We start from the raw sequence: 57,671 nt of genomic DNA, 5'->3' as shown, positions 1-57,671 counted from the left end.
CAACAGCGTGCCCAACGAGCGCGAACCGCTGATGCAACTGCTTATGGAAAAAGCGAGGGAAATGGGCCTTCCTATTGTTAATTCTATTTAATTATTTTGTTCCCGATGGTTATATATAATAATAAATATATAACTTTGCGGTATGAAAACTATATAAGTGGATATAGTTTTTTTGTATATCCTGTATTTAACTAATAATATAACAACAGATAATAACAATTTAACATAGTATGAAGAAAAATAGAATATTGTTGTTTGCAACGGTTGTTGCCATGCTGGTTTCGTGTGGCAAAAGGGGTGACAAGAATTTGGTGGACAACGAGTTTCCCGTAGAAACCGTAAAGAGTCGGAGTACCTCTATGCAGACATCTTATCCTGCTGCATTGAAAGGGATACAAGACGTGGAGATACGTCCAAAAGTCGCAGGTTTCATAACGAGAGTATGTGTAAAGGAAGGACAGACGGTAAGTGCGGGCCAACTTCTTTTTGTGATAGACAATGCCACATACCAAGCCACCGTGAGACAGGCTCAGGCTGCGGTAAACACTGCCTCGGCACATTGCAACACGGCGAAGATGGCATACGAGAACAGCATGAAACTCCGTGAGAACAAGGTGATAGGCGATTTCGAACTGAATAGTGCAAAGAATAATTATGAAAGTGCCAAGGCGCAACTTGCACAGGCACAAGCCGCTCTGTCGTCGGCAAAGGAGATGCTCGGGTTCTGCTATGTCAAGAGTCCTGCAACCGGTGTTGTCGGCACTCTGCCTTACAAAGAAGGTGCAATGGTAAGTGCTTCGAGCACGCCGGCACTTACAACGGTGTCCAACACCAGTACAATCGAGGCATATTTTTCAATGACGGAGAAAGACATCCTTGAAATGACAAAGACCGCAGGCAGCATGCAGGCGGCAATAGAACAATATCCCGATTTGAAACTTCAACTCTCCGATGGTACGATATACTCCGAGACCGGACGACTGGCAAAGGCCAGCGGCGTGATAGATGCAGCCACCGGCAGCGTGCAGATGATTGCCCGTTTCCCTAATCCGCAGCGTCTGTTGAAATCGGGGGCATCGGGTTCCATCGTCGTTCCTCACTCCAATGACAATGCCATAGTTATTCCGCAGAGCGTGACAACGGAAGTTCAGGACAAGATTTTTGTCTATGTGCTGGGCAAAGACAACAAGGTGAGATACACGGATATACGGGTTGACCCTCAGAACGATGGCAAGAATTATGTCGTACTGTCCGGACTTAAAGTCGGCGACAGGTATGTAACAAACGGCATTGCAAAACTAACCGACGGCATGGAGATAAGACCCATTACCCCGGCACAATATCAAAAGAAGATTGACGAGGCTGCGAAACTCGGCGAGAAACAAGGCTCTGCGAAAGGTTTCATAGATGCAATGAGCAAATAGCCACTTGATGTATTCTTATTATAAATAATGACATTCCGGTTGTTCCGGTAAAATACTGATATATGACATTTACAAATTTTATAAAGAGACCGGTATTATCGACGGTGATTTCCATAATAACCGTGATATTGGGTTTCATCGGTCTCATTGCCCTGCCCGTGGAGCAATACCCCAACATCGCTCCTCCCACCGTAATGGTAACCGCCATGTATATGGGTGCCGATGCCGAAACCGTTAAAAACTCCGTAATCGCACCACTCGAGGAAAGCATCAACGGTGTGGAGGGTATGGACTATATGAGCTCCACGGCTACCAACAACGGCATGGCTATGATTAGCGTAATGTTCCGCCAGGGGGTAGACCCTAATATGGCTGCGGTAAACGTACAGAACCGTGTTCAGCAGGCACAGGCATTGCTTCCTGCCGAGGTTACGCGTTCCGGTGTCACGGTATCGAAACGACAAACATCGCAGGTTATGATTTTATCGCTGTCATCAAACGACGAACGTTATGATGACGAGTTCCTTGCAAACTACTTTTCCATAAATATAATTCCGGCTCTGAAACGCATTGAGGGCGTGGGAGACGTGCAGAGTCCGGGCATGATGACATACTCGATGCGTATATGGCTCAAACCGGATGCAATGAAGCAGTACAACCTGATGCCGTCGGACATTGCAAAAGTGCTTGCCGACCAAAACATTGAGGCTGCTCCCGGAGCATTCGGAGAGCAGAGCGACATGGCATACGAGTATGTGATGCGCTACAAAGGTCGTCTGAAAACACCGGAAGAATATGGCGACATAATAATATCTGCGAGCACCACGGGTCAGACACTCAGACTGAAAGACGTGGCGAAAATAGAACTTGGCGGACAGCAATACTCTGTGTCAATGCGCCACGACAACAAACCTTCGGTGGTAGGTATGGTGCAGCAGATTGCCGGTTCCAATGCCAACCAAATTGCCACAGACTGCAAGGCGGAACTGGAAAGGCAGGGCAAGATGCTGCCACCGGGGTGCGAAATCAACATCAACTACGATGTCACCGAGTTCCTGCATGCCTCTATTGAGGAGGTGGTATTTACGCTTGTAATTACCTTTATACTCGTGTTCATAGTGGTGTATGTGTTCCTTCAAGATTTCCGTTCTACATTGATTCCGCTCATTGCGGTGCCCGTGTCGCTAATAGGAACGTTCTTCTTCCTCTATGTGTTCGGCTTCTCCATAAACCTTCTCACGCTGTCAGCCTTGTTGCTTGCCATTGCAATAGTGGTAGACGATGCCATAGTGGTGGTGGAAGCCGTACACGCAAAACTCGACATGGGCTACAAGAATGCACTTGCGGCGAGTATAGATGCAATGAATGAGATTTCGGGTGCCATAATTTCTATTACCCTCGTAATGGCATCGGTGTTCATACCGGTGTCTTTCATCGGCGGAGTATCGGGAGCCTTCTACCGCGAGTTCGGTATCACGATGGCAGTTTCGATTTTTATTTCCGCGATGAATGCCCTTACGCTTTCGCCGGCTCTCTGTGCCATTTTCCTGAAACCTCACGGCGAGGAAGAGAAACGAATGAGCGTAATTGACCGTTTCCATGCTTCTTTCAACACACAGTACGACAAAATGCTCGGAAAATACAAGAAAGGAGTTGAGCGTGTCGTCAAACATAAGATTGCCGTTGGCATTGCCATAGTCATAGGCATCGTGGTTCTTGTTACGAGCATGTTGACAACCAAAACCGGACTCGTTCCTAATGAGGACACGGGTGTTATATTCTGTACCATATCAATGCCGCCGGGTACAAGCGTACACCGAACACAGCAAGTGATAGATCAGGTTGACTCAATGCTGGCTTCGAACCCCGCAATAAAGAGTCGTGAACAGATACAGGGATTCAACTTCATTGCCGGACAAGGTTCCGACCAAGCCACGTTCATAGTAAAACTGAAGCCTTTCGAAGAGCGAATGGGCGGTTTATGGTATAAGGTGTCGGGACTCTGGGAGGGCGACGGCATAATGCGTTTCTTCTTGAACTCGCGTGCCAACATGTCTGTCTTGGGAATGATATACAAACAGACGGCAAGCATAAAGGATGCAAAAATCTTGGCATTCCCTCCGCCAATGGTATCGGGTTTCTCGGCTACCAACGCCGTTACGCTGAACCTTGAAGACCAGACCGGTGGCAATCTTAACCGTTTCTTCGACCGTACACAGGAATTCCTTGCCGCCTTGGAGAAACGACCGGAGGTGCAAAAAGCCATGACTTCGTACAATCCGAACTATCCGCAGTACATGGTCGACGTGGATGTGGCAAAGTGCAAGCAGGCAGGAATAGGTCCGTCGGCGATACTCGCCACGCTTCAAGGATATTATGGAGGTCTCTATGCGTCCAACTTCAACTCGTATGGCAAACTCTACCGCGTGATGATTCAAGGCGATGTGGAGAGCAGAATGAAACCGGACGGCATAAAGAATATCTTCATAAGGACAAACTCCGGAATGGTTTCGGTAACAGAGTTCTGTAACTTGAAGCGTGTATATGGACCGTCCAACATCAACCGTTTCAACCTTTTTACCAGTATTTCGGCAAACGTTACGCCTAATGACGGGTATTCATCGGGAGAGGTAATGCAAGCCATTTCCGAGGTTGCTGCGGAGACATTGCCGCCGGGTTACACTTACGAATACAGCGGACTGACACGCGAGGAAGCGCGGTCGAGCAACACAACGGGAATTATTTTCATACTTTGTATCTTGTTTGTATATCTAATTTTGAGTGCGCAATACGAGAGTTATCTGCTCCCGCTGTCGGTCATACTTTCCATTCCGTTCGGTCTTGCGGGTGCTTTCATCTTCACCGTATTGTTCGGTCACAGCAACGACATATACATGCAAATCTCGTTGATCATGCTTATAGGATTGCTGGCAAAGAACGCCATACTGATAGTTCAGTTTGCACTTGAGCGCAGACAGATGGGTATGGCAGTGAAATGGGCGGCCGTGATGGGTGCGGCATCACGCCTTCGTCCTATCCTGATGACCTCACTTGCCATGATAATAGGTCTGTTGCCGATGATGTTTGCAAGCGGCGTGGGTGCCAATGGCAACCAAACGCTGGGTGCGGCAGCCGTTGGCGGAATGCTTATCGGAATGATTTTGCAGATATTTGTTGTGCCGGCATTGTTCGTGGTATTCCAATGGTTGCAGGAGAAAGTCAAACCGTTGGAGTTTGAAGACGAAAACTCCGACGTGGATACCGAGTTGCTGCAATACGGCCGTACTGCGGACATGCAAGGAAAGGACAATGTCAAGGTGTAGCTTGTAAATTGATTCGATTTATGTGAGCCACATTAAATAAAGGATGTTATACTAAAAAGAAAATGAGAAAGACAATAATAACAGCAATGATGTCGGCTGCGGTGCTGCTGAGCGGCTGTGGCATTTACGGCAAGTACCAACGCCCGGAAGTGAATCTCAAAGGCATAATGCGCGATGCAACGCTTGCTGCCGGCACGCCCGCAACGGCCGACACGGCATCGTTCGGCAATCTGCCGTGGAGACAGGTGTTTACCGATCCGCACCTGCAAAGTCTCATACAGCAAGGCATAGACCACAACGTGAACATGCAGAACGCCGCTCTTAACGTGAAGATGGTTGAGGCTCAACTTACTGCCGCCAAACTGGCATTCGTGCCGCAGTTCACTTTCACGCCGCAGGCCGCAGCATCCTCATGGGACTTCGGCAAGGCAGTGCAGACATATTCGATGCCGGTAAATGCCTCGTGGGTAATAGATCTTTTCGGTAATCTGCTCAATCAGAAACGCTCGGCACAGATGACATTGCTCGCAACAAAGGATTATCAACTTGTCGTGAAGACGCGGGTGATATCCGGCATCGCAAATCTGTACTACACACTTTTGATGCTCGATCGCCAACTTGAGATTGTGAACGAGATGACGCTTCTTACCAAAAACACATGGGATGTGATGAAAATGCAGATGGAGTTGGGACGTTATCGCTCCACCAGCGTGCAAAGTGCAGAGGCCGCTCACTATAAAGTATTGGCTCAGGCAGAAGATATGAAACGCCAAATACGGGAGACGGAAAATGCCCTGTCGGTTCTTGTCGGACAGCCGGCACAAGTCATTGCGCGCGGAAAACTTTCCGACCAATCGCTTCCAACGGAGTTTGCCACGGGCGTGGAACTGCAACTTCTTGCCAACCGAGCCGACGTTCATTATGCCGAGATGACATTGGCAAGCTGTTTCTACGACGTTAATGCCGCACGCTCGCGTTTCTACCCGAAAATAACAATCAGCGGTAACGGAGCATATACCAACAACGGTCGCGGCATGCCTGTAAACCCCGGAAAGATACTTGCCTCTGCAGTAGGCTCGCTTGTACAGCCAATCTTCATGAACGGACAATTGAAAGCCGGACTCGTGGCGGCAAAAGCAAGGTATGAACAAGCATACAACAACTGGCAGAATGCAATAATACAAGCCGGAAGCGAGGTTAGCAACGCATTGGTAAGATATAACGCAAATGCGGCAAAGAGCGAACTCGATGCACATCAGGTGAAAGTTCTGCGCATGAATGTTGAACACACACAGATGCTTGTGTCAGAGTCGTCGAGCACATACCTTGAAGTGATACAGGCACAGAGTTCGCTGCTGAATGCGGAAATATCGCAGGTAACCGACGATTTCAACAAGATGCAAGCCGTGGTAAGTCTGTATCAGGCATTGGGCGGAGGGACGAGATAGAAAGAACCTCGTGGCGCAAGACTTGAATGAGATAATATGATGTAACCGTAAATACAAACCTTTAAAGAACGCCCCTGTAACCTCTGTGTAGAAAGCGGATTGAAACGCAAAGAAAAGGAATATGCGAGGGGGGCACGAGACTATGATAAGCGATAAAGCAGTGATAAGCCCGAAGGCGACAATAGGCAGCGGAGTGACAATATATCCTTTTGTGTATATCGAAGATGATGTTGTCATTGGCGACGACTGTATTGTCTGTCCTTTCGTGAGCATAATGAGAGGCTCTGTATTGGGCAAGAAAAACAATGTGCATCAAGGAACGGTAATCGGTGCCGTACCGCAGGATTTCAACTACCGCGGAGACATTACGCGGGTGGAGATAGGAGACGGCAACGTTATACGTGAGAACGTGGTAATAAGCAGAGCCACATTCAAGGAAGGCGTAACGCGCATAGGCAATGGAAACTTCATAATGGAGGGCGTACACATATCGCACGACACGAAAGTGGGCGACAGGTGTGTACTCGGATATGGGACGAAAATTGCCGGAGACTGCGAATTTTACAACGGAGTTATACTGTCTTCGAATGTGATAGTGAATCAGGGAGTGCGCGTGGGGACGGCTTCCATGATAAGTTGCGGCACCAACATTGACAAGGATGTGCCGCCGTATATCGTGGCTCGTGGAATACCGGTGGGTTACGGAGGACTGAACTCGCAAATCCTTTCAAGCCACGGAGTTGACGAAAAGACGCGGAAACACATCGCAAACGCCTACCGTTTGATATTCCACGGCAAAACGAGCGTTTTCGATGCCGTGACGCAGGTTGAGGAACAGGTGCCCGACGGAGAAGAGGTGCGCAACATAGTTTCTTTCATCCGTGCCACCACACTCGGCATAATCAGCAAGATGTAGTCTCGAACGGAAGCACCGGAAGCAGGCACTGTGCCACATGATGACAAAACGTTATTGTGCATAAACCGCCATATTGTATTTGCTGTAAGGGATTATTTTGCTACCTTTGCAGCCGCATTGCACGTTGCGATGTGTAAAAACAATTATAAATAATGTACAAAAATCGTTTTAACAAACGCGAGACAATCACGTTCAAACACTTCCTAAACAAGGGGTACGCGTTGTTCTCATGCCTCGGCAGAGAAGTCATCGTGGGTACGCTCAGCGTTGCCACGCTGACATGCGCCAAGGCAGACGGCATCAGTACACGCCGTCCCGAGGCAAACCCTGTGGGCGACGACAAGGAGGTACTGCTTGAAGAAGTGGAAGTGAAAGGCTCGCTTGCACCGCTTGCCATGGGCAAAGCGGCGAGAATGGTAACTGTACTGACACGCGAGGAAATTCAGGCGGCGCCGGTACAAAGTATTAACGACTTGCTGAAATATGCCGCAGCAGTTGATGTAAGACAGAGAGGGCCGCTCGGGGCGCAAACCGACATCGGCATAAGGGGAGGCACACAAGAACAAGTTGCCGTATTGCTGAACGGCATAGACATTACCGACCCGCACACGGGACACAACTCGGCAGAATATCCGGTTGACCTGAGTGAGATTGAGAGAATTGAGATTATCGAGGGACCCGCAAGCCGACTGTTCGGAACATCGAGCCTCGTGGGAGCGATAAACATAGTGACGAAGATGGCAGACAGGAGCAGCATCGACCTTAACACGGAAGGGGGCAGTTTCGGATATTTTACCATCGGAGGAAGAACCAATGCAAAAACGGGCAAATTCAATAATCAAATAAGCGGAAGTTATAAGCGGAGTGACGGCTTCAGCAGAGCGAAGTCGGGGGCGCTTAATGCCGACTTCAAAGGTGGAAAAGCATTCTACCAAGGTGGCTTCAACGACAGCGGCATCGGTATAAGATGGCACACCGGAATGAGCATAAAGGACTTTGGGTCGAACACATTCTACGGAACGGGCAGCGACACGCAGTTCGAACATGTGGCAAAGACATTCGCCGCACTGCAAGGAGAGAGCAAAAAACTATGGTTGCACATCAAACCGGCAGTATATTGGAATCGCACGTTCGACCGATTCGAGTATTTCAGGGGCAAGACAAGTCCCGTGCCATACAACTACCACCTTACCAACGTGTTCGGAACTACCCTGAATTTGTTCTTCGACACACCGATGGGAAGAACGGCATTCGGGGCGGCATACCGCAACGAGGACATCGTGAGCGGCAACCTCGGAAAACCGCTCGATAAGCCGAAGCACATCGACGGTACCGCCCGAGATTATAAATACGGACTCAATCGCTCTGACATAAGTTTTCATCTTGAACATAATGTGTTGCTGGAAAATTTCACACTGTCCGCAGGTTTCGTCGTGCTTAAGAATACTTGGAACAAACGACGGTTCGGTTTCTATCCCGGCATAGATGCAAGTTACAGGCTGGGCGAGCATTTCAAACTGTATGCCTTGTGGAACACGTCGCTGCGTACGCCGTCATTTACGGAACTGTTTTACAACGTGGGCGGACATATACCCAACCCGCAACTCAATCCGGAAGAACTTAGTGCGATTGAGGGTGGGGTGAAATATACCTCGCGAGGAATATACGGAAGCATCAGCGTATATCATAACCGATATAAGAATATGATAGACTGGATAGCGGGCGAAAAAGAAGGGAAACGTGTATGGCGAAGCGTGAATTTCACCAAGGTAAACACCATCGGGGTGGAAACAAACATGCGGTTCGACCTTTCCGAACTGCTGCCGCGGCAAAAAATACTGAAAAGTTTGCAGTTAAACTATAACTACATAGACCAAAACAAACGCGGGGAAGGTGGTTTCGTTACCGAGAGCAAGCAGGAATATCTGCGGCATAAACTTGTGGCGGCATTGCAGACGCACATTGCGACAGGTATTGACTTGGGACTGAACTATCGATACCAGAAACGCAATGGATCGTATACCGACCGCGACGGAATAAGTCGTAAGTATAGTCCATATTCTTTGTTCGATGCCAGATTGTCGTGGAGCAAACCGAGTTACACCGTATATACAGAGGTGAACAATCTCTTGAACAATAAAGACTATATTGATTTTGGCAACATACCGCAGCCCGGACTTTGGTTCACGGCGGGTATTAACGTGAGGATAGAGACTTTGCCATAAAATCAGACGGATAACGTCACGCCTCTGATTTATGTGTGTTAACGTCCCATTTACGAGCGTTTGCGTTAAATATAGTAACGTAAATTGCCGTAAATGGGACGAAACTTTTGCAAAAGTAATTGGTATCTGTAATAGCAATTAGTAAAAGTCTCCGATTATTTATGCTGTTTCTTACCCCGGAACGGTATCTCGTTTGTGCTTAATCGTGCTGCAATATCGCCGAAATTACCGACCAATTTCAGCGGTTTTGCTCACCAATTTCGGCTAAATTGCCCAACGGTTTTTATTTAACCCAAATCGGTCATTATACCGCATTTGCTTATACTTGCTATTTCCGTTACGCTTCCCGACTGCTTTAGCCCGCTAACTGACATCTGCGCAGCCATTACATCTCGATGTAGCCCGCTACGCCTTCGATGAAACGGCTGCACATCCGCTCAACAATCGGACAAAATCGGTTGAGGGTTCTAATGACCGATTTGGGTTAATTTGTAGTTATGAAAACCACTACATTTTTCCCCTTGAAGCCCATCTTTGCCACCTGTTCCGGATCTTTTATAACTTTCATTTCTTTTATTTTCTTGGAACTGATTTTCTCCAAGTCTTCATTGGTTGCGGAACGGCCGTTTAAAAGCACGCCCACATCACTCCCTGTCAAAACTTGTTTTGTCAACTCTCCGGCTATCGTACTAACCTGTTTCTCTTTTATGTCGGTGACATTGTTGCTCAACACGAAACTTATGGGGATTGTGTATTTCACTTTTACGGGCTTGCCGTTTAGCTTGCCGGGAATCCATTTTGGCATCATGTCTATAATGCGCAATGCCTCGGCATCAAGTTCCGGGGAGATACCGCGAAGCACCGACGGCGAAATTACATTGCCTTCCTTGTCTATTACGAACTCCACCATTACACGACCTTGTATGTTGTTTTTTACTGCGGTCTCCGGATATTTGATGTTCTGTGAAAGGAATTTCATAAGTTCGATCTGCCCGCCCGGAAACTCCGGCATGACTTCCGGCAAACTCCAACATGTGTCTTCGGAAATACTGTCACAGTTTTCCACAGAAGATGGTGTCTTGTCGGTATTATTTACGTCTGCGGCATCAGTTAATGACATGTTCGATGCCGGTGCGACAGCATTTCCCGATACCATCTCCACTATTTTCTCACTCTCTGTTTCCACCTTGTTAACCACCTGCTCAACCGTTGGGTTGGCAAATGCAACGATTGCTACTGCGGCAATGGGCAGCACGGCAAGAGCCTTAGTGCGCTGCCAAGGATTTGTTCTTGTCTTTTTCATCATGGTAATACGTTTTTTTAATGAATTGTGATTTAAATTGTTTGCCATGGAGAACAAACGTTCTCCGACAGATTTCCTAATTAACAGCATTTGGTAATGCCGGGCATCTATACCTTTTCTTAACACGGCTTCGTCGGCTTCGTACTCATGTATATTCTGCAACTCCTGCTTCAACAACCATACTGTGGGATTGAACCACAGAATTATGATTGAAATATTGCAGAACAACACGTCCCAAGAATGCCTCAGACGAACATGTTCCATCTCGTGAATTATTATTTCGTTACGATTTTCGGCATAATCCTTTGCACCAATCACGATATTGCCGAACCATGAGAACGGGGCAATATCTTCATCGACAACAATTATACGCACCTTTGTCGTCGCAGTGATATTGCTTCCGCCGCCCATCTTCTTTTTCAACCTTATAAGCGAGAGGGTCTCTCTTATAAAGAAAAACACCACACCGAGAGAATAGACGACAAATCCCCACTGCACAAGGGACAACCCCGAATCGGCACTAACCACTTCGGCACTAACATACACTGCATGTTCCATGGCAACCAGTCCGCGCGAAAGACCGTTCTCTGCACTCGAACTTAGCCGTACAAGCGGCAACAGCATCGATAGAACGAGCATGGAGAGAATGGCTATGCGATTGAAACGGTGGAATGTTTCCCTGCTCAACAGCATCTTGTAAGCAAAATAGAATACTATCATGCAAAGACTTACTTTTACGGAATAGATAAATAATGCAGCCATCTTAATCGTTGTTTATTCGTTTTCCACAATTTTTATGAGTTCTTTCAGTTCGGCAACGCTTATCTTCTCGTCCTTGACCAATGTGTTTATTAGGTTGATATAGTTTTTTCCGAAGAATTTATCAACCACATTATTAATAGTACCCTTACTGTATTCCATCTTTGTCAACTTGGCGAAATACTCATAACTGCGTGCCGTTATTGCCCGATGTCCCACAAAACCTTTCTCTTCGAGTATCTTTACCAATGTGCCGAGAGTGTTGACGTGAGGTCGTGGCTCGTCATACAACATCTGCAACTCAGATACTTTCATTGAACCTTTCTCCCAGAAATAGTTCATTATCTCTTCTTCTCTTTTTGTCAATGATTTCATGTTACTTTGTTTAAAGATATGTTTGTCTGTGTCACAAAGTAACTAAAAAATATAGTTACACAACTAAGAAAGTTAGTTAAAAATAGAATTTAAGGCAATAATTTAACTAAAATAATTAGTTATATGGTTGTTGTTAACAAAAAAAAAGAGTCACTTGCGTAACTCTATCCTGAAAGTTGTTCCTTTGCCAACCTCGCTGTTCAATACGAAAATTCTCCCTTTGTGATATTCTTCCACTATGCGTTTTGCCAAAGACAAGCCGAGTCCCCAGCCGCGTTTTTTGGTGGTGAAACCGGGTTTGAAAACGTTTTTGATATTCTTTCGCGATATACCTTTGCCCGTGTCGCTGATTTCTATTATTACTTTGTCCTTATATTCTTCCATGAAAAGAGTTATGGTACCGGCACCTTCCATGGCATCAACGGCATTTTTGCATAAATTTTCTATTACCCACTCGAAGAGAGACGAGTTTATTTTTACTATTATATCCTGACTGGGGAAACGGGTTTTCATTTCCACCTTGTTTGAAGTGCGCCGATTCATATAATCGACAACGTGTTTCATTACATCTATGAGACTGCAAGGTATAGGTTCCGGCAGTGAACCTATCTTTGAGAAACGTTCAGCAATCAACTGAAGACGCTTGACGTCTTTATCCATTTCCGGAATTAAAGCATCATCGGGATATGTCTCTTTAAGTATCTCCGTCCATGCCATAAGACTGCTTATCGGAGTTCCCAACTGGTGGGCAGTCTCCTTGCTCAATCCCACCCATACCTTGTTTTGCTCTGCTTTCTTTGATGTCAGCAATGCAAATATTGCGACAACGACAAAAAGGATTACAAGACCGAGTACCCAAAACGGATATACGTTGAGCCGGCGCAACATTATGCTTTCGTCATAGCACACTTCGATATAATCACTGTCGGTTTCCTCGTCGATGTTGATGCGTATGCTGCGCCCTGCATCTTTCATCCGACGCCCCTGCCCGGTGGCATCGGCAATACTGTCATCGTATGTCTCTCCCGTAACGTTAAGGTTCCTGAATATCTGTGCATTACCATTATTGTCAAGTACAACGACAGGGATTGTGTTGTTTTCATCTATGACTTTAAGAACCAAGTTCATGTCGGTGTTCTCGTCGGCTTTGTTCAATGCCCGCATTGCCTCTGCCCATACCTCCATCTTGTTCTTTTCCTCGGAAGCCAAATCGCGAACCAAATAACGGGAAACCAACAAACTGACAACCGCTATAATTATAGCAGCCGCAACAAGAAATATCTTGACTTGCCTAATTCTGTCAGTAAGTTGCATACGATATAAACGAACTGTAATAGAATATATTGTACCCGAAGCGGTTCAAAACAACAAACAAGACGTTAGGATAAGCGGGCTTTGTGTAATTTCAGCCTATGTCAACCACCGTTATGCCTGTGCCTCCGAACTGTATGTTCTCGTCGTGATATTTTTCTACGTTGGGTACGGTTCCGAGATATTGCCTTACGAGTTGTCGAAGTGCTCCGGTACCTGTTCCATGAAGTATGCGCACTCTTGATATGCCTATCAGTATGGCATCGTCAATGAAGTGCATCACTACGTCGAGTGCCTCTTCTGCACGCAGTCCTCTGATGTCAAGGTCTTGGTGGAATGTGGAGCGGCGGTTGTCAATTGTCTCGCGCGTGTTGCGGCTTAGCACGTTAAACACTTGTTTTGGCGAATCATCTTTTTTCAATGCCGATGCAGGCATTTTCTCCAATTTGCCGATGTTTATATTGCTGCTCATGCCTCCTATGACAACCGTGGCATTCTTGCCGGACAGCCGTGTCACTTTTCCGATTCCGCCCAGAGTCTTTACCCTTACGGTGTCGCCGATGTTTAACGTGGCGGCCGACTGCGATGTGCGATCGGTGGCAGGTTGGTTGCCGACTGCGAGTGTTTGTCGTTTTGAATCATTGTTTGCCGTACTGTCGCCGCCCTCTGCTTTTTTGCGTGCCTTTTCCGCCTTTCGCTTTTCCTTTCTTTCCTTTCTAGCAAGAATTTGTTTCATCTTGCGTTCTATCATTTCATCGTTGGCGGTGGTATCAATCTCTCCAACCTCTTCTTTGTACGCTTGCAGTTCCTCGCGTGCACGTTTCGTTGCCTCTCGTTCTGCCTGTGCTTCCTTTATTTCTCTTATGGTGTTCTCTATTCGGCGGTTGGCATCTTTTATCAGTTCTTCGGCTTGAACCCGTGCTCGTCTTAATATTTCTTTCCGCTCCTTGTCAACCTCTTGCAGTTCTTCTTCGTAACGAGCAATGGTTTGCTGCATCTGTTTCTCATGCAGGTGAATGTTCTGCCGTTTGCCTTCCCAGTATCGTTTGTCGCGTACAATGTCCTGAAGATATTTGTCGCTCTGTATATAGTCGGAGCCAACAATTTTCTCTGCGTATGCGATTACCTCCTCTGGCAGACCGGTCTTGCGTGCAATTTCTATGGCGAACGAAGAACCGGGCTGTCCGGTCTGCAACTGAAAAAGCGGTCGCATCTCGTTGCGGTCGTAGAGCATCGCTCCGTTTGTCACCCCGTGATGACTGTCGGCAAAGAGTTTCAGGTTTTGGTAGTGTGTGGTTATCACTCCCCATGCCTTTTTCTTGCAGAACTGCAGCAGTACGCTCTCTGCTATCGCTCCGCCTATCTGTGGCTCTGTTCCCGTCCCGAACTCGTCTATCAGTATAAGTGTGCGTTCGTTGGCGGCACGCATCATGTACTTCATGTTCATAAGATGGCTTGAATATGTACTCAAGTCGTTTTCTATACTCTGTTCGTCGCCAATGTCTATGAGTATGTTCTCGAAAACGCCTGCCTTGCTGCGCTCCGATACGGGTATCGATATTCCGCATTGCAACATGTATTGCAGCAATCCGGCGGTTTTAAGACATACCGACTTGCCGCCGGCGTTCGGACCGGATATTAACAGAATGCGCTTATCAAGAGTTAGCATGATGTCGAGTGGTACGACGGCTTTCTCCTGCTTTGCCAATGATTTTTGCAGAATGGGGTGGATGGCACGTATGAAATCCATCATCGGCGAAGGACTTATCTCCGGTTCCACTCCTTGCGTTTCTTCGGTAAAAAGAGCTTTCGAGCGTATGAAATCTGTTTGGGCGAGCAGTCTGTATGAAGCCATTATGGGTTTGACATGCGGCCGTATCTCGGCGGCAAACTCGGTAAGTATGCGTATTATCTCGCGGCGTTCGTCGGCCAACAGTTCCCGTATTCGGTTGTTAGCCTCTACCACCTCGGCAGGTTCCACGAACACGGTTTTTCCTGATGCAGACTCATCGTGTACTATTCCGCGTATTTTACGTTTCATTGCCGGTGCCACCGGTATCACGAGTCGGCCGTCACGCAGTGTCGGTGCAACATCTTTTTCCACAAGTCCGTCAATTTGTGCCTGTCGCAGTATGTTGTTGAGAGAACGAGAGATGCTGCCCTCCGTGCGTGCCAATTCGTTTCGTATTTGTGCCAGATGTGGCGAGGCATTGTCGCGTATGTGTCCGTATTTGTCAAGTATGGTGTCCGTCTTCTGCACTAATTGCGGGAATGTCTCGATGCCGTCTGTAAGCATTTTCAGCGCAGGGTAGGGGTATGTCTTTGTTCCTTTGTTATCGTCATCTTCTGCCTTTCGCAAGAATTTCACGATGAGACAAATGGTGTCGAGTGAGCGTTTCAGGTCGAACAGTTCCTCCTCTTCCAGATGCGTACCTTCAAGTCTTAGGCGTGCCACTTGTTGTCTCATGTCGAAGAAATACTGCAAAGGGAAATTCTCTGTTTCTTGTTGCAGTCTGCGAAATTCTCTTACTTGTTGCAAGCGTTGGCTGATTACCTCCGAATCGCATGAAAATGTCATGCTGTCAACCTGTTCCTTGCCAAGTTGACTTATGCAGTGTTCTTTCAGCAGTGTCCTTATCTCGCTGAAACCTATCTTTCTTTCAAAAGTGTTAGGGTAAATCATGCTGCAAAGGTACTACTATTTTATTAAAAAAACAAAATCGGAAAAAATGAATAAAAGAACAAAAAAACAAAGATAAAGGTTTCTAAATAAAAAAAAAATTGTATCTTTGCAGCCCGAAGTGTGCCAATAAAATGGCATACGGCAACGTAAATGAATGTCTTAGAGACTCTTAGGATAGATTTGAAGAGGGTGCATGAAGGCGTGAACGTCTTCGAAAGCGACCTTGATGATGCTTTTTTCGAGGCTGTGGACAGTCGGGAAGTGAATGGCGGTCGTTTGCACGTGTCGCTGTCTGTCCGTAAGATGAGCGGTTTTTTCGACCTCGTGTCAAAAGTCTACGGTGTTGTTGACGTTGCATGCGACTTGTGCTTGGAGCGCATGGAACTGCCAATAAAGGCAGAAAACCATCTCGTTGTAAAGTACGGAAGCGAAGAAACTATGGAAGACGATGTCGTGACTGTTGAAGAGAAAGAAGGAATACTCGATATGTCGTGGCTCGTCTATGAGTTTATCACACTGGCAATGCCCATAAGACATGTGCATGCACCCGGCAAGTGCAACCCTGTCATGGCGAATGTTTTGGAAGAATTGTCATCCGACAGAAGCAGTGACGGAGAGTCCGGCGTAGAGATAGATTCCCGTTGGAGCGAATTGTTGAAATTAAAAGATTAAACATTAAATAAAATATTAAAAGATTATGGCACATCCTAAAAGAAGGCAGTCAAAGACTCGCACACTTAAAAGAAGAACTCACGACAAGGCAGTTGTCCCCACGCTGGCAAAATGCCCCAACTGCGCCTCTTTCCACATTTATCACACAGTATGCCCCTCTTGTGGCTACTACCGTGGCAAGATAGCCATCGTTATGGACGAAGCAACAGAATAAAATGGGAAAGATAAACGCAGTAATTACCGGAATTGGCGGATACGTCCCCGACTATGTCCTCGACAACGGGGAGTTGTCGAGAATGGTCGAAACCAATGACGAGTGGATTATGTCGCGTGTCGGTATAAAGGAACGCCGTATACTCAACGAGGAAGGATTGGGTACGAGTTACATGGCTCGCAAGGCTGCAAAGCAGTTGCTTAATAAGACGGGAGTCGATCCGGACACCATCGATGCCTTGATACTTACCACCTCGACAGCCGATTATACGTTCCCTTCGACGGCATCGATCGTTCTTGGGAAACTTGGATTGAAGAATGCTTTTGCATTCGACTCCTGGGCTGCATGTTGCGGTTTCCTATATTCTCTTGACACCGCCGCGTCAATGATACAGAGCGGTCGCTACAAGAAAATCATCGTCATAGGAGCCGATAAAATGTCATCGGTTGTCGATTACAAAGACAGGCAGACATGTGCTCTTTTCGGAGACGGTGCCGCAGCCGTGCTTGTAGAAGCCACGGAAGAAGAGAACATCGGTTTGATAGATTCTTATTTCCGTGCCGACGGCAAGGGATTACCGTTCCTTCACCTTAAAGCAGGCGGTTCGGTTTGTCCTCCGAGTCACTTTACCGTGGATCACCGCCTTCACTATTTGTACCAAGAAGGGCGCACGGTGTTCCGCTATGCAGTGACAAACATGAGCGACGACTGTGCCTTGATAGCCGAACGCAACGATCTCAACAAAGAAAACATCCGTTTCGTGGTGCCACATCAGGCAAACATTCGCATCATCGAAGCAGTTGCAAAGCGTCTTGAGATGCCAATGGAAAAAGTAATGGTAAATATCGAACATTTCGGAAATACCAGTGCTGCCACAATTCCACTTGCACTATGGGAGTATGAGAAACAACTTAAGAAAGGCGACAATCTCATTCTCACGGCTTTCGGTGCGGGATTCGTTCATGGCGCAGCCTATTACAAATGGGCATACGACGGCTCGGCAGAAGCATCAAAATGACATAATCACCGATTAGGATTTTATACTCCCAAAAGAAAGACGCGTCCTATTAATAACATAATAAGATGCGTCTTTTTAGATTAGAACAACGATATAAAATACAACAATATGCACAAGGCAGGATTCGTAAACATAGTAGGAAATCCCAACGTTGGAAAGTCAACGTTGATGAACCAACTCGTGGGCGAGCGCATCTCCATTGCCACTTTCAAGGCACAGACCACTCGTCACCGCATCATGGGCATAGTCAACACTGACGATATGCAGATAGTGTTCAGCGACACACCGGGTGTGTTAAAGCCCAACTACAAGTTGCAGGAGTCAATGTTGGCATTCTCAGAGGGTGCCCTTGCCGATGCCGATGTACTGCTGTATGTTACCGATGTGGTGGAAAATCCGGAGAAGAACATGGATTTTCTCGAGAAAGTGCAGAAGATGAACATCCCTGTCATATTGTTGATAAACAAGATTGACGCATTGGGTGGCGATGATTTGCCGGAAAGTAAAAAAATGAAATGGCTTGACGAAAACACATCGAAAAAGACTTCCGGTGCCGGCGCTGCCCGTCGTTCGCTGATTAATGCCCAACTCGGCGACATCGTTGAGCGGTGGCACAAACTATTGCCCAATGCAGAGATACTGCCAATATCGGCAAAGAACAAGTTCGGTACAGACATGCTGCTCAGGCGTGTCAAAGAACTGTTGCCCGAAAGTCCCGCATTTTTCGACAAAGACCAACTCACTGACAAACCGGCACGTTTCTTCGTAAGCGAGATAATACGCGAGAAAATACTGTTATACTACGACAAGGAGATACCATATTCTGTGGAAGTGGGAGTTGAAGGTTTCAAAGAAAACGAGAAGATAATACACATCAATGCAGTGATCTATGTTGAACGCGAATCGCAGAAAGGCATCATTATAGGGCATAAAGGTGTGGCTCTGAAGAAGATGGCAACCGAAGCACGAAGGTCGCTCGAACGTTTCTTCGGCAAGGACATCTATTTGGAATGTTTTGTCAAAGTGGATAAAGACTGGCGTTCGTCAAAGAGAGAACTGGATAATTTTGGATATAATCCCGGGTAGTGCGGCATTCTCCGTCACTATAATACGGTATTTAAGAAAGGAAAGAACACATGGGAAATTTAGTAGCGATAGTCGGAAGACCCAATGTCGGGAAATCAACACTTTTCAACAGGCTCACAAAGAGTCGCCGCGCAATAGTAAGCAATGAGGCAGGCACCACCCGCGACCGCCAATACGGCAAATGCGAATGGTGTGGCAAAGAGTTTTCGTTGGTAGACACAGGGGGCTGGGTGGTAAACAGCGATGACATATTTGAGGAACAAATACGCAGACAGGTAACGGTTGCCACAGAAGAAGCCGACCTGTTACTATTCATAGTGGATACCGAAAACGGACTTACCGATTGGGACGAGGATGTGGCAAAGATACTCCGTCGCACGAAACTGCCCGTTATACTCGTGGCAAACAAGGTGGATAACAGTACACAGTTGTTCGATGCCATGGAGTTCTACAAACTCGGACTGGGCGAACCGCAATGCGTGAGTGCAATTTCCGGCGGAGGAACGGGTGACCTGCTCGATCTCGTTCTCGAGAAACTGCCGGCTGCGAAGGACGAAGACGACTTCATCGACGACACCCCGCGCTTTGCCGTAGTGGGGCGTCCCAATGTGGGAAAAAGCAGTCTTATAAACGCATTCATAGGCGAAGACCGTCACATCGTGACAGACATCGCAGGCACCACTCGCGACAGCATATACACGAAATACGACAAGTTTGGTTTTGACTTCTATCTCGTTGACACTGCCGGAATACGCCGAAAGAACAAAGTTACCGAAGATCTCGAATTTTACAGCGTGATGCGTTCGATACGTTCGATAGAGAACAGCGACGTGTGCATATTGATGATTGATGCCATGCGAGGCATAGAGACTCAGGACATAAACATATTCCAACTGATACAGAAGAACAACAAATCGCTCGTGGTGGTTGTCAACAAGTGGGATCTCGTGCAAGACAAGAGTCAGAAAGCCATCGATACATTCCGCTATGCAATACGCGACCGCATGGCACCGTTTACCGATTTCCCAATTATCTTTGCATCGGCACTCACAAAGCAGCGCATATTCAAAGTGCTCGAAACGTCTAAGGAGGTATTCCTCAACCGCAAACTGAAAATCGGTACAACCAAACTCAACGAGGTAATGCTTCCGCTTATCGAGGCTACACCGCCGCCATCGATAAAGGGAAAGTATATCAAGATAAAATATTGTGCGCAGATACCGGACATGCAGATACCGAGTTTCGTATTCTATGCCAATCTCCCGCAGTACATCAAGGAGCCTTACAAGCGTTTTCTCGAAAACAAAATTCGCGAGAACTGGACGCTGACCGGGTCACCGATAAACATTTTCATACGACAGAAATAATATTCCGCGGGCTATGCGTAAACTGATATATGTCGTGATGCTTGCCGTGGCGGTTGCCGTTACGGGATGTGGAAACGATGCCGAAAAAGAAAAGAATGCGGCGACGGTTTTTGCAAAGGGGTATTACGAACGGCTCATCGAAGGGAACTATGACGGATATGTAGATGCCCTCAACTATCCCGACAGTCTGCCTCCTACTTACCGCCGGCAACTCGTGCAGAACGCAAGGATGTTCGCCGAGAAACAAAAGAAACTCAACGGAGGCTGGGTGGCAGTAAAGATTTCCGGCTGCCGGCTTGACAGTCTGTTGCCCACGGCGGAGGTAATCCTGCAGATGTGTTATGCCGACAGCACTTGCGAGAATGTCGTTGTGCCGATGATAGAGCGCGACGGGCGGTGGTATATACGGTAAAACGTTTGTCTGTCGTTACTTGTTGCGTATCTCTTTCATCCCCTCCTTCTTCACTTTTTTGAACAAGTCGGAGGCGAATATGAAATCGTTAAGTTTCTTGTTGTCCGATGTCATTATCTCATCTTTGCCGCCCGTCCATGCCGGCGTGCCTTTGTATATAAAGATAATTCTCTCACCTATGCCCATTACCGAGTTCATGTCGTGTGTGTTGATAATGGTCGTTGTGTCATATTCCTGTGTTATGCCGTGCAGCAATTCGTCGATAACGAGGCTCGTTTTGGGATCGAGTCCCGAGTTAGGCTCGTCGCAGAACAAGTATTTCGGGTTCAGTGCTATGGCTCTTGCAATCGCCACCCGTTTCTGCATTCCGCCCGAAAGTTCGCCGGGGAATTTATTCTGCGCATCGAGAAGGTTCACGCGGTCGAGACATTCCTGTGCGCGTTTCTTGCGTTCTCTCAGCGTCATGTTCGAGAACATGTCTAACGGGAACATAACGTTCTCTATTACCGGCATCGAGTCGAACAGTGCTGCATTTTGGAAAATCATGCCCATCTCGCGTCGCAGCATCACCTTGTCTCGTTTCGACATTGCCACGAAATCGCGACCGTCGTAGAGCACTTTGCCCGATGTCGGTTCGAGCAACCCCACGATATTCTTCATCAGCACAGTCTTTCCCGACCCGCTCTGACCTATGATAAGGTTTGTCTTGCCGTTCTCGAATTTGGCGTTTATGTCTTTCAACACCTCCTTGTCGCCGAAAGACTTGTATAGATTCTTTATTTCAATCATTCTTTTTAACTCATTAACTCATTAAAGTTAACCCTTTTTACTCCCGCAAGAGGAACTCTTTCACGACAACAGTTGTGTCAGGAAAACGTCGGAGAACAGTATTAATACCGAACTGCTCACCACCGCAGTGGTAGATGCCTTGCCAACCTCCACCGAGCCTCCTTCGACAGAATATCCGCAATAAGAGGACACACTGCTTATTATGAAAGCGAAGAACAGACTCTTCACTATACTCATCCACACGAACCATTGGTTGAAATCGTGCTGCAAACCGAGTGTGAGGTCGTCGGGAGGAAGCACATGACCGATGTATGCCGTGGCGTATGCGCCGACTATTCCGAGTGCCGACGAGAAAATAACGAGCAGCGGCATCATTGTTACCATTCCGAATATTTTGGGAAGGATAAGGTAACTTGCCGAGTTCACTCCCATTATTTCCAATGCGTCAATTTGTTGAGTAACCCTCATCGTACCAAGTTCCGAGGCTATGTTCGACCCCACTTTGCCGGCGAGAATGAGGCACATGATGCTCGATGAGAACTCGAGCAGCATTATCTCGCGCGTGGTATATCCGCTCACCCATCGCGGCATCCACGGACTTTGTATGTTAAGTTTCATCTGGATACATATCACGGCACCTATGAAGAACGAGATGAGAAGTACAATACCGATGGAGTCAACCCCCAACTGGGTCATCTCCTTTGTGTACTGTTTAAAAAACATTCTCATGCGTTCGGGCACGGAGAACACACGCCCCATAAGCATGAGGTATCGTCCGAAGGTGGTAAGATATTTCTTTATAAACATATTCCTGTATGAATGAAATTGACTGCAAATTTAAATAAAATAGACAAGATAACGGCATTCTTGCCATTCTGTTTTTATAAAACCCACATTTTATTCGTACAAATTTATCTTTTTTCATTGTTTTTGTCTTTTTGTATCGAAAAGTAAGAAATTATTTGTTTCGTAAGAAAGTTTTATATACTTTTGTTGCAACAAACAAGATTTATCAACTTTAAAGTAAAGAATTTATGAAAAAACTTTTTGTGGCAGCATTGATGATGGTATCATCGGTTGCAGTATTTGCACAGCATTCGGCAGGTTCGGTTTCCATACAGCCTAAAGTGGGTGGAACACTTACAAGTATCGTTGGTGACGACACGAGTAATGCAGAGATGAAATTCGGTATAGTGTCAGGTGTGGAACTGGAATATCAGGCAACCGACATGATTGGTATTGCCGCAGGCGTGAACTATTCGATGCAGGGTGCAAGCATAAAAACTCCCGATCTGAAATTGAAATTTGAGAATCTCAACATTCCCATCATTGCAAATTTCTATGTTGCAAAGAATTTCGCCCTCAAACTCGGAGTGCAACCGGGTTTCCTCTTGAATGCGAAGTCGGACAAATTGGATGTCAAGAGTGCTTATAAGACATTCGACTTAAGCATACCGGTAGGCGCAAGTTACGAGATTGACGATTTTGTAATCGACGCACGCTACAACTTCGGTGTTACCAATATTCTTGACACAGATGCACAAAGTCAGCGCAACAGCGTGATACAGTTGACACTCGGTTACAAGTTCGATATTTAATAAAGTTCCTTTAAAGGATATTTACAACGAGCCGCGAGAGCAATCTTGCGGCTCGTGTCGTTTTGTGTTCTTGTGAATGTTAAACCGATGTGAAAACGAAACTTTTATAGTGTCAGGTTATGTTGTTTTATCATGTCACCATGCTTAACGTCCCCTCGCCCCGGGACAAAGATATTTGTCACCCGAAAAAAGATTATTGCCGTGCGCGGAAATAAAGTGCGGGGTAAACTGATAATGCTCCCGAAAAAACAGACAACGGCAACAGTGCATGTGACTTTTTATAATTTACAGAAATAGTACATACTGTTTTAAACGCGAAAAATACCAAAACGATGATGCTATGTTGAGAATAATTTGTAAATTTGCACACTGCAAAAACCGTATGGTACGGATTGCATCTGTTGGATTACATTACGAAAAAACAAGCCTGATATGAGCGAAACGATGAATGCAAATGTAAGTTTCCGGGAAGGTGAAGCAGTACTGCGCACCGAGGGATTAGTGAAACGCTACGGAAAACGAACCGTGGTAAACGACGTGTCCATCAACGTTAGGCAGGGCGAGATAGTGGGACTGCTCGGACCCAACGGGGCGGGAAAGACCACATCGTTCTACATGACGACGGGACTCGTGGTGCCAAATGCCGGACACATTTTCCTCGATGACGAAGACATAACCGACTACCCCGTGTATAAACGGGCAAGAGCAGGAATAGGATACCTGCCGCAGGAGGCGAGCGTGTTCAGAAAGATGAGCGTTGAGGACAATATCATGTCGGTGCTTGAGATGACAAAGACGCCAAGGAAATACCAACTCGAGAAACTCGAAACACTCATAAGGGAGTTCAGACTCGAGAAAGTGAGAAAGAACAGCGGCGACCGATTGTCGGGAGGAGAACGGCGCAGAACGGAGATTGCGAGGTGCCTTGCCATAGACCCGAAGTTCATAATGCTCGACGAACCGTTTGCCGGAGTCGACCCTATTGCCGTGGAAGACATACAGCACATAGTATGGCAACTGAAATACCGCAACATAGGAATACTCATAACCGACCATAACGTACAGGAGACTCTATCCATCACCGACCGTGCTTACCTGCTTTTCGAGGGGCGCATACTTTTCCAAGGAACACCGGAAGAACTCGCCGAGAACACTATTGTGCGAGAAAACTATCTCGGAAGTTCGTTCGTGTTGAGACAGAAAGACTTCCAGAAAATAGACGAGGAGAAACGGCGGAAAATGGAGGAAGGCATGTAGCCCCGTACACCGCCTTTCACATATATCGCGGGGCAGAGACTCGCGGCATGCGGAAATACGGTGATGCACTTTGCCTTGAAATGTATATGGACATGCGAATTGTGCATAATCGCAAACCAAATCAGGCGATATTGCAAATCAAAATCGGCGGTATTGCCGAGTAATTTCGGCGGTATTGCCGGAGTGTTCGTAATAAAAGGAATATCATTTAACTAAAAAATAATTATTATGAAGAAAACATTTACCATTTTATCACTAATACTCACATTCCTCCTTGCCACGACACCGGCGGGAGCGAAAGTGCGTTATGTGAAAGCGGGAGCAACGGGCGACGGTTCTTCGTGGGCTTCGGCTGCTGGCAGCCTGCAAACCGCAATCAACAATTCGGAAGCCGGCGACGAGGTGTGGGTTGCCGCCGGAACCTATATTCCCGAAGAACTCATCAAGAGTTCGAGACCGCTCTCACGCGCCTTTATGCTGAAAGACGGCGTGTCCGTGTATGGCGGATTTGCCGGAACGGAAACCGACAAGGCAGAACGGGCAATGAAAACCGGCGGCAAGGCATACGATTTCGTAAACGAGACGATATTGAGTGCAGACGACGACCAGCCTGACACATGGGTGCGCGAGTTTCAAGATGCAACGACATACCGCTATGCGTGGCGTGTGGAGAACAGCGTCATCCCCGGTACGGCGAGCAACTATCACCATGTGCTTTACGCGGCAGCCGAAATATCACAGCCTACGGAAATAAACGGACTGACACTCAAAGGCGCAAATGCCAACGACTACAAATCTAAAGCGGCAGGAGGAGCACTCTATGCAAAGGGAAACATAACGTTGAAAGCATGCAGGGTGGTGGAAAACTCGGCATGGTTCAAGAACGAATCGACAACGAGCAGCGACACAAACGGTGGTGCCGTATATCTCAATGGCAAGGGCAGCGCGGCAATAACCGAATGTCTTTTCGCACGAAATTACGCACATTCGAGTTACGGAAGAGCAATAGGAGGAGCCGTATATGCCAAGAACGTGAACATAAGCAAGTGCGATTTTGAGGACTGTGTGGCACTCGAAATGGGCGGTGCCGTGTATAACATGGGCGGAACGGTGGAAAACTGCACGTTCACTGCATGCTACGGTGCTTCGGGAGGTGCTGTCTATAACGACGGAAAGGCTGCGCATAATGTTATATACGAGTGCCGCGGACTGCTCGGAGGTGGTATTTACAACATTTCGGAAGCATCTTACAACATCGTGGCAGACTGTTATGCAGACATGATAGAAATGGGAGAGAACAACGGTGGAAAAGGTGGAGGAATATACAACGAGAGCGGCGATTTGCTCGGTTCGGTTGTGTTCAACAACACGGCGTTCGCCGGTGGAGGCATTTATGTGAAAGGCGGACGCGTAATCAACTGTACGGTGCAGAACAACATGCTGCGTGCCGAAAGCGACGAGGCCAACATCGGTTTCGAAAACAAAGTCACGGGAGAGGCGGGAGTGCTGAATACGATTGGAAACCCGAACGCAGACAGGGCAAATTTCATCAAGCCGACAATGTTCAACGGAGTGGCAAAGAATGCCACGGACACTGCCGCAGTAAGAGTAGCCGAATGGGCATTGGCGGCGGGAAGCGAGTTCGTCGATGCGGGAACGCCCACCGAAGGCATAGTTGAGGATACCGACATCAGCGGCAATCCGCGCATTGCAGGCACTGCGATAGACAAGGGAGCGTATGAGCGTCCGGTGGAGATTCTGCCGAACATCACGCTTACTTATGCCGAGGCGGGAAAGAATGTTACCGTGGGAACGGGCGGAAGCGATGGCGTGACATTTAAAATAGACTGGGGCGACGGAAACCTTCAGGAGTACAACAAGGCTGCCAACATAACACATACCACGTTGGGTAAAGAAGTGAAAATCTATGGTGACAACATTCTTATACTCGTTGCCACTAATCAGGAGTTGCAGGCTGTTGACATAACACGCGCACCATCGCTGAGGCGTGTGCAGGTCGGCGGAAACCGAATCGAAACACTCGACATTACCAACAATCATAACCTTACGGGCTTGTATTGCGAGAAAAACAAGATAACCGCTCTCGATGTGAAGAACTGTAATTTCATGCGTGTGCTCGACTGTCGTGATAACGAAATAGGAGGAACGCTGGACTGCGGCAAGATGACAAAACTGACGAAGGTTGACTGCTCGGACAATAAGATTGAGAAACTGCTGTTGCCGCATCACGAACTTCTTACAATGGTTGACTGCTCGCGCAATCAACTCGACGAAATCGATTTAACGGGACTGAAGGCTCTCGAAGACCTGAGTTGCACGGAGAACAAAATTGCGGCACTCGACCTGAAAGATTTGACCAATCTTGTGTCGCTTTACGCATTCTCTAACGATATGACCGAAATAGACGTTACGCCATGCGTGAACCTGAAAACCCTGAGTTTGTCTGATAACAAGTTTTCTTCAATTAACTTGCAGAAGAACACCATGCTCGAAGGAGTGTATCTTTTCAATAACAACCTTTCCGAGATAGACCTTTCAACGTGTACCGCCATAAGATGGCTCAACTTGAACGACAACAAACTTAAAAAGGTTGACACATCGAAACAAAAGCAACTGTCGATGCTCATGGCAAACAACAACATGATTGAGACGGTTGACTTGTCAAACAACGACAAACTGCTGCAAATTCATCTCAGAGGCAACAAACTTTCTTCAATAGACGTTTCGAAACAGCCGAACTTGTCGTGGCTCAAAGTTGACAACAATAATATCGGCAAACTCGATGTGAAGAAAAACGGATATTTGTATTGGTTGGAGTGCGGAAACAACCAACTCGCCGAACTCGACCTTGCCGGCAATAACTATTTGCAACGCCTCGAGGCAGGTGGGAACATGCTCGTTTCTCTGAGCATCGCCGCCGACAGCAAATTGGAGGGCGTGTTGATACAGGACAACAAGTTGACGGCAAATGTGATAAATTCCATCATTGACGCGCTGAAAGACGTTTCCGACGTGGTGATTAACGAGAACAACATTACTTGGGGAAAACAATTAAACATAAGCGGAATGCCGGGAACGGCGGGAGCAGACATTGAGAAAGCCAAAGCCAAGGGTTGGATTGTCACGGCGGAGATACCTGCGGACATCGATGCCGCCAATGTTTCCGGAGAAGGGTTCACCAAGTATTACTTCACCGTAAGCGGTCATGCGCTCGGTGCGAGCCGTCCGTCGGTCAAGGGTATATACATCGTGAAGGAAATGAATGGAAACAGAGTGATGTCGGTTCGTAAATTTGCCGTAAAGTGACAACTGCCTGTCCGTTTCCTGCACGTCTGAAAAGCAGGGAATTGCAAGACGCATGATTACAATAAGAAACGCCCCGGGAAATTATTTGTACGATTTCCCGGGGCTTCTCGTTTTATGTACGTTCATCGGTGTTTGCTCTTCAATTTCCCGTTTAAGTAACGTATATAGCAGATTTGATTGTGTTTATGCTTTAATATGTCTGTTCTGTCACATGGGTGTCTCGCATGTTGATGCCGTAAGGTTAAAAAAACAAATTTTTCCACATTTATGTAATATAATTAAAAAAATAATGCTTAATTTTGCAACTCAATTCGTGAAATAAGTAATAATCAAAGATTTAAATAATACAGATGAAAGTAACATTTGAGAATCCTGACAAGGTAAACGGACTGATGACCTTGACAGTGGAGGAGGCTGATTTCACCGAAAAGGTGGAGAAGCAACTTAAGGATTACCGCAAGCGTGCCAATATTCCGGGTTTTCGTCCGGGGCAGGTGCCGATGAGCATGGTGCGCCGCCAATATGGCGATTCTGTGAAAGTGGGCGTGATTAACGAAATCCTGGGCGAGGAGATTTACAAGTATGTGCGTGAGAACAAGATACAGATGCTGGGAGAACCGCTCCCCTCCGAACAGCAGGTACAGGTGGATCTCGAGAAAGCAGCACCATATACTTTCGTCTTCGACATTGCCGTAGCCCCCGAATTTAAGATAGAAATAACCGGAAATGACAAGGTGGATTTCTACAACATCACCGTTGACGACAAATTAATAGACCGGCAAGTGGAGATGTATGCTTCGCGCTCGGGACACTATGACAAGGTGGAAGAGTATCAGCCGAACGACATGCTGAAAGGCGATATGCGCGAACTCGATGCAGACGGCGGTACAAAGGAGGGCGGCATCGTTGTCGAGGCTGCCATAATGATGCCGGAATATATAAAGGTGGAGGAACAAAAGGCTCTTTTCAACAATGTGAAACTCGGAGACGTTATAACGTTCAATCCTAAGAAGGCTTACCCGGAAGGCACTGCGGAGATTCAGGGAATGCTGAAAGTTTCGCGCGAGGAGGCAGAGAATATAACAGCCGATTTCAGTTACCAAATAACCGAAATATCGCGCTATGTCAAGGCAGAGGTAGACAAGGCTCTGTTCGATCAGGTTTATGGCGAAGGCAATGTTGCCGACGAGAAAGCTTTCCGCGAGCGCATAGCACAAGACTTGAAGGCACAGTTCGCTACCGACAGCGATTTCCGTTTCGTACACGATCTGCGCAAATACTGTGAGGAAAAGGTGGGTACGCTTGCTTTCCCCGATGCGATACTGAAACGTATAATGCTCAATAATAATAAGGACAAGGGCGAGGATTTTGTTGAGAAGAATTACGAAAAGAGCATCAAGGAACTTACATGGCATCTCATCAAAGAGCAACTCGTGGCTGCAAACAACATCAAGGTTGAGGATGCGGACATAAAGGAGGCTGCCAAGGAAGCCGCACGTGCACAGTTTGCACAGTATGGCATGAACAACGTGCCCGACGAGTATCTCGAAAAATATGCCGCAGACATGCTCAAGAAGAAAGAGTATGCAGACAACCTAGTTGACCGCAGCATAGACCGCAAACTTACCGAGGCACTTAAGAAAGTGGTTAAACTCGATGAGAAGGACATCTTTCTCGATGATTTCAACAAACTGTTCCAAGATTGATATTGAATAATAAAGAATAAGCGGAAAGACCGAAATAACATTTTTTACGGTTTTTTTCCCCGAAAAGTTAGAGGTTATCGACTTTTTTTCATAACTTTGTAATTACAAAGCGCATGAAAAAGATCGATAATCTCTTTTTTCATGCATTAAAAATAAAGGATAAAATGAACGACTTTAGAAAATATGCTACGCAGCATCTTGGAATGAACGGACTGGTAATCGATGACGTGATAAAAAACCAGTCTCAGTATCTCAACCCGTATATTCTTGAGGAACGTCAACTTAACGTTACACAGATGGACGTGTTCTCGCGACTTATGATGGATCGCATCATTTTCCTCGGAACACCGATAGACGACTATGCCGCAAACACACTGCAGGCACAGTTGCTGTATCTCGACTCGACAGACCCCGGGAAAGACATCTCAATATACATAAACTCGCCGGGAGGAAGCGTTACCGCCGGACTGGGAATTTACGACACTATGCAGTTCATAACGAGCGACGTGGCCACGATATGCACAGGAATGGCGGCATCGATGGCGGCAGTATTGCTCGTGAGCGGACAGGAGGGTAAACGCTCTGCGCTGACACACAGCCGCGTAATGATACATCAGCCGCTCGGGGGAGTGCAGGGACAAGCGTCTGACATTGAGATTGAGGCGAAGGAAATACTGAAATACAAGAAAGAACTTTACACCATCATATCCGAACACTCGCATACACCATACGACAAGGTTCATGCAGACAGCGACCGCAACTATTGGATGACGGCGGAGGAAGCCAAGGAATACGGAATGATTGACGAAGTGCTGACCAAGAAGAAATGAAGAAAGTTTGTAGTTTCTGTGGGCGGAGCGAGGGAGAAGTAAGGCTCCTTATAACCGGAATGACGGGCTATATCTGTGAAAGTTGTGTTGAACAAGCACACGATATTTTGACAAGTTCCGGTTTTGTGAAAGAGACGAAAACTGCCGCCAAAAGCAAGTTCAAGATAAAGAAAGTACCCAAGCCGCAAGAGATAAAGACACATCTCGACCGGTATGTTATAGGTCAGGACGAGGCCAAACGTTTTCTTTCCGTGGCTGTATACAACCATTATAAGCGCTTGCAACAACCGGAAGACAAGAGCGGAGTTGAGATAGAGAAAAGCAATATCATCATGGTCGGGCGCACTGGCACGGGAAAGACACTCCTTGCGCGTACCATAGCAAAATTGCTCGACGTGCCGTTTACAATAGTGGATGCCACGGTGTTTACCGAGGCAGGATATGTAGGCGAGGACGTGGAGAGCATTCTCTCCCGCTTGTTGCAGGTCGCTGATTTCGATCAGGAGGCTGCCGAGCGGGGAATAGTATTCATAGACGAGATAGACAAGATAGCACGGAAAGGGGACAACCCCTCAATCACGCGCGACGTGAGCGGCGAAGGGGTGCAGCAGAGCATGCTGAAACTGCTCGAAGGAACGGTCGTAAACGTTCCACCGAAGGGCGGAAGAAAACATCCCGACCAAGATTACATACATCTTGACACACGCAACATCCTGTTTATATGCGGCGGAGCGTTCGACGGCATAGAACGCAAGATTGCACAGAGACTTAACACACATGTTGTCGGATACAGTTCGGTGCAGAATGTGAGACACATAGACAAGGAGGATATGATGAAATATATCTTGCCGCAAGACCTCAAATCGTTTGGATTGATACCCGAACTGATAGGCAGGTTGCCCGTGCTTACATTCCTCAATCCGCTCGACAGAGAGGCTTTGCGCAAAATACTCGTGGAGCCGAAGAACTCCATCGTTAAACAGTATGAGAAACTATTCAAGATGGACGGCATAAAACTTAAATTCCCCGAGGAAACGCTTGACTACCTTGTAGATCAGGCAATGGAATACAAACTCGGCGCCCGCGGACTGCGTTCTATTGTGGAGAGCGTGATGATGGATGCGATGTTCGAGATGCCGTCGCAAGAGGCGAAGACTTTTACCGTCACACTCGACTATGCAAAGAAGCAACTAAACAAAGCGCATTTGCAGAAACTTGAAAACTGAATGCCGGCAGAGGCCTAAATATACTATACTATGAAAGAAATAAACCTTATTGAGCCACTGAAAACATATTTCGGCTTTGATACTTTCAAGGGAGACCAAGAGGCCATCATACGCAATCTGCTCGACGGCAACGATGCATTCGTGCTTATGCCGACGGGCGGAGGAAAATCGCTTTGCTACCAACTGCCGTCGCTAATAATGGGCGGCACGGCAATAGTCATATCGCCGCTGATAGCACTGATGAAAAATCAAGTCGACGTGATAAACGGCCTGAGCGAGGAGGACGGAATGGCGCACTACATCAACTCTTCATTGAACAAGTCGGCAATAGACCTCGTGAAGAACGACATAAGGAGCGGCAAAACGAAACTGCTTTATGTCGCACCCGAATCGTTGACAAAGGACGAGTATGTCGAATTCCTCCGCGGAGTGCAAATCTCGTTCTATGCGATAGACGAGGCACACTGCATATCGGAGTGGGGACATGACTTCCGACCGGAATACAGAAACATTCGCCCGATAATAAACAAGATAGGAAGAGCACCGATAATAGCACTCACGGCGACCGCCACCGACAAAGTGCGGACAGACATAAAGAAGAGTCTCGGCATCACTGACGCAGCCGAATTCAAAAGTTCGTTCAACCGCCCCAATCTATACTACGAGGTAAAACCGAAGATAAGTGAGGAGGCAACGAACACACAGATAGTGAAATTCGTGAAACAGCATGCAGGAAAGAGCGGCATTATTTATTGTCTTTCGCGAAAGAAAGTGGAAGAACTGGCTGCAATATTGTGTGCCAACGAAATAAAAGCCGCACCATATCATGCCGGACTCGACAGCGCAACAAGGTCGCAGACACAGGACGATTTCCTTATGCAGGACATCCACGTCATAGTGGCGACGATAGCATTCGGAATGGGAATAGACAAGCCGGACGTGCGTTTCGTAATACACTACGACATACCGAAGAGCCTCGAAGGATATTATCAAGAAACGGGGCGCGCCGGAAGAGACGGCGGAGAGGGACTGTGCATGGTCTTTTACAGCAACAAAGACTTGAAGAAATTGGAAAAATTCATGGAGAACAAGTCTGTTGTGGAACAAGACATCGGCAGGCAACTGTTGCAGGAGACGGCGGCATACGCCGAGTCTTCGGTGTGTCGAAGGAAACTGTTGTTGCATTATTTCGGAGAGGAATACCCTAAGGAGAATTGCGAAAACTGCGACAACTGCCTGCATCCGAAGACCAAGATAGAGGCACGGAAACCGCTCGAAATAGTACTTGAGGCCGTCGCTGCCGTGAAAGAAAATTTCATGCAAGACTATATAATAGACTTTGTGAAAGGACGTGCCACCGATGACATCGTGTCTCACAAACATCACGAACAGGAATGTTTCGGAGCGGGAGAAGATGAAGACCCGAAAGTTTGGAACCCCGTGATACGACAAGCAATCATTGCGGGATATATTAAGAAAGACGTGGAGAACTACGGTCTGCTGAAACTTACACCAGAAGGACGCAAATTTATGAAGAGTCCGAAACCGTTCAGTATAGTACTCGACAACGAGTTCAACTTCTCTGAGGAAGATACTGCGGGCGAAGGACACGGAGGTGCACTCGATCCGGCATTGTACAACATGCTCACAGATCTCCGTAAAGGAGTCGCAAAACGATTCAACCTTCCGCCGTATGTTATTTTCATGGATGTGTCCCTCGAACAAATGGCAACGGTATATCCCGTGTCGCTCGAAGAGTTGCAGAACATTCAGGGAGTGGGAGCCGGCAAGGCACGCAAGTTCGGAATGCCGTTCGTGGAACTGATAAGAAAGCATTGCGAAGAAAATGACATCGAACGCCCCGAGGATTTGCGTATAAGAACCGTTGCGAAGAAGTCGATGCTGAAAGTGAAAATAATACAAAGCATCGACAGACAAGTGGCTCTCGATGACATAGCAAACGCACAGGGGATTGACTTTGATGAACTGCTCGACGAGATAGACGCTATAGTATATAGCGGAACAAAACTCAATATAGACTATTTCCTCGAAGAGGTTATGGACGAAGAGCATGTCAATGACATATACGACTATTTCATGGAGAGCGAGACCGATGACCTGGACGTGGCAATGCAGGAACTCGGAAACGAATACGAAGAAGACGAGATACGCCTCGTGCGTGTGAAATTTCTCTCCGAAAAGGCAAACTGACATGTCGTTGCCATCGATAATCGTGATATTGCTACTGTTGCTTCCGGCATGTGCCGGGGCAGCAGAGCGCGACTCTCTGCACCGTTTCGGCGCAGAGATTTCTTTTACTCCCGGAAGCGTTGTGTCAATAGACGAGTATCAGAAAAAAATCATGCAGAGCGATGCCTCTGCCGCTTTTGCCATTGCAATGACATACAGCGCGCTGCCCAAGGATAGCGATGCTTTCGCAGCAGACTACGGCTACCCGTCGTTCTCGTTCGGACTTAGATACAGCGACCACCACAGAGTGCGCATGCAACGAACCCAAGACCCGGAATGGGGGAGTTATGTACCGGTGGATTATAGGTCGCGGCTGGGCAATATCGTCACGGCATACGCATCGTTCAACCGTCCGTTGTTGCGAACCCGGCAATGGGAGATTGACTATATGCTGAGCATGGGTGTGGGCTATTCGCACCACAAATGGAACAACCGCGATGCCATCGACAATCTGCTTATAGGCTCGCGATGGCTCGTTTATTTCGGTGCCGGCATACACGGCACATATCGTGTCGCGCCCCAGTGGGGCATTCGTGCCGGATTAGACTACTATCATCACAGCAACGGCTCGATGAACATGCCTAACAAGGGAGCCAACGTACTGGGATATGCCGTCGGAATAGTATTCTATCCTTATTATAACGAGGTGGTGGAACACCATGGAGATTACCGCCCCGAGCCGTTCAAGCGTTATTGGTATTTGAATTTCTCTGCCTCGGCAGGCATCAAGGCTCTCAACGAGGAGTTCCAATTGTCGCAGTTTTACACCCCTCCCGACGCACCCGGCTACTGCAAAAACAGTTTCAACCGCTATGTAACGTGGGCTGCACAGGCCGATGTGATGTGCAGATACGCACGCCGATGGGCATCGGGGGTGGGCATAGACCTCTTCTACGGTCGTTATACAGACGACATCAAAGATATGGAGAAAGCATGGCGGCAGGCTGACAAATACAGCCGTTGGTCGGTCGGGATTGCAGCGAAGCACGAGGTGTTCTACCACCAATTTTCCATTGCAATGAGCATAGGATGGTATCTTTACCGTCATGCGGGGTACAAACCAAAACAGTTGGAGCAACCTTACTATGAGCGAATCGGTCTTTACTACACCTTTGGCAACTTCGGAAACGTTCGTCTCGGGTTCAATGTAAAGGCACACCGCACACGAGCCGACTACACCGAGATGTGTGTGTCTGTTCCGTTTAGGATTTGATGTATAAGATTTTTATGGTCAAGAAAACAAATATTGTTTACTTGAAATGTACGAAAACGTCAGATTAAAATTGATTTCTTGGTATGTTTTTACATTAATCCGCCATAAAAGATAGCCCCCGCATAGAGCGAACTCTGATACGGGGGCAGGTGAAAGGAGGAGGTGGTACCACCAGGAATCGAACCGGGGACACACGGATTTTCAGTCCGATGCTCTACCAACTGAGCTATGGTACCGATTGTGCTTGTCTCCAAAGCAAGTGCAAAGGTACGCTTTTTTTATAATTTAATCTGCTTTCTGACACCATATTTTTTGTCATTATTGTTTTTTAACGATTAAGCCGGTGCTCAAAACAGGTTCCCCATACATATATATATAAGGTTGTTTCAGAGCAACGGCTTACTGTTTTTCTCTCTTAATATCCGTATTTTATGTTTCTTGATTTCTGCATTGCAGTTCGTGCGGAAATGCTTGTAATGCAGCGAGTCGATGGTTTTACGCATCGCCCGCGGCACTCTCGTCGTATGTCCGAGCATGTTCTGCATGTCTGTAACCGGCAGATGTGCAGATGCAAAGGAACGATAAATTTTCAATCAATTCCCGAATGTCAGTCCGTTGCCGTCGCAGTCTATTACAATCGGTCTCTCGCGATTTACTTCTCCTGCGAGCAATCGTTTTGAGAGATCGTTGAGGACATACCTCCTTATGGCTCGTTTCACCGGTCGTGCACCGAACTCCGGGTCGAATCCTGCATCGGCGAGGAAGTTCATGGCATCGTCGGTAAGGTCGAGTCGCACGTCTTGTTCGGCAAGTATCTTTTGCACGGCAGCCACCTGCATGCGTACCACATTGGTAATTTCGTCCTTGCTTAGCGGCAGGAACATTATGGTCTCGTCTATACGGTTGAGAAACTCGGGGCGTATCGTCTTCTTGAGCATCTCCATTATCGTTTCTCTCGTGCTGTTTATCACCGCGTTACGGTTCTCGTCGGTCATCTTTGCAAACTCGGTCTGTATGTATTGCGACCCGAGGTTCGATGTCATTATTATTATTGTGTTCTTGAAGTTCACGGTGCGTCCCTTGTTGTCGGTCAGTCGTCCGTCGTCGAGAACTTGCAGCAGAATGTTGAAGACATCGGGATGCGCCTTCTCAATCTCGTCGAAGAGAATCACCGAGTAAGGTTTGCGGCGTACGGCTTCGGTAAGTTGTCCGCCCTCGTCATATCCCACATATCCCGGAGGTGCGCCTATGAGTCGGCTCACGCTGAATTTCTCTTGATATTCCGACATGTCTATGCGTGTCATCAAATGTTCGTCGTTGAAAAGGTATTCGGCAAGAGCCTTTGCCAATTCCGTCTTTCCCACACCGGTTGTTCCGAGGAAAATGAACGATGCCAGTGGGCGTTTCGGGTCTTGCAGTCCGGCTCTGCTGCGTCGCACGGCATCGCTCACGGCAGTTATAGCCTCGTTTTGTCCGACCACTCTTCGGTGCAGTTCCTCCTCGAGATGCAGCAGTTTTTCGCGTTCGTTCTGCAGCATTCTCGTCACCGGGATACCGGTCCATCGGCTTACCACTTCGGCAATGTCGTCTGCCGTCACTTCTTCGCGCACCATTCTGTTGTCATTTCCTTGTGCCAGTTGTTTTGTCAGTTCGGCTATGTCGTCTTCAAGTGCTTTCAGGCTGCTGTACCTTATCTCTGCCACTCGTGCATAGTTGCCCTCTCTTTCGGCTCGGTCTGCCTCGAATTTCAGTTGTTCAATCTGCTGTTTGTCCTGCTGTATTTTATCCACCAGTCCTTTCTCGCTCTCCCATTTTGCCCGTGCGGTATTCTCCTGTTCGCGCAGTCCGGCAATCTCTCTGTCGAGTTGTGCGAGCTTCCCCTCGTCGTTCTCGCGTTTTATTGCCTCCCTTTCAATTTCCAATTGTTTCAGTTGTCGCATGGTGTCGTCGAGTTCTTCCGGTACGGAGTCGCGCTCCATGCGCATTTTTGCGGCCGCCTCGTCCATAAGGTCGATGGCTTTGTCCGGCAGGAACCGGTCGCTTATGTATCGTTCGGATAGTTTTACGGCGGCAATGCAGGCATCATCTTGTATTCTCACTTTGTGGTGATTTTCGTAACGTTCTTTCAGTCCTCGCAATATGCTTATTGCCGAAAGTTCGTCCGGTTCGTCTACCATTACCGTTTGGAAACGTCGTTCGAGAGCCTTGTCTTTCTCAAAATACTTTTGATATTCGTTGAGTGTCGTGGCACCGATAGAGCGTAATTCGCCCCTTGCAAGTGCAGGTTTCAAGATGTTTGCCGCATCCATGGCACCTTCTCCTCCGCCTGCTCCCACCAGCGTGTGTATCTCGTCTATGAACAGAATTATGCGTCCCTCGCTTTTCGTTACTTCGTTGATTACACTTTTGAGTCGTTCCTCGAACTCTCCCTTGTACTTCGCGCCGGCGAGCAATGCTCCCATGTCAAGGCTGTATAATTGTTTGTCCTTGAGATTTTCCGGCACGTCACCGCGCACGATACGCCCTGCCAGTCCCTCCACGATGGCGGTTTTTCCGGTACCCGGTTCACCTATTAGTACGGGATTGTTTTTGGTTCTTCGCGACAGAATTTGCAGCACTCGGCGAATTTCCTCGTCGCGTCCTATTACAGGGTCGAGTTTTCCGGCGCGTGCATCTTCCACCAAGTTCTTGGCATATTTGCTCAAACTCTGATAGTTTTCGTCTGCCGACCGGCTGCTCACTTTCTGTCCTTGTCGCAATTCTTCGATAGCCTTGCGTGTGTCGCTCTCGTTCATTCCGGCATCTTTCAGTATGCGTGCTGCGGTGCAGTTCACGCTTAGCAGTGCAAGAATCATCGGCTCCACGCTGACAAACTCGTCGCCCGTGCTCTTTGCTATTTCCCCTGCCTTTACCAATACCTTGTTCGCATCGTTGCTCAGATACGGCTGTCCGCCCTGCACTCGCGGCTGGCGACTCAGTTCGCTGTCCACGAGTTGTTCCACGTGCGCACCGTTCACGCCCGTCTTTTGGAACAGGAAATTCATGATGTCTTTTGCTTTCGTGAGCAAACCTTTCAGCAGATGAGTCGGTTCGAGTGTCTGCTGTCCTGCACGTTGCGTGATGTTCATGGCTTCCTGAACACTCTCTTGTGCTTTGATTGTGAAATTGTCAATGGTCATAATTATCTCCTTTCTTTTAAGTTTCTGTTATCATTAGTTCAAATGATGTACCCTAATTATTTTACTGACAATATGTCATTTGTATGCGAAATATTGTCACGTATCTTGCAATTTCGCTTAATTTGCTGACCAAATTCGGCGATTTTGCCGACTAATTCCGCCGAATTTGTTTTGTAATTTCGCCCGTTTTGCTACGAATAAAATGTATTTTTAACCTGCGAATGCGTTGGAAAAATACTTTAAAAAAGAATGTATGAGAATTATTCGGAAATTATTTTAATTGTGTTTTCCCAGTTTTCTGCGTACAATTTTGTATATTTGCACAATGATAAACGGTACAAACTGTTAATGAGAGTGGATTTACTATGAAACGATGGCATTCCGTATTGATATTTTTGGTATTGCTTGTGTCGGGCATTGTGGCAAGTGTGGGGAGTTACAATGCTGCGAGCAAGCGTGTTGAACATGACCTCGGAGAAGCATTGAGTTTGGCTTTGAAGGTGCAGAAGTCAACGGTGATCACGCCGGACACCATGGCGGTTTTTCGTGAGAACATACCTGTGGCGGAACTGCGGAAGTCAAGCAGAATAGTGGTGCGTGCGGGCGACAATGACCGTTTGACATACAGTGCCGAGTGTTCCGTGGCGGCAGTGTGGGGTATCAGCGACCAACGTCTTGCCATGCTGTTTGCATCATGTGCCATGTTATGGGGAATAATATGTGTTTCCTTTAACATAAAACGGTTTGGAACCCAATGTGATGACTGCGGACTTTTCCTGAACGAGGACAACGGAATGTTCTATGATGCAGACGGGAAAGAAGTGGCATTCACTCCTATGCAGCGGCAACTAATGACGCTTTTTTTCAATTCTGCCGACCACCAACTTTCCAAGTCGGAAATCTGCAATGCGTTGTGGCCCAAGAAAGAAGACGCATCGGAAACGTTGTACACGCTTATAAGGCGACTGAAACCTGTTGTTGAGAAGCACTCCAACATGCAGATAGAAAGTTTGCGCGGACGTGCCTACCGCCTCACACCGCGTAAGTGATGTCGGAGAATTGTCAGACAAATGTCGGCGGTTGTCTGTAAAAGAGTTGTGTGAGGTATCGTATCTTTGCCGGAAAAAGTGAAGATATGAGAAAAATTATTGCATTATTTGTTTTTGTGTCGTCATTTATAAATATGCCGGCTCAGGTGGAGGGTGGCGAGATTGGCGAGGTGACGGTAAGCGGCAGCAGGGTGGTGGAGAAGCACGACAGGCTGTGGATTTTCCCTTCTGCGGTAGAACTGAAAAGTTCGTCCAACGGGTATTCGTTGCTAAATAAACTCACGTTGCCGGGTATCCGTGTCGATGTATCGGGACATTCAATTTCTTCCATTGACAACAGGGGAGACATAGCCATACTAATAAACGACATACCGGCAACACATCAAGACATTATGTCATTGGATATTGATGCCGTTGCGAGAGTGGAGTTTGTCGAAAGTCCCGGTCTGCGCTATGGCGAGGGTGTGGCTCATGTTATAAACATCATGGTGAAAAGGGCAAGAAGCGGATATACAACAGGTGCGGATTTGAACCACGACCTTGTATTACGCGGATTTGATGATAACGTCTTCGCGCGGATAAACAATGGGAAAAGCGAGTTCGGTATGAGTTACGCATTTGGATATGCCGATATGCGTGGATACATGTCGAAAGAGACGGCAGACTACACTCTTAATGATGGCAGTGTGAAACATGTTACAAGACAAGATGTAAAGAATGTAAGCCGTTCGGCCAATCATTCTGCCCAACTGTCATATAGTCTGTCCGATACGGCATACATACTGCAGGCGAGACTGGAATACGACAGGGAAAAGGGACGCTCTTTCCGTGAAAGAATTGTTGATAATGCTGTCGGACTGTGTAACAGTCGCTCGCTGCTCAACACCCATCGTCCGGCCATCGATTTGTATTTCCACCGTGACTTAAAGCGTCATCAGACCATCACGGCAAGTGTGGCGTTGGCAAACATCAACTCAGACGGATGCAACAATGATAACGAGGTTACACCTTATGTCTATGACATAGACGGCAGGGTATGGTCGTTGCAGTGTGAGGCGGTGTATGAGAATGTACTGAAACCGTTTACGTTTGACATGGGAATGCAGTACCGTCAGAAACTCACGGACAACAGATATGGCGGAGATGTCTCGGCAAGGTCGCTGTTCCGCAGTTCGGACAAGTATATGTACGGGCAGATAAGCGGTAAATTGGCACGATTGCAATACACCGTCGGCATGGGAGCGAGCAGCCGATATTACCGACAAGGCCGACACAGCAACAGTCATTTCGTGTTACGTCCGAAATTTGATGCGTCGTATTCGTTGGGCAGAGGGTGGCGATTGAAATATAGTTTCGAGCGCAGTCAGAAGATGTCGAGTATAGCAGTGATAAACGATGTGTCTGTGCGTACCAATTCCATGGAGATGGTTGTCGGAAATCCGGATTTGAAACCGAACAGCGTGCTGGAACATGTTCTGCGGCTGACAATGAACAAACCGCGACTCGCACTAATGTTGCAGGGGTATGTAAAACTAAATCCGCTAAGTAACTTGCGTCATACCACGCGCACCGAGGAAAACATTTTCATAGACACACAGTTGAATCAGCCGCATTGCAACTTCTTTATGGTCATGGCATACGCGCGCTATGATGTTATCCCCCAACGGCTTGTGGTATCGATGAACGGTAACGTGTATCACTGCGACAACAAAGGTATCGATTACCGCCACCGCTACACGTCGTTCATGGGCGTGGCTTCGGTTGACGCGTATCTCGGAAAGTGGACCGTTACGGCATACGCCGACACGGGTTTCCGATGGATGGAAGGTGAAACACGCGGCAGAAACGGTGCGGAGATACAATTGGTGGCAGCATATCGGGCAGGACCTCTGACACTGTCGTTGAACTGTCGAAATCCTTTGTTTGCACATCCGGAAACACACCGTGCCGAACAAATGAATGCCAACCTGCACAAAATTACGACCATACGCGACGGCGATGCAGGAAACTATGTCAGGCTGGACGTGTCATTGAAACTCCGGCACGGAAGAACCTACCGCGACATTCGGCGAACCATAAACCTTAAAGATCGCGATGCGGGAATATTGAAATAGATACGGTGTTAAAACTCTATGCACCGAGGATTTGTTCGCCGTGGACTTTGGTCTTTATCTCCTTTGGCAGGAATATACGCTCGATGATGCCCTCTTCATTTATTATGAATGTGGTGCGGAATGTGCCAAAATATTTCCTGCCATACATGCTTTTCTCGCCCCATACGCCGAACTGTTCGTTGAGAACCTTCTCTGTGTCGGCGATGAGCGGGAAAGGCAATTGGTTTTTCTCTATGAATTTCCGGTGTGAATTTTCGTCTTGAATGCTTACTCCGATTACTTCGTACCCTTTCTTGCGCAATTCCGCATAGTTGTCGCGCAGCGAGCAAGCCTCTGCCGTGCAGCCGCTTGTGCTGTCTTTTGGGTAGAAATATAACACGAGTTTGCGACCTGCGAAGTCTGACAACCTTATTTCATTGCCGTTTTGATCGCGTCCCAAAATCTCCGGTGCTTTGTCTCCGATATTCATGTCTCTAATGTTTTATGGGTAAATAAAATTCTTGGGAAGAACTGCCATGTACCGACCGTTCTTTCCGATTCAAATGCAAAGATAGGAGTTTTTCTTGAAACTTCATAACATTATTAAAAAACTTATAAACAAGTTTTGCTGAATGCTTTTTTTTTTCTACCTTTGCATTATGCTTAAGGTGGCTTTTATTAACAGCCATCGTGAAAAATATTAAGTTTATTTTGTGGGATACTTTTGTCATCTTGAGGTCTCTTTTCGGTTCAAAGCGTTGGTTCGTTCGGTCATGCAGTTTGTCACACTCAGTTACACACAGCCATATTGTACTTGAAAACACTCTCTCTCGACCTGACAATTAATTTATACCTCCCTCATTGAAAAACAATTAAATATATGAAAAAGACAATATTATTTGCGGTAATATTATTATTTAACTTACCTGTGTTTGTGTTCGGACAGAGTTACAATTCTTTGTGGAAAGATGTGGAGACGGCTCGTGAAAAAGACCTTCCGAAGACCATGATGACAACACTTGACAAAATCATCGTAAAGGCATCGCGCGACAACTCTTACGGAAATCTTCTGAAAGCACAGATAATGAGAGCGGGGATCGTAACGAAGATAAATCCCGATTCGACAGCCGCGGAGATTGAGAAATTTAAGAAAGCCGCGGCTGCCGCAGAAAAGAAAAGACCCGTACTTGCCGCAATATACAACTGTGTGATTGGCACTTCGTATAAAATGGGTTACATCTCTAACCGCGAAGAAAGAGAAAAATCACACGAATATTATGCCAAGGCACTGGCAAATCCGGACTTGTTGGCGCGTCATAAAGCGTCCGAGATAGAGCCGCTCGTGAAGAAAGGAATCGACAGTAAGTATTTTAATCACGATTTGCTAAGTGTAATAGGATTTGAAGCCAACGACATGAAGACGTTGCACGACTATTACGAGAAACAAGGCAACCGCGAGGCGGCATTCATAACGGCACTCGAAATGATAGTGGAAAAATACAACAAATCATTGACGAATTTTAATGAAGATCTTGTTTTCAAACGGGACAACGCTGCACAACTCGACTCGCTGATTGATTTATATGGCGATCTTGACATCTGCGGAGCAGCTGCGGTGGAATGTCTGGATTTTAAATATTATGATGAAAAGGAAAAGTCTGAGTTCCTTAACAATGCCATAATGCGATGGAGCGGTTGGAAAGGAATAAACCGTCTGATAAACTTTCGTGAAATAATGACGCGTCCGATGTTTTCAACGGAAATTTCGAAAAGCGTGATCTATCCGGAAACTCCGTTTGAAGTGGAACTCGAAGTGCGAAATATTGACGAGTTGACAATACGTTTCTATCGTATGGGTATAGATGCACAAGAATTTTTCGAATTGTCAAGTTCAAAAGGTTCTACCGGGGATTATTTATTTGAAACAACCCCAAAGACACTCGCATTTGAAAAGAAAATGACTTTCGACGGACATCCTCCGTATGAATCTTTCACGGATACGCTTACCGTAAAAGGACTGCCTGCGGGAATATATGTCGTTGAAACCACTGCCGGAGACCAAGAAATTAAAGATACGCGCATGTGGATTAATGTCTCAAGTCTTACTTATGTGGCATTGTCGCTGCCGAAAGACAAGGTAAGGTTTGCCGTGCTCGATTCACAGTCGGGACAGCCTGTCCCGGGAGCAAATGTAGGTTTGGCTATATCGTCAAGAAATTATGAACCTGTTAAATTTGAATATTATACGACCGACAAGAACGGAGAGGTGGAAATTCCGTACAATAGATACACTCATGTTGTAATGTCAACCGAGAATGAGAAAACATATCCCGTGTCGTCAATAGGTCTTCAAGTTTTCAGTTATTATGACGTACCGAAGGTAAACAAGCAAATGTCCATTTTCTCAGACCGTTCGATATATCGTCCCGGACAGACGGTGCATGTATCTGCCATGACATACGAGGTAATAAAAGGAGAGGATACCAGAGTACGGCCGGGAGAGGAATTCGTACTTGAACTGATTGATGACAACGACGATGTGGTGAAAGAAGCAGTGCTGAAGACCGACAATTTCGGCGTGGCATACACTGATTTCATACTTCCTAAATCCGGACTTACGGGAAATTATAAGTTATATGCGAGAGATTGGGGAGAATCTTTATCGATAAAGGTGGAAGAATATAAACGTCCCACGTTTGAGGTTGAGTTTGACGAATACAAGCAACAATATAAGGCTGGTGACTCAATAATGCTGAAAGGGCGTGCAAAGAGTTATGCAGGAGTGCCGGTACAGGGAGCTAAAGTTTCATACACCGTGACTCGCGGAATCGCATGGTGGGGATGGTGGCGCAACAACAACTTTGGTAAGATGGAATTGGCAAAAGGGGAAATAACGGCAGACGACAAAGGAGAGTTTGAAATTCCATTGAAGTTTGTGTATCCAATGGGGCACAGTGAAGTATTTGCGTACACAGTTAATGCCACTGTTACCGATGTTGCGGGGGAGTCGCACGACGGCGAGATCTCGTTGCCACTAGGTTTGAAAGAGCGTTATTTCCATTTCGAACTTCCTAAGATGGAACAGAAAAAGAAACTCAACAGCGTGGTGTTCTCGCTGTGCAATGCTGCGGGAAATAAGGTTGACGGGGAAGTGAAATTTACCATCGACGGCAAGAACGAGAAAACGGTAAAAGCCAATGAAGTGGTGAAACTTGACTTGTCCTCGCTCTCTTCGGGAAAACATGTGATGGAAGCCACTTGCTGCGGCGAGGTGAAAACGCACGAGTTTGTGGTGTTCGACCTTGACGACAAAACACCTTACGAAAATATTCACGATTGGTTTTACATAACGGATAAAACGTTCCCACGCAACGGCAAACCGGTAAGTGTAATGGTTGGCTCGTCTGACGAAAACGTACATGTTATGTATAGTATAATATCAGGAAACAAAGTAATCGAGAACGGGAATATGTCGCTGAACAATTCCATCAATACCCGGAAGTTTAAATATAAGGAGGAATATGGTTCGGGAGTGCTTCTCAAATATGCATGGGTAAAGAACGGTGTGGTTTATGTACATAGTGAGACAATCAGAAAACCGCTTCCGGTGAAAGATCTAAATGTGAAATGGACTACTTTCCGCGATCGTCTTAAACCCGGTCAGAAAGAAGTGTGGACATTGACCGTGAAAACACCGGACGGAAAACCGGCACAGGCACAAATCATGGCAACGATGTATGACAAGAGTCTTGACCAAATAATACCTTATGACATGCAATTCTATCTGCCATTGGAGCAGACACTGCCATATTCTCGGTGGAATTTCGCTTATGTAGGTTCATTGTCATCTTTATCAAAAAAGATTTATACACCACTTGAATACAAAGATTTCTCGTTCACAACGTTGAATGAACTTTCCGTTATGGGGATAAGATATTCTTCTCCTTATACGAATTTTGGCGGTCCGAGAAGATCCAGACAGCCGGTTATGTTGAATTCGGTTGTTACAAGTGCGGGATATGACGAAATCCTTTTTGATACTGTTGTCAAATCCCAAAGTGAAGACGTTGAAGAGTCTACCGCTAAAAAAAAGGTGAAAGAGGATAGAAAGGAAAAAGGAGAAAAAACCAAAGAAGAAGTGCAAATACGTAAAAACCTAAACGAGACGGCATTCTTCTTCCCTGCACTTGTCACAGACTCGAAAGGTAATGTGAAACTTGAATTTACACTACCGGAAAGTGTTACGACATGGCAGGTAAAAGGTTTTGCCCACGATATGAAAATGAATCACGGATTTTTTAACGCCATAACGGTTGCCAAAAAAGACGTGATGGTGCAGCCAAACATTCCGCGTTTTGTGAGAATGGGCGACAAAGCCACCGTATCGACAAGGATATTTAATACTTCTGAAAATATTGCTTCGGGAACAGTAACCATGCAAATGATCGACCCCGAGACGGAGAAGATCGTATTTGAAAGCAGTGAGAAATTCAGCGTGGAAGGAGGGAAAACCGGTTCTGCCACATTTGTTTTCGAACCGGAGAAAGACCTCGGCGGACACGACATCACGCTCCTCATCTGCCGTATAACGGCATCGGGTGAAAAGTTCAGCGACGGAGAGCAACATTACCTGCCGATACTTCCGTTGAAAGAGATGACGTTGAATACGTTGCCTATAACGCAACACAATGCGGAAACCTTGAACATAGACCTCGAGAAGATAATACCTTCGGGTAAGGACATAAGCAACGGTAAATATACCATCGAATATACCAATAATCCGGCATGGCTTATGGTTCAGGCAATTCCGTTTATAGGCGATTTGAGTAGTAAGAATGCACTTTCGCTTGCGGCTGCATATTATGCAAACTCGCTCGGTATCTCGCTCATAAACGGTTCGCCGAAAATTGAAGAGGTGTTCAAGGAGTGGAAGAAAGAAATTGACAATGATAAATCGCTTGTGTCACAGTTGGAGAAAAACCAAGAGTTGAAGAAACTTGTACTTGATGAGACACCATGGGTGGCTGATGCCAAAAGAGAAAGCGACGTGAAGAGGCGTATCTCCAATTTCTTCGACAAAAATGAAATGAACCGGAGACTCGAAGAATCCATTGAAGGATTGAGAGTCTTGCAGAATTCCGACGGCTCGTTCTCTTGGTGGTTGGGAATGCCCGGCTCACCGAGCATGACAGTCGAGGTAATGGATTTTCTCACACGCTTGAACATGCTTGTCGGAGTACAGGAGGATACCGAAGATATGCTCGTACTTATAAACGATTATCTGAGTGACATTGTAATAAAAGAAGTAGAAGAATTAAAGAAACGCGAGAAAGAAGGCAAGACTGCGTATATGTATAACTACCATGCACTGCAATGGGTTTATTTGAATGCAATTTCCGAAAGACCTCTTTCGGAAAAAGAGAAAGAGGCACAAGATTATCTTGTTAATCGTCTTGAAAAGTTGAAATTGTCCGAGAGCATGTACGAAAAGGCGATGATGTCGGTGACACTTGCCAAAGGAGGACATATCGAGAAAGCGGCAGAATACATTAAGAGTCTGAAAGAATATATGGTATTTAACGAGGAGAAAGGACGCTATTTTGAGACTCCGCGTGCCGGATACAGTTGGTTCAACTATCGCATTCCGACACAAACGGCTGTGATAGAGGCTTTGCAGATTATTACTCCCGATGACACACAGACTATTGAAGAGATGCGCCGCTGGTTGCTTACCGAGAAACGTACGCAGGCATGGGATACGGATATTAACAGCGTAAATGCCGTGTTTGCTTTCCTAAACAGGAATTCAAAGTTGCTTGAAGAAAAGGAACAAACAACGTTCAAAGTTGACGGCAATATGATTGCAATGCCCGAATCGATGGCTGGTCTGGGGTATGTGAAGACCGTGCTTGACATGGAAAAACCGAAAACGCTTACCGTGTCGAAAACATCGGAAGGCACATCGTGGGGCGCGATATACGGACAATTCATGCAGCCTGTGACTGACATCGACGACGCATCTTCCGGATTGAAAGTGAAACGGGATATAATACTCTCCACGGAAGGAAAAGAAGTGAAGAACCCGCAGGCACTGAAAGTGGGCGACAAGGTTACAGTGCGCATCACGATAACTGCCGATCGAGATTATGATTTTGTGCAGTTGTTGGATAAACGCGCCGCTTGTCTCGAACCGTTAAACCAATTTAGCGGTTATCATAGGGGATATTACATCGCTCCGAAAGATTACACCACGAATTATTACTTCAACCGAATGGCGAAGGGGACGTATGTCGTTGAGGCAGAATATTACGCAGACCGCGCCGGTGAATATTTAACCGGTACATGCAGCGTGCAGTGTGCATACTCTCCGGAGTTCTGCGCACGAAGCAAAGCCTTGAAGATAACAGTGAAATAACAGATTATGAACAATAGGTTTATTATAGCAACAATTATGGCGATTGCCGCAAGAGGAGGCGTCGCACAGGAAATTTCCGCGGAACATCAGGTGGTGGACTGCGGTGGGGTAAAGTTCGAACAACCCGTTACGGTGAACTTCCAACTGAAGAACAAGGGACTGCAACTGCGCATCAGCAAAGTGCATCCCGATTGTGGTTGCACCGCGGTGAATTTTCCGAGACAGCCGATAGGCGACGGTGAGAGTTTCGTTATCTCCGCCACATACGATGCGCGCCAACTCGGACATTTCAGCAAACAACTTGCAGTGTATAGCAATGCTTCACAGAAACCCTATTTCCTTACGATAAAGGGAGTGGTGGCAGTGGAAGACATCTCTTATAAAGGGGATTTTTCCGAGACGCTCGGCAGCGTACGAGCCGATGTGAACCATGTCGAGTTTGATGATGTTAACAGGGGAGAGATGCCCGTTAAACGTATCCATATAATTAATACCGGACGCGAAGCAGTAAGTCCGGTAGTAATGCACTTGCCGGAATATTTAATGGCAAATGTGTCGCCTACGACAATTCCCGCAGGAAAACAAGGAGAGGTTTTATTAACCTTGAAATCCAATAAATTGCCGGATTTCGGATTGACACAGACATCTGTTTTCCTCGGAATGAAGCCCGGTGACAAAGTAAGCAGGGATAAGGAGATAGAAGTTTCCGTAGTACTGCTGCCCGCATTCAACGAACTCACTGAGGAGCAACTGCGCAATGCTCCTCAGTTGAGAATGGACAACAATGTTCTCGAACTTGGTAAATTTGGACGTAAGAAGAAAAAAAGTGGTGTCATAACACTTGAAAACATAGGCAAGAGCGAGTTGGAGGTCTCTTCGTTACAAATGTTTACTGCCGGACTGAGTGTTCAGTTGAGCAAAAGAAAACTGAAACCGGGAGAAAAGACAACGCTTAAAATAACGGCAGAGGCCAAGGCAATGAAGAATCTGCGTACGGAGCCTCGTGTGTTGATGATTACAAACGATCCGAAAAACGCTAAGGTCATCGTCAGTGTCAAGGTGGAGAAATAACACCTTTATATAATATATAATCCCAATTATTAAGTATAAATGGAACATCCGGAGAATAACGAAGAATATAAGGGACTTACGGTAAATGCCGGAGTAAAACAGCCGTCAATAGTAAACCCGTATCTCAAACGCGGTCATTTCCGTCGCCGCGAACTCTCTGCTGCCGAGATGGTTGACGGCATAGTAAAGGGTAATGTCACTATTCTGAGTCAGGCAGTGACTCTTGTGGAGAGCGTAAATCCTGCACATCAGCAAAAAGCACAAGAGGTAATAGAGAAATGTCTGCCGTACAGTGGCAGTTCCATACGCATCGGTATTAGCGGAGTACCGGGAGCGGGAAAGAGTACAAGCATAGACCAATTTGGCATACATGTACTCAATCGCACAGGCGGAAAACTTGCAGTACTTGCAATAGACCCGAGTTCGGAACGCAGCAAAGGCAGTATTCTCGGAGACAAAACACGCATGGAGAAGTTATCCCAGCATCCGGATGCGTTTATACGTCCTTCGCCTACAGCCGGCTCGCTGGGAGGTGTGGCACGCAAGACGCGCGAGTCTATAATATTATGCGAGGCTGCGGGCTTCGATAAGATATTCGTTGAGACGGTAGGGGTGGGACAAAGCGAGACGGCTTGCCATTCAATGGTTGATTTCTTCTTGCTGATACAGTTGGCAGGCACGGGAGACGAATTACAGGGTATCAAGCGTGGTATAATGGAAATTTCGGACGGTATTGTGATAAACAAATGCGACGGAAGCAATGTCGACAAATGTAAAATGGCGGCGACAAATTTCCGCAACGCACTGCATTTCTTCCCGATGCCGGATAGCGGATGGTTGCCGAAAGTGTTGTGTTACAGTGGTTTCTACGGTAAAGGGATAAAGGAAATTTGGGATATGGTGTATGAGTACATCGATTTCGTAAAGCAGAATGGATATTTCAACTATCGACGTAACGAGCAGGCAAAGTATTGGATGTATGAAACTATCAATGAGAATCTGCGTAACTCATTTTACAACAATGCACTCGTGCAGGAAAACATTCTACGCAACGAGCAGTCTGTGTTAAACGGAGAGAAAACAAGTTTTGCCGCCGCAGGCGACCTTCTCTCAATATATTTCGACTTACTGCGAAACAATAAATCTCTGTAACTATTGCAGAGTCAACTAAAACAATGCCACAAATAGAAATAGACAACGGTAGCGGTTTCTGTTTCGGAGTAACAACCGCAATCAGAAAGGCAGAAGAAGAACTTGCAAAAGGCACAAAACTCTACTGTCTCGGAGACATAGTACACAACGGAATGGAATGTGAAAGGTTGCGCAACATGGGATTGATAACAATCAACCATGAAGAACTTAAGCAGTTGCGCAACGCGAAAGTGCTGTTGCGCGCCCATGGCGAACCGCCGGAGACATACGAACTGGCAGAGCGTAACAACATTGAGATAATAGATGCCACATGCCCCGTCGTACTACAGTTGCAACGCAGGATAAATAGACAGTATGCCGCTAATTCGGATGCACAGATAGTCATTTTCGGAAAACCGGGACATGCCGAAGTTCTCGGACTTGTGGGACAGACACGCAACCATGCGATAGTGATTGCAAGTTTCGATGACGTGAAAAAACTCGACATGAACCGAGATATTTTTCTATACTCGCAGACTACAAAGTCGCTCGACGAGTTCCAACGCATCATAGAGTACATCAAGGAGAACATATCGCAGGATGCCGATTTCAAGAGTTTCGACACTATATGCCGGCAAGTTGCCAATCGCATGCCTAATATCATTACATTTGCCAATCGTCACGACCTCGTCTTATTCGTATGTGGGCGCAAGAGCAGCAATGGCAAGGTGCTTTTCAACGAGTGTCGGAGAGTAAACCCGAACAGCCATCTCATAGAGAGTGCCGACGAGATAGATCCCGAATGGCTCAAAGGTGTAAGTTCGGTAGGAATATGCGGTGCCACGAGTACTCCAAAATGGTTGATGGAGAAATGCCGTGATGCCATACTCCTTACCAATAAATAACGTGATGATAATCATTATTACATCATTTGTCAATATGCTTTTCGGATAATAATTCGTAAAGATTCCGATTATACAACCATACCGCTGCAAAAGTAATTCCGTACAGCACAATCCTGTATATATCTTTGTTGACATACGCTCTGTTACGGGTTGATAACAAGCACGTTTTTAACCCCCAATCGGTCATTAGAACCCTCAACCGATTTTGTTCGATTGTTGGGCGGATGTGCAGCCGTTTCATCGAAGGCGTAGCGGGCTACGTCGGGATGAAACGGCTGCGCAGATGTCTGCAAGCGGGCTAAAGCACTTGGGAAGCGTAACGGCAATGGCAAATCTAAGCAAATGCGGTCTAATGACAGATTTGGGTTTAATTCGATGGAAACTACTCGCCAATTTAGGCGAAATTGATGAGTAAAACCGCCTGAATTGGTAGGTGATTTCGGCGATATTGCAGCACGATTAAGCACAAATTAGATGCCGGTTCATGTAAAAAACGAGACAGTTAGAACTCTTTTTTGAAAGTTCTTATCCCCGAACTCGCGTATAAAAGGCATAATATATCACGTTCCCGACACACAATGTTGCGAGCAGATTGCTATTAAAAAGTGTCTGCTTCATTGGTGTCGGGAACGTGATAAACTATGCCTTTATATTATTGTTGCTTGGTTGGGCAGACTGAAAATGCTAAGTTGTGCTTGTTGGCACTTCGTTCCTGGCATGCTGCAGATGTGTCTTCGCACTGTGTTCAGTTCACTTTCTGTCCCTTATAGTATGTGTCGAACGTGTCTTCGGCATAGCCGTCTTCGAGCACTTTGAAAGTGCTTGAAAATACTCCTTCCATCTTTTGTCCCATATAGTACACATTGAAACTGTCCTTGCCGTAGCCCCAGCCAAGGTCTTTGAAACTTCTTGGCGAGTCGCTAATCTTCTTTCCACGGAAGAGAACGGCGTTCGAGGTGATGCGGTAGCCGTAATAGTCGTCCGTATCGTACATGTCATCGTCCGTCGGATAGTAGTCGTCGGGGTATGGTTGTATCGCCACTCGAAGCCTGAAAGTCATCGGGTCAACATGTGGAAGAATACGTCCTAAGTAGTAAACGTTATAGCGGTCTTTGGCATAACCGAAGCCTAAATCTACGAACGAACGGTAGTCGGCCTCTATCATGGGTTGTCTTTGGTAGTACACTTTATTGCGGTTGAGCGAATACGGCTTTGTTTTTTGTTGTTGAGTTTGTGCGCCAATGCTGAGTGTTAAAGCAGCGAAGAGCAAGAGTGAGCTGCAACGTAAACTGTTGAACTTAATCTGTTTCATAGTCGTTTCCTTTCTTGTTTAATGCCTTTTTACAGTTGTTTTATGATGGTGCAAATGTAATGATAAAAAACGAAACATCCATCGGGATTACCCTAAACTGTGGTAGGGAATACAGACTTTTGCGCAGGCAGTTGCGTTGTATCGTTGTTATTACGTTGATGTAAAGGTCGTTAGGAACGTCATGAATCACGCCCTACACTCTCTTGGACATCATTTGCAATGCCCAAAAAGATACTGTTAAAATCATTATAAATACCATTTTGATTTATTATTCATAACTTGCTGATAGTCAAAGACTATACTTTGGTATCTTAATTCAATTGAAAGCATCTGTCGCTCCAAGCGATTTATTTCACTTTGTCCGGCCATATTTCCCTTGTATTTTGATTTGGCAGGATTGAACGTATAGGATATTGCCAGGAAACGGTGGGCTGGCGATAGTCCACATAGTGAGATGTGTATGTCTTTGCATATTGAGAAAAGCCTTTCTCCTTAGCATTGAACATATTTAAGGCACTGAACTTTATCCACCAATTTTTTATATTTTTCTGAACAGCCATATCCATTTTGACAGACGATTGCGACATATATATATATTATATATATATGCATTACCCCTGAGATGCAGCTGCCTTGCCAAAGGTCACCATACTTGGAAAATAAGCCTTTGATACCTCTTCTGCCGGAACATACAGGAACGCTCTCCGATGTCAGTTAATCTATGGAACCCGTTACCTGCAAGAGAATCCTTTTAAGTACACTTTCATTGCTTATGATTATGTATGCAGTGCCGGTCATTCCTCTTATGAGCCCATACTTACAATCCGTTATTCTTACCTTTGCAGTGAACACGTTGCCGGCTGCCGTTTGTTTGAGTGTTTGCGATGTGGTTGTTATTTGTCATCTGCACCTTTGCACTTACGGTTTCGGGGTATGGAATAAAGCAAGCCCCTGCCAGCAGTCCCAATACCACAATTGTAATTGTCGTTATGCCATAGCGTACAATCCTTGATGGTATCTCGCCAATGATACGCCTTACCTTCTCGCTGCGGAGTTCTATCTTGTCGTTTGCCATAGTAGTTTTGCCTTTCTTAATGTCAGTTGCCCAATTCCAATTGATTCTTTACGAGGTTATAGCATGCGCCTCGCTTCGATGTGAGTGCCTCGTGATTTCCGATTTCCACCACCTTGCCTTTATCCAACACCACTATCTGGTCGGCATTCTTTACCGTACTCAGTCGGTGCGCCACGATAACCACCGTCTTGCCTTTGTAGAACTTGTCCAGATGCTCCACAATCATACGCTCATTGTTGGCGTCGAGCGAGTTGGTGGCTTCGTCAAGGAAGATGTAGTCAGGATTCTTATATACTGCCCTTGCTATCAGTATGCGCTGTTTCTGTCCTTGACTCAAGCCCACGCCATCACGACCAATTTTAGTATTGTATTTTAGCGGCAGCCCCATTACATAATCGTGAATACAGGCTATCTCGGCAGCTTCCTGCAATCGCTCCTTGTCTATCTCGCCATCATCTACGGCAATGTTACGGGCTATCGATTCGGAGAAGATTACACCATCCTGCATCACCACGCCACATTGTCTGCGCCACCATTTCTTGTTGAGCGTGTTTACATCAGTTCCTCCAATGGTGATTTGTCCGCCCAATACAGGATAATAACCTAACATCAGTTTGATGAGGGTTGTCTTGCCACTACCCGAAGCCCCGACAATGGCAGTAACCTTGCCTTTGGGGATAGTGAGGCAAACATCATCTATGATAGTTTTCAGTGCGTGTGGGTCATACTTAAAATTTACGGTTTCAATTTCTATGCCTTGATTTTCTTCTTTCACTGCCGTTTCCAATCCCCGCTTTCCGTTCTCATCATCCATACGGTGGATTTCGTTGATACGTTCAAGGCTTATCTTTACGTCCTGCACCGAATAGAAGAAGCCCATCAGTTGCTCGACAGGCGAATTGAGTTGTCCGATTATGTATTGTACGGCAAGCATCATACCCAAAGTGAGTTGTCCATGAATCACGGCTGTTGCTGCCACCACCGTGATGACGATGTTTTTCAGTTCGTTTATAAAAATACTACCTGCCTCTTGTGTCTGCTGGAGTTTCAGCGATTTCATCTGCACTCCGAAGAGGTCCGCCCGCACATCTTCCCATTCCCAACGTCTGCGCTGTTCGCAGTCCTGTAGTTTTATCTCCTGCATGGAGGTGATAAACTCGTAAGTCTTATTGTTGTTGATGGCTTGCTGCTCAAAGAGTTCATAGTCCAAGATTTTTCTGCGTCTGAGGAAGAGTGCAAGCCAACCGCCATAAATCAGGCTGCCGAGCATAAAGATGACAAAGACGAGCCGGTTGTAGTAAAGCAGCACGATGCTGAACACCACGAAGGTGAAGAGCGAGAACACGATGCTGAGCGTCTGCTATGTCAGGAACGTGTTTACACGGCTGTGGTCTCCCATGCGCTGCATAAGGTCTCCCATCAGTTTGGTGTCGAAGAACGACATAGGGAGTTTTAAGAGTTTGATAAAGAAGTCACTTACCAAAGAAATATTGATGCGCAATGAGATATGCAGCAATAGCCAACGGCGAACAAAGTCGATGGCGGTTCGGCTAATGGTAAGCATCAACTGTCCCAAGAGTATCAGCCATATAAAGCCGATGTTCTGGTTTTGGATGCCCACATCTACAATGGACTGGGTTAGGAAAGGCAGAATAAGTTGCAGCAGACTTCCCACGAGCAAGCCCAAAACTATCTGCCCGAAGTACTTGCGGTATTGTCTTATATAGCCAAAGAGGAACTTAAAAGAGCGTTCCTCTGTTGGCTGTTCATTTATCTGCTTTTCATAAAAAGCGGGTGTGGGTTCCAATAACATAGCAATCCCCTTTTCTTCACCGTCCGATTGTGTGCTAATCCAATGTTTCTTGAATTCCTCAAGGCTGTATTTCACAAGTCCTTTCCCTGGATCTGCAATATAGAATGACTTCCCTTTCTTGACTTTGTATAATACCACGAAATGGTTCTGGTTCCAATGGAGGATGCAGGGAGATTCTGTTTTGCTTATTGAGTTTATTGATACCCTCCCACTTATTGTTTTTAGCCCTAATTTTAAAGCGACTTTATCAATGGCAAGAAGCGAGACGCCTTCTGTGGTCGCAAAACAGAGGTCCGAAATGTACTTTATCTTTTTTTTCTTCCCAAAGTAAGTGCAAACCATCGTTAGGCATGCCACCCCACACTGCATGGAATCATATTGCCGTATAAGTGGAAATTTCTTAGCCATTTTCTGTTTTTGTTATCTTTCGGATGTTGTCCGTTTATTCTTTTGGACGTAAATATCCCGTCGATATGGATTTGTCGAACAGTTCTTCAACATGCTCTATCTTTTTATGTCCTAAATCGATATTGTATGATAGTTTGAATGTAACAAGAGGACTGTATTCCCAACTTTTAATTGAGACGGTTCTTCTATAAACCGGAGAGTTCACGTATTCTTTTCCATAATGTTTGCTTTCAAAAACATTGTCAAGTTCTATGGATGCATACCAGCACCCTTTTGAATATGAGGCAGAAAGGTTATAGCAGCGCGGCACCTCTGAATAACATGATCCGGTGAACTCTATGCCTTTAATCCCGGACATGTAGCTTCCGGAAAAGCTGAAAATGCCACTGCTGTACATTAAATCCAAGGAATATCTAAAACCTCCCCATCTTTTTCTCTGCTCGTCATTTGTCTTCGTGGTATTGTATCCGACACCGCCCGACAACTGCAGATTCCTATTCAACAGATAAGTCGTGAGTTTGTAATCAAACGAAAGATAACAGAATGATTTCCCCGGCCGATAGGTGTGAACCAGTCTGTTGTTTTCCAAAAGATAGGAGTCCTGCACGCTGTGCTTCGACAAGAACGAGTTGACCGCAAAATTCATATCCACGTTTTTCAAACTGTACAGATATGAAACGGAAGGCATGTATGCTAAAAAATGGCACAAGTCCTTATTGCCTTTTATTTGCTCGTAGGCATTCACGTTCTGATAGGTATCGCTTTTCCATTCGATGGGAGGGGTTATACGTATCCTGACACGGCATTGACAACGACACGTCCCCGTTCACTTGTCTTATACGAGAGATAGAGGGTTGGAAGGAAAAGCCAGTTGTTCTCTTTCGCGTTGTTTACGGCGGACATGACATGCTGTAAGGTCAGGTCGGTCTGTACAAATAGTTTTTTTGAAAAATTATACCTATAGAGTAGGCTTGCCTTTAAGTAATTGTTGACAAGTTTCTGGTTGTCAGTAATGTCACCCGTATATTTGTCCCTGTAAATGTCCCTATTGTCATATAGTTGGAGTGTAAGGCTTCCGCTTCTGGCAGTATTCAAAGAATATGCCATGCCGATGGAATATATATGACTGTCTTCTTTTGTCGCGATAACCGAGTTGTATTTGTTCTCGGTCAGTTGTCTGTTGTATTGGCTGTGCCCGTATTGGTATGAAGCGGTAAGCGTGAGATCCTGATTCTTGTTTAGGGTTCAGTGCATATATCCGTCAAAGTAAGTTCCGATGCTCCTTGAGTCTTTCCGGACAACATAACTTGAAGACGGATAGACTTCGGGGCTGTAGCTGACGGAATTCTCGCTTTTACTGTGTGGAACGCTGTTTCCCATAACGCCGGTCTTTAAGGAGAACTGTATGTTCCCCGTTGATTTCGTAGTCCCCAAATGAACATACCGGTTTAGTGTTGCCAGTCTGTACCTGTCTGTTGAAGATTGTTTTTCAAAACAGGGCGAAAGAGCTACCCATTCATCGGCATGATTCCTGTTCTTGCCGATGTTCGTAAAATCCAAACCGCCCATGATATTATATGCCCAGTCGTTATGATTGTATTTGAGAGCAACGTCATAATCTCCCATCAAATTGATGATGGACGTGGATGTCTTGATGTCGACATATTCCCCATGATTGTAATTTCTGACAATATAGTCGATTACTGCGTCATACTGTGCAAATTTTCCTGTCGGGACAGGGTAATAGTCTATTCGTATTATATCCTTGGGTCTGACGGCCTTGATTTCCGTTAGCGAAGCCCGGACTCCATTTATGCACTGTGTCACATTTTTGTTGTCTGAAGTGACGACGGCTCCGTTTCTTTTGTTGACCCGAAGTTCCGGTATCATCATGCTGTAAAGCAGTCCCAGACCGGAGTCAGTTCCTTTCCTTTGTTTTTTTGTTGGAAAAAATATTGATTTCCCACTTTTGTGCACCACGTTGTTTGCCCGTACGACAACTTCTTGCAATGCCATCGTGTCTTCTTCAAGCACGATGTTCTTTTGGACATGTTCTTTTTGTCCTCTGATTACAAGATTTTGTTTTTTGAATCCCAAATAAGAGACGCATACCACGATGCTGTCCGACTTTGGTAATAGCAGTTTGTACAAACCGTTTGTTTCCGTTGTCGTTGCTTTCCGGAAGTCTGAACAGTACGCTTTTACATTCACGCCGGGAAGCCCTGCGCCGTCTTTGTCCGTAACAATTCCCGACAATGTCGTAACGTCTTGCCCGTAACTTGCCAGACTGTATGCCAGTATCGCCAATGCCAATAATATTTTTCTATCCATACGCCAGTTCGGGATAAGAAATTCATCTAAAAAGTTGGTAATCTGAGATATTCTTTGTACCTTTATAGGTGACTTTCAATTACTTATAAGGTTAAATAAAAGAATATACTCATGATTACCGACTACAAAATTACGGAAATTTTCTGTGCCGTGGATG

General features: G+C 46.3%; 40 protein-coding genes, 1 tRNA gene and 2 pseudogenes (1 of these 43 running past the window's edge). 26 read left to right on the top strand and 17 right to left on the bottom strand.

The annotated features are described in order from the left end of the window. From EII32_RS03560 to EII32_RS03535, 6 genes are all read left to right on the top strand, one after another. Window positions 1-91, top strand: the final stretch of a protein-coding gene (locus EII32_RS03560; RefSeq protein WP_125234084.1) for a CCA tRNA nucleotidyltransferase. Its footprint begins 1,373 nt before the window's first position; 91 of the gene's 1,464 nt are visible here — the last part of the coding sequence; the start codon falls outside the window, past its left edge; it ends in the stop codon at window positions 89-91. Window positions 92-230: 139 nt separating this feature from the next. After that, window positions 231-1,424 (top strand): efflux RND transporter periplasmic adaptor subunit, encoded by a 1,194-nt coding sequence (locus tag EII32_RS03555; RefSeq protein ID WP_125234083.1) that lies wholly within the window; start codon window positions 231-233, stop codon window positions 1,422-1,424. Between the two features lie 62 nt (window positions 1,425-1,486). Next, complete coding sequence (locus tag EII32_RS03550; protein WP_125234082.1) at window positions 1,487-4,747, top strand: efflux RND transporter permease subunit; 3,261 nt, start codon at window positions 1,487-1,489, stop codon at window positions 4,745-4,747. 62 nt (window positions 4,748-4,809) lie between these two features. Next, entirely contained in the window at window positions 4,810-6,195 is a 1,386-nt protein-coding gene (locus tag EII32_RS03545; protein WP_125234081.1) for an efflux transporter outer membrane subunit, read from the top strand. A 142-nt stretch (window positions 6,196-6,337) separates the two neighbouring features. Beyond that, window positions 6,338-7,111: an acyl-ACP--UDP-N-acetylglucosamine O-acyltransferase gene (gene lpxA, locus EII32_RS03540; RefSeq protein ID WP_125234080.1), complete on the top strand. Its 774-nt coding sequence runs from the start codon at window positions 6,338-6,340 to the stop codon at window positions 7,109-7,111. Between the two features lie 152 nt (window positions 7,112-7,263). Next, complete coding sequence (locus tag EII32_RS03535; protein ID WP_125234079.1) at window positions 7,264-9,336, top strand: TonB-dependent receptor; 2,073 nt, start codon at window positions 7,264-7,266, stop codon at window positions 9,334-9,336. A 484-nt stretch (window positions 9,337-9,820) separates the two neighbouring features. On the opposite strand, the gene EII32_RS03530 is transcribed toward EII32_RS03535, so the two are convergent. The 4 genes from EII32_RS03530 to EII32_RS03515 all read right to left on the bottom strand — a co-directional run bounded on the left by EII32_RS03530 (window position 9,821) and on the right by EII32_RS03515 (window position 15,767). Continuing rightward, window positions 9,821-11,401, bottom strand: a complete 1,581-nt coding sequence (locus EII32_RS03530) for a M56 family metallopeptidase (RefSeq protein WP_125234078.1) — start codon at window positions 11,399-11,401, stop codon at window positions 9,821-9,823. Between the two features lie 12 nt (window positions 11,402-11,413). Continuing rightward, window positions 11,414-11,773: a BlaI/MecI/CopY family transcriptional regulator gene (locus tag EII32_RS03525; protein WP_125234077.1), complete on the bottom strand. Its 360-nt coding sequence runs from the start codon at window positions 11,771-11,773 to the stop codon at window positions 11,414-11,416. A 150-nt stretch (window positions 11,774-11,923) separates the two neighbouring features. Then, window positions 11,924-13,087, bottom strand: a complete 1,164-nt coding sequence (locus EII32_RS03520) for a sensor histidine kinase (RefSeq protein ID WP_125234076.1) — start codon at window positions 13,085-13,087, stop codon at window positions 11,924-11,926. A gap of 91 nt (window positions 13,088-13,178) precedes the next feature. After that, window positions 13,179-15,767 carry an endonuclease MutS2 gene (locus EII32_RS03515; protein WP_125234075.1) on the bottom strand — a complete coding sequence of 863 codons (2,589 nt, stop codon included), beginning with the start codon at window positions 15,765-15,767 and terminating at the stop codon, window positions 13,179-13,181. Window positions 15,768-15,917: 150 nt separating this feature from the next. On the opposite strand from EII32_RS03515, the gene EII32_RS03510 reads away from it, so the two are divergent. From EII32_RS03510 to EII32_RS03485, 6 genes are all read left to right on the top strand, one after another. After that, on the top strand, window positions 15,918-16,439 hold the full coding sequence (locus tag EII32_RS03510) for a YceD family protein (protein WP_125234074.1): 522 nt from the start codon (window positions 15,918-15,920) through the stop codon (window positions 16,437-16,439). Between the two features lie 25 nt (window positions 16,440-16,464). Further along, window positions 16,465-16,653: a 50S ribosomal protein L32 gene (rpmF, locus tag EII32_RS03505; RefSeq protein ID WP_125234073.1), complete on the top strand. Its 189-nt coding sequence runs from the start codon at window positions 16,465-16,467 to the stop codon at window positions 16,651-16,653. Window position 16,654: 1 nt separating this feature from the next. Next, a complete protein-coding gene (locus tag EII32_RS03500; RefSeq protein WP_125234072.1) occupies window positions 16,655-17,671 on the top strand; it encodes a beta-ketoacyl-ACP synthase III in 1,017 nt (338 codons plus the stop codon). 108 nt (window positions 17,672-17,779) lie between these two features. After that, entirely contained in the window at window positions 17,780-18,757 is a 978-nt protein-coding gene (gene era, locus EII32_RS03495) for a GTPase Era (RefSeq protein WP_125234071.1), read from the top strand. A 50-nt stretch (window positions 18,758-18,807) separates the two neighbouring features. Further along, complete coding sequence (gene der / locus EII32_RS03490; RefSeq protein ID WP_125234070.1) at window positions 18,808-20,124, top strand: ribosome biogenesis GTPase Der; 1,317 nt, start codon at window positions 18,808-18,810, stop codon at window positions 20,122-20,124. A 13-nt stretch (window positions 20,125-20,137) separates the two neighbouring features. Further along, window positions 20,138-20,536: a hypothetical protein gene (locus EII32_RS03485; RefSeq protein WP_125234069.1), complete on the top strand. Its 399-nt coding sequence runs from the start codon at window positions 20,138-20,140 to the stop codon at window positions 20,534-20,536. Between the two features lie 15 nt (window positions 20,537-20,551). On the opposite strand, the gene EII32_RS03480 is transcribed toward EII32_RS03485, so the two are convergent. Both EII32_RS03480 and EII32_RS03475 read right to left on the bottom strand, forming a co-directional pair. Next, a complete protein-coding gene (locus EII32_RS03480; RefSeq protein WP_125234068.1) occupies window positions 20,552-21,325 on the bottom strand; it encodes an ABC transporter ATP-binding protein in 774 nt (257 codons plus the stop codon). Window positions 21,326-21,385: 60 nt separating this feature from the next. Then, window positions 21,386-22,132 (bottom strand): MlaE family ABC transporter permease, encoded by a 747-nt coding sequence (locus EII32_RS03475; protein ID WP_125234067.1) that lies wholly within the window; start codon window positions 22,130-22,132, stop codon window positions 21,386-21,388. A 227-nt stretch (window positions 22,133-22,359) separates the two neighbouring features. Between EII32_RS03475 and EII32_RS03470 the strand changes: the two genes are divergently transcribed. The 8 genes from EII32_RS03470 (at window position 22,360) to EII32_RS03435 (ending at window position 34,732) form a co-directional block, all read left to right on the top strand. Beyond that, entirely contained in the window at window positions 22,360-22,923 is a 564-nt protein-coding gene (locus EII32_RS03470; protein ID WP_125234066.1) for a porin family protein, read from the top strand. Between the two features lie 432 nt (window positions 22,924-23,355). After that, on the top strand, window positions 23,356-24,180 hold the full coding sequence (gene lptB / locus EII32_RS03465; protein WP_125234065.1) for an LPS export ABC transporter ATP-binding protein: 825 nt from the start codon (window positions 23,356-23,358) through the stop codon (window positions 24,178-24,180). A 228-nt stretch (window positions 24,181-24,408) separates the two neighbouring features. Beyond that, window positions 24,409-27,507 (top strand): choice-of-anchor Q domain-containing protein, encoded by a 3,099-nt coding sequence (locus EII32_RS03460; protein ID WP_125234064.1) that lies wholly within the window; start codon window positions 24,409-24,411, stop codon window positions 27,505-27,507. A 350-nt stretch (window positions 27,508-27,857) separates the two neighbouring features. Beyond that, complete coding sequence (gene tig / locus EII32_RS03455) at window positions 27,858-29,213, top strand: trigger factor (RefSeq protein ID WP_125234063.1); 1,356 nt, start codon at window positions 27,858-27,860, stop codon at window positions 29,211-29,213. A gap of 164 nt (window positions 29,214-29,377) precedes the next feature. Further along, complete coding sequence (gene clpP, locus EII32_RS03450) at window positions 29,378-30,043, top strand: ATP-dependent Clp endopeptidase proteolytic subunit ClpP (RefSeq protein ID WP_125234062.1); 666 nt, start codon at window positions 29,378-29,380, stop codon at window positions 30,041-30,043. After that, a complete protein-coding gene (gene clpX / locus EII32_RS03445) occupies window positions 30,040-31,269 on the top strand; it encodes an ATP-dependent Clp protease ATP-binding subunit ClpX (protein WP_125234061.1) in 1,230 nt (409 codons plus the stop codon). Before clpP ends, clpX begins: the two co-directional genes overlap by 4 nt. A gap of 30 nt (window positions 31,270-31,299) precedes the next feature. Further along, on the top strand, window positions 31,300-33,480 hold the full coding sequence (gene recQ / locus EII32_RS03440) for a DNA helicase RecQ (RefSeq protein WP_125234060.1): 2,181 nt from the start codon (window positions 31,300-31,302) through the stop codon (window positions 33,478-33,480). 1 nt (window position 33,481) lies between these two features. After that, a complete protein-coding gene (locus EII32_RS03435; RefSeq protein WP_125234059.1) occupies window positions 33,482-34,732 on the top strand; it encodes an acyloxyacyl hydrolase in 1,251 nt (416 codons plus the stop codon). Window positions 34,733-34,895: 163 nt separating this feature from the next. On the opposite strand, the gene EII32_RS03430 is transcribed toward EII32_RS03435, so the two are convergent. The 3 genes from EII32_RS03430 to clpB form a co-directional block, all read right to left on the bottom strand. After that, window positions 34,896-34,968, bottom strand: a tRNA-Phe gene (locus EII32_RS03430). Window positions 34,969-35,118: 150 nt separating this feature from the next. Beyond that, a complete protein-coding gene (locus tag EII32_RS03425) occupies window positions 35,119-35,325 on the bottom strand; it encodes a hypothetical protein (protein WP_125234058.1) in 207 nt (68 codons plus the stop codon). Continuing rightward, complete coding sequence (gene clpB / locus EII32_RS03420; protein WP_125234057.1) at window positions 35,326-37,911, bottom strand: ATP-dependent chaperone ClpB; 2,586 nt, start codon at window positions 37,909-37,911, stop codon at window positions 35,326-35,328. Between the two features lie 365 nt (window positions 37,912-38,276). Here clpB and EII32_RS03415 point away from each other — a divergent pair, with 365 nt between their 5' ends. Continuing rightward, entirely contained in the window at window positions 38,277-38,960 is a 684-nt protein-coding gene (locus EII32_RS03415) for a helix-turn-helix domain-containing protein (protein WP_125234056.1), read from the top strand. 86 nt (window positions 38,961-39,046) lie between these two features. After that, entirely contained in the window at window positions 39,047-41,074 is a 2,028-nt protein-coding gene (locus tag EII32_RS03410) for an outer membrane beta-barrel protein (protein WP_125234055.1), read from the top strand. 16 nt (window positions 41,075-41,090) lie between these two features. On the opposite strand, the gene bcp is transcribed toward EII32_RS03410, so the two are convergent. Further along, window positions 41,091-41,543 (bottom strand): thioredoxin-dependent thiol peroxidase, encoded by a 453-nt coding sequence (gene bcp / locus EII32_RS03405; RefSeq protein WP_125234054.1) that lies wholly within the window; start codon window positions 41,541-41,543, stop codon window positions 41,091-41,093. A gap of 390 nt (window positions 41,544-41,933) precedes the next feature. Here bcp and EII32_RS03400 point away from each other — a divergent pair, with 390 nt between their 5' ends. From EII32_RS03400 to EII32_RS03385, 4 genes are read left to right on the top strand one after another with little or no spacing between them, the layout of a single operon-like run. Beyond that, entirely contained in the window at window positions 41,934-47,468 is a 5,535-nt protein-coding gene (locus EII32_RS03400; RefSeq protein ID WP_125234053.1) for an alpha-2-macroglobulin family protein, read from the top strand. A 6-nt stretch (window positions 47,469-47,474) separates the two neighbouring features. Then, a complete protein-coding gene (locus tag EII32_RS03395; protein ID WP_125234052.1) occupies window positions 47,475-48,539 on the top strand; it encodes a DUF1573 domain-containing protein in 1,065 nt (354 codons plus the stop codon). Between the two features lie 39 nt (window positions 48,540-48,578). Continuing rightward, window positions 48,579-49,691 carry a methylmalonyl Co-A mutase-associated GTPase MeaB gene (meaB, locus tag EII32_RS03390; protein WP_125234051.1) on the top strand — a complete coding sequence of 371 codons (1,113 nt, stop codon included), beginning with the start codon at window positions 48,579-48,581 and terminating at the stop codon, window positions 49,689-49,691. A 23-nt stretch (window positions 49,692-49,714) separates the two neighbouring features. Next, entirely contained in the window at window positions 49,715-50,575 is an 861-nt protein-coding gene (locus EII32_RS03385) for a 4-hydroxy-3-methylbut-2-enyl diphosphate reductase (protein ID WP_125234050.1), read from the top strand. A 143-nt stretch (window positions 50,576-50,718) separates the two neighbouring features. Here EII32_RS03385 and EII32_RS03380 read toward each other — a convergent pair whose 3' ends face one another. The 7 genes and pseudogenes from EII32_RS03380 to EII32_RS03345 form a co-directional block, all read right to left on the bottom strand. After that, on the bottom strand, window positions 50,719-50,907 hold the full coding sequence (locus tag EII32_RS03380) for a hypothetical protein (protein ID WP_125234049.1): 189 nt from the start codon (window positions 50,905-50,907) through the stop codon (window positions 50,719-50,721). A 413-nt stretch (window positions 50,908-51,320) separates the two neighbouring features. Beyond that, entirely contained in the window at window positions 51,321-51,887 is a 567-nt protein-coding gene (locus EII32_RS03375) for a DKNYY domain-containing protein (RefSeq protein WP_125234048.1), read from the bottom strand. 714 nt (window positions 51,888-52,601) lie between these two features. Then, window positions 52,602-52,962 (bottom strand): annotated as a pseudogene (locus tag EII32_RS03365) (HlyD family secretion protein). 22 nt (window positions 52,963-52,984) lie between these two features. Then, a pseudogene (locus EII32_RS03360) lies at window positions 52,985-55,183 on the bottom strand (peptidase domain-containing ABC transporter). A 34-nt stretch (window positions 55,184-55,217) separates the two neighbouring features. After that, entirely contained in the window at window positions 55,218-55,685 is a 468-nt protein-coding gene (locus tag EII32_RS03355; protein ID WP_158611119.1) for a hypothetical protein, read from the bottom strand. A gap of 281 nt (window positions 55,686-55,966) precedes the next feature. Further along, a complete protein-coding gene (locus EII32_RS03350; RefSeq protein WP_125234046.1) occupies window positions 55,967-56,290 on the bottom strand; it encodes a hypothetical protein in 324 nt (107 codons plus the stop codon). Window positions 56,291-56,428: 138 nt separating this feature from the next. Continuing rightward, a complete protein-coding gene (locus tag EII32_RS03345; protein WP_125234045.1) occupies window positions 56,429-57,514 on the bottom strand; it encodes a carboxypeptidase-like regulatory domain-containing protein in 1,086 nt (361 codons plus the stop codon). Between the last annotated feature and the right edge of the window lie 157 nt (window positions 57,515-57,671).

The sequence above is a fragment of the Prevotella sp. OH937_COT-195 genome (genome assembly GCF_003932845.1).
In the GTDB taxonomy this organism is placed as follows: domain Bacteria; phylum Bacteroidota; class Bacteroidia; order Bacteroidales; family Bacteroidaceae; genus Prevotella.
The sequence above is the reverse complement of the archived record's forward strand: the minus strand, read 5'-3'. Positions and strand labels throughout refer to the sequence as shown.

Coding starts and splice junctions, on each gene's coding strand:
- EII32_RS03555 (WP_125234083.1), top strand. CDS start 231: ATGAAGAAAAATAGAATATTGTTGTTTGCAACGGTTGTTGCCATGCTG.
- EII32_RS03550 (WP_125234082.1), top strand. CDS start 1,487: ATGACATTTACAAATTTTATAAAGAGACCGGTATTATCGACGGTGATT.
- EII32_RS03545 (WP_125234081.1), top strand. CDS start 4,810: ATGAGAAAGACAATAATAACAGCAATGATGTCGGCTGCGGTGCTGCTG.
- lpxA (WP_125234080.1), top strand. CDS start 6,338: ATGATAAGCGATAAAGCAGTGATAAGCCCGAAGGCGACAATAGGCAGC.
- EII32_RS03535 (WP_125234079.1), top strand. CDS start 7,264: ATGTACAAAAATCGTTTTAACAAACGCGAGACAATCACGTTCAAACAC.
- EII32_RS03530 (WP_125234078.1), bottom strand. CDS start 11,401: ATGGCTGCATTATTTATCTATTCCGTAAAAGTAAGTCTTTGCATGATA.
- EII32_RS03525 (WP_125234077.1), bottom strand. CDS start 11,773: ATGAAATCATTGACAAAAAGAGAAGAAGAGATAATGAACTATTTCTGG.
- EII32_RS03520 (WP_125234076.1), bottom strand. CDS start 13,087: ATGCAACTTACTGACAGAATTAGGCAAGTCAAGATATTTCTTGTTGCG.
- EII32_RS03515 (WP_125234075.1), bottom strand. CDS start 15,767: ATGATTTACCCTAACACTTTTGAAAGAAAGATAGGTTTCAGCGAGATA.
- EII32_RS03510 (WP_125234074.1), top strand. CDS start 15,918: ATGAATGTCTTAGAGACTCTTAGGATAGATTTGAAGAGGGTGCATGAA.
- rpmF (WP_125234073.1), top strand. CDS start 16,465: ATGGCACATCCTAAAAGAAGGCAGTCAAAGACTCGCACACTTAAAAGA.
- EII32_RS03500 (WP_125234072.1), top strand. CDS start 16,655: ATGGGAAAGATAAACGCAGTAATTACCGGAATTGGCGGATACGTCCCC.
- era (WP_125234071.1), top strand. CDS start 17,780: ATGCACAAGGCAGGATTCGTAAACATAGTAGGAAATCCCAACGTTGGA.
- der (WP_125234070.1), top strand. CDS start 18,808: ATGGGAAATTTAGTAGCGATAGTCGGAAGACCCAATGTCGGGAAATCA.
- EII32_RS03485 (WP_125234069.1), top strand. CDS start 20,138: ATGCGTAAACTGATATATGTCGTGATGCTTGCCGTGGCGGTTGCCGTT.
- EII32_RS03480 (WP_125234068.1), bottom strand. CDS start 21,325: ATGATTGAAATAAAGAATCTATACAAGTCTTTCGGCGACAAGGAGGTG.
- EII32_RS03475 (WP_125234067.1), bottom strand. CDS start 22,132: ATGTTTATAAAGAAATATCTTACCACCTTCGGACGATACCTCATGCTT.
- EII32_RS03470 (WP_125234066.1), top strand. CDS start 22,360: ATGAAAAAACTTTTTGTGGCAGCATTGATGATGGTATCATCGGTTGCA.
- lptB (WP_125234065.1), top strand. CDS start 23,356: ATGAGCGAAACGATGAATGCAAATGTAAGTTTCCGGGAAGGTGAAGCA.
- EII32_RS03460 (WP_125234064.1), top strand. CDS start 24,409: ATGAAGAAAACATTTACCATTTTATCACTAATACTCACATTCCTCCTT.
- tig (WP_125234063.1), top strand. CDS start 27,858: ATGAAAGTAACATTTGAGAATCCTGACAAGGTAAACGGACTGATGACC.
- clpP (WP_125234062.1), top strand. CDS start 29,378: ATGAACGACTTTAGAAAATATGCTACGCAGCATCTTGGAATGAACGGA.
- clpX (WP_125234061.1), top strand. CDS start 30,040: ATGAAGAAAGTTTGTAGTTTCTGTGGGCGGAGCGAGGGAGAAGTAAGG.
- recQ (WP_125234060.1), top strand. CDS start 31,300: ATGAAAGAAATAAACCTTATTGAGCCACTGAAAACATATTTCGGCTTT.
- EII32_RS03435 (WP_125234059.1), top strand. CDS start 33,482: ATGTCGTTGCCATCGATAATCGTGATATTGCTACTGTTGCTTCCGGCA.
- clpB (WP_125234057.1), bottom strand. CDS start 37,911: ATGACCATTGACAATTTCACAATCAAAGCACAAGAGAGTGTTCAGGAA.
- EII32_RS03415 (WP_125234056.1), top strand. CDS start 38,277: ATGAAACGATGGCATTCCGTATTGATATTTTTGGTATTGCTTGTGTCG.
- EII32_RS03410 (WP_125234055.1), top strand. CDS start 39,047: ATGAGAAAAATTATTGCATTATTTGTTTTTGTGTCGTCATTTATAAAT.
- bcp (WP_125234054.1), bottom strand. CDS start 41,543: ATGAATATCGGAGACAAAGCACCGGAGATTTTGGGACGCGATCAAAAC.
- EII32_RS03400 (WP_125234053.1), top strand. CDS start 41,934: ATGAAAAAGACAATATTATTTGCGGTAATATTATTATTTAACTTACCT.
- EII32_RS03395 (WP_125234052.1), top strand. CDS start 47,475: ATGAACAATAGGTTTATTATAGCAACAATTATGGCGATTGCCGCAAGA.
- meaB (WP_125234051.1), top strand. CDS start 48,579: ATGGAACATCCGGAGAATAACGAAGAATATAAGGGACTTACGGTAAAT.
- EII32_RS03385 (WP_125234050.1), top strand. CDS start 49,715: ATGCCACAAATAGAAATAGACAACGGTAGCGGTTTCTGTTTCGGAGTA.
- EII32_RS03375 (WP_125234048.1), bottom strand. CDS start 51,887: ATGAAACAGATTAAGTTCAACAGTTTACGTTGCAGCTCACTCTTGCTC.
- EII32_RS03350 (WP_125234046.1), bottom strand. CDS start 56,290: ATGGCATATTCTTTGAATACTGCCAGAAGCGGAAGCCTTACACTCCAA.
- EII32_RS03345 (WP_125234045.1), bottom strand. CDS start 57,514: ATGGATAGAAAAATATTATTGGCATTGGCGATACTGGCATACAGTCTG.